45 protein-coding genes are annotated in these 42,976 nt (G+C 29.7%); 40 read left to right on the top strand and 5 right to left on the bottom strand.

Annotated features, from left to right (window positions below; translation table 11 throughout):
- The 16 genes from I4U58_RS00005 to I4U58_RS00075 all read left to right on the top strand — a co-directional run.
- Positions 1-481: restriction endonuclease (locus I4U58_RS00005; protein WP_207743788.1), on the top strand; the 481-nt coding region annotated here is incomplete at its 5' end.
- A 75-nt stretch (positions 482-556) separates the two neighbouring features.
- The gene (locus I4U58_RS00010) at positions 557-1,039 is read left to right on the top strand and encodes a hypothetical protein (protein WP_195928704.1); all 483 of its coding nucleotides are present in this window, start codon (positions 557-559) and stop codon (positions 1,037-1,039) included.
- 261 nt (positions 1,040-1,300) lie between these two features.
- The gene (locus I4U58_RS00015) at positions 1,301-3,241 is read left to right on the top strand and encodes a [FeFe] hydrogenase, group A (protein WP_195928706.1); all 1,941 of its coding nucleotides are present in this window, start codon (positions 1,301-1,303) and stop codon (positions 3,239-3,241) included.
- 162 nt (positions 3,242-3,403) lie between these two features.
- Positions 3,404-3,871 (top strand): globin domain-containing protein, encoded by a 468-nt coding sequence (locus tag I4U58_RS00020; protein ID WP_195928708.1) that lies wholly within the window; start codon positions 3,404-3,406, stop codon positions 3,869-3,871.
- Between the two features lie 186 nt (positions 3,872-4,057).
- Positions 4,058-4,258 (top strand): hypothetical protein, encoded by a 201-nt coding sequence (locus I4U58_RS00025; RefSeq protein ID WP_195928710.1) that lies wholly within the window; start codon positions 4,058-4,060, stop codon positions 4,256-4,258.
- Between the two features lie 142 nt (positions 4,259-4,400).
- Entirely contained in the window at positions 4,401-5,444 is a 1,044-nt protein-coding gene (locus I4U58_RS00030; RefSeq protein WP_195928712.1) for a LacI family DNA-binding transcriptional regulator, read from the top strand.
- Between the two features lie 42 nt (positions 5,445-5,486).
- Positions 5,487-6,413, top strand: a complete 927-nt coding sequence (locus tag I4U58_RS00035) for an ROK family protein (protein WP_195928714.1) — start codon at positions 5,487-5,489, stop codon at positions 6,411-6,413.
- A gap of 21 nt (positions 6,414-6,434) precedes the next feature.
- Positions 6,435-7,166: a MurR/RpiR family transcriptional regulator gene (locus I4U58_RS00040; RefSeq protein WP_195928716.1), complete on the top strand. Its 732-nt coding sequence runs from the start codon at positions 6,435-6,437 to the stop codon at positions 7,164-7,166.
- A gap of 154 nt (positions 7,167-7,320) precedes the next feature.
- Positions 7,321-8,760, top strand: a complete 1,440-nt coding sequence (locus I4U58_RS00045; RefSeq protein ID WP_195928718.1) for a glycoside hydrolase family 1 protein — start codon at positions 7,321-7,323, stop codon at positions 8,758-8,760.
- 72 nt (positions 8,761-8,832) lie between these two features.
- The gene (locus I4U58_RS00050; protein WP_195928720.1) at positions 8,833-9,135 is read left to right on the top strand and encodes a PTS sugar transporter subunit IIB; all 303 of its coding nucleotides are present in this window, start codon (positions 8,833-8,835) and stop codon (positions 9,133-9,135) included.
- Between the two features lie 25 nt (positions 9,136-9,160).
- The gene (locus tag I4U58_RS00055; RefSeq protein WP_195928722.1) at positions 9,161-10,516 is read left to right on the top strand and encodes a PTS sugar transporter subunit IIC; all 1,356 of its coding nucleotides are present in this window, start codon (positions 9,161-9,163) and stop codon (positions 10,514-10,516) included.
- A 25-nt stretch (positions 10,517-10,541) separates the two neighbouring features.
- Positions 10,542-10,853, top strand: coding sequence for a PTS lactose/cellobiose transporter subunit IIA (locus tag I4U58_RS00060; RefSeq protein ID WP_195928724.1), 312 nt, complete (start codon positions 10,542-10,544; stop codon positions 10,851-10,853).
- Between the two features lie 199 nt (positions 10,854-11,052).
- On the top strand, positions 11,053-11,631 hold the full coding sequence (locus tag I4U58_RS00065; RefSeq protein WP_195928726.1) for a TetR/AcrR family transcriptional regulator: 579 nt from the start codon (positions 11,053-11,055) through the stop codon (positions 11,629-11,631).
- 186 nt (positions 11,632-11,817) lie between these two features.
- On the top strand, positions 11,818-11,952 hold the full coding sequence (locus I4U58_RS14195; protein WP_279325539.1) for a hypothetical protein: 135 nt from the start codon (positions 11,818-11,820) through the stop codon (positions 11,950-11,952).
- A 320-nt stretch (positions 11,953-12,272) separates the two neighbouring features.
- Positions 12,273-13,628, top strand: a complete 1,356-nt coding sequence (locus I4U58_RS00070; RefSeq protein WP_195928728.1) for an ABC transporter permease — start codon at positions 12,273-12,275, stop codon at positions 13,626-13,628.
- Positions 13,629-13,639: 11 nt separating this feature from the next.
- The gene (locus I4U58_RS00075) at positions 13,640-14,266 is read left to right on the top strand and encodes an ABC transporter ATP-binding protein (RefSeq protein WP_007285587.1); all 627 of its coding nucleotides are present in this window, start codon (positions 13,640-13,642) and stop codon (positions 14,264-14,266) included.
- A gap of 103 nt (positions 14,267-14,369) precedes the next feature.
- On the opposite strand, the gene I4U58_RS00080 is transcribed toward I4U58_RS00075, so the two are convergent.
- Positions 14,370-15,104 carry a TraX family protein gene (locus I4U58_RS00080; protein WP_195928731.1) on the bottom strand — a complete coding sequence of 245 codons (735 nt, stop codon included), beginning with the start codon at positions 15,102-15,104 and terminating at the stop codon, positions 14,370-14,372.
- 329 nt (positions 15,105-15,433) lie between these two features.
- Here I4U58_RS00080 and I4U58_RS00085 point away from each other — a divergent pair, with 329 nt between their 5' ends.
- Both I4U58_RS00085 and I4U58_RS00090 read left to right on the top strand, forming a co-directional pair.
- Entirely contained in the window at positions 15,434-15,982 is a 549-nt protein-coding gene (locus I4U58_RS00085; protein ID WP_007285589.1) for a nitroreductase family protein, read from the top strand.
- A 65-nt stretch (positions 15,983-16,047) separates the two neighbouring features.
- Positions 16,048-16,872: a nitroreductase family protein gene (locus I4U58_RS00090; protein WP_195928733.1), complete on the top strand. Its 825-nt coding sequence runs from the start codon at positions 16,048-16,050 to the stop codon at positions 16,870-16,872.
- A 336-nt stretch (positions 16,873-17,208) separates the two neighbouring features.
- On the opposite strand, the gene I4U58_RS00095 is transcribed toward I4U58_RS00090, so the two are convergent.
- Positions 17,209-17,994: an EFR1 family ferrodoxin gene (locus I4U58_RS00095; RefSeq protein ID WP_207743789.1), complete on the bottom strand. Its 786-nt coding sequence runs from the start codon at positions 17,992-17,994 to the stop codon at positions 17,209-17,211.
- A 312-nt stretch (positions 17,995-18,306) separates the two neighbouring features.
- Positions 18,307-18,945, bottom strand: a complete 639-nt coding sequence (ytaF, locus tag I4U58_RS00100; RefSeq protein WP_195928735.1) for a sporulation membrane protein YtaF — start codon at positions 18,943-18,945, stop codon at positions 18,307-18,309.
- Positions 18,946-19,131: 186 nt separating this feature from the next.
- Here ytaF and I4U58_RS00105 point away from each other — a divergent pair, with 186 nt between their 5' ends.
- From I4U58_RS00105 to phnE (I4U58_RS00130), 6 genes are all read left to right on the top strand, one after another.
- Positions 19,132-20,007 (top strand): potassium channel family protein, encoded by an 876-nt coding sequence (locus tag I4U58_RS00105; RefSeq protein WP_195928737.1) that lies wholly within the window; start codon positions 19,132-19,134, stop codon positions 20,005-20,007.
- A gap of 174 nt (positions 20,008-20,181) precedes the next feature.
- A complete protein-coding gene (locus I4U58_RS00110; protein ID WP_330643973.1) occupies positions 20,182-20,352 on the top strand; it encodes a hypothetical protein in 171 nt (56 codons plus the stop codon).
- A gap of 383 nt (positions 20,353-20,735) precedes the next feature.
- Entirely contained in the window at positions 20,736-21,752 is a 1,017-nt protein-coding gene (locus I4U58_RS00115; RefSeq protein WP_195928739.1) for a PhnD/SsuA/transferrin family substrate-binding protein, read from the top strand.
- A 131-nt stretch (positions 21,753-21,883) separates the two neighbouring features.
- The gene (phnC, locus tag I4U58_RS00120; RefSeq protein WP_347708150.1) at positions 21,884-22,654 is read left to right on the top strand and encodes a phosphonate ABC transporter ATP-binding protein; all 771 of its coding nucleotides are present in this window, start codon (positions 21,884-21,886) and stop codon (positions 22,652-22,654) included.
- A 1-nt stretch (position 22,655) separates the two neighbouring features.
- Positions 22,656-23,480, top strand: coding sequence for a phosphonate ABC transporter, permease protein PhnE (gene phnE, locus I4U58_RS00125; protein ID WP_195928743.1), 825 nt, complete (start codon positions 22,656-22,658; stop codon positions 23,478-23,480).
- A gap of 1 nt (position 23,481) precedes the next feature.
- Complete coding sequence (phnE, locus tag I4U58_RS00130; protein WP_195928745.1) at positions 23,482-24,291, top strand: phosphonate ABC transporter, permease protein PhnE; 810 nt, start codon at positions 23,482-23,484, stop codon at positions 24,289-24,291.
- Positions 24,292-24,410: 119 nt separating this feature from the next.
- On the opposite strand, the gene I4U58_RS00135 is transcribed toward phnE (I4U58_RS00130), so the two are convergent.
- Positions 24,411-25,925 (bottom strand): bifunctional UDP-sugar hydrolase/5'-nucleotidase, encoded by a 1,515-nt coding sequence (locus I4U58_RS00135; RefSeq protein ID WP_195928747.1) that lies wholly within the window; start codon positions 25,923-25,925, stop codon positions 24,411-24,413.
- Between the two features lie 169 nt (positions 25,926-26,094).
- On the opposite strand from I4U58_RS00135, the gene I4U58_RS00140 reads away from it, so the two are divergent.
- From I4U58_RS00140 to bsh, 7 genes are all read left to right on the top strand, one after another.
- A complete protein-coding gene (locus tag I4U58_RS00140) occupies positions 26,095-26,736 on the top strand; it encodes a TlpA disulfide reductase family protein (protein WP_022071748.1) in 642 nt (213 codons plus the stop codon).
- Positions 26,729-26,878, top strand: a complete 150-nt coding sequence (locus I4U58_RS00145; protein WP_007285598.1) for a CD1871A family CXXC motif-containing protein — start codon at positions 26,729-26,731, stop codon at positions 26,876-26,878. The genes I4U58_RS00140 and I4U58_RS00145 overlap by 8 nt, the downstream gene beginning before the upstream one ends.
- Positions 26,879-26,886: 8 nt before the next feature.
- Positions 26,887-27,804 (top strand): 4Fe-4S binding protein, encoded by a 918-nt coding sequence (locus I4U58_RS00150; protein ID WP_007285599.1) that lies wholly within the window; start codon positions 26,887-26,889, stop codon positions 27,802-27,804.
- 105 nt (positions 27,805-27,909) lie between these two features.
- Entirely contained in the window at positions 27,910-28,575 is a 666-nt protein-coding gene (locus tag I4U58_RS00155; RefSeq protein ID WP_022071747.1) for a response regulator transcription factor, read from the top strand.
- Positions 28,575-30,035, top strand: coding sequence for a HAMP domain-containing sensor histidine kinase (locus I4U58_RS00160; protein ID WP_007285601.1), 1,461 nt, complete (start codon positions 28,575-28,577; stop codon positions 30,033-30,035). The genes I4U58_RS00155 and I4U58_RS00160 overlap by 1 nt, the downstream gene beginning before the upstream one ends.
- 303 nt (positions 30,036-30,338) lie before the next feature.
- On the top strand, positions 30,339-31,685 hold the full coding sequence (locus I4U58_RS00165) for a nucleobase:cation symporter-2 family protein (protein WP_195928749.1): 1,347 nt from the start codon (positions 30,339-30,341) through the stop codon (positions 31,683-31,685).
- A 343-nt stretch (positions 31,686-32,028) separates the two neighbouring features.
- Positions 32,029-33,015 carry a choloylglycine hydrolase gene (bsh, locus tag I4U58_RS00170; RefSeq protein ID WP_195928751.1) on the top strand — a complete coding sequence of 329 codons (987 nt, stop codon included), beginning with the start codon at positions 32,029-32,031 and terminating at the stop codon, positions 33,013-33,015.
- Between the two features lie 248 nt (positions 33,016-33,263).
- Here bsh and I4U58_RS00175 read toward each other — a convergent pair whose 3' ends face one another.
- The gene (locus I4U58_RS00175) at positions 33,264-33,923 is read right to left on the bottom strand and encodes an AraC family transcriptional regulator (RefSeq protein WP_195928753.1); all 660 of its coding nucleotides are present in this window, start codon (positions 33,921-33,923) and stop codon (positions 33,264-33,266) included.
- A 184-nt stretch (positions 33,924-34,107) separates the two neighbouring features.
- Between I4U58_RS00175 and I4U58_RS00180 the strand changes: the two genes are divergently transcribed.
- The 9 genes from I4U58_RS00180 to I4U58_RS00220 all read left to right on the top strand — a co-directional run bounded on the left by I4U58_RS00180 (position 34,108) and on the right by I4U58_RS00220 (position 42,603).
- Positions 34,108-35,058: a DMT family transporter gene (locus tag I4U58_RS00180; protein ID WP_195928755.1), complete on the top strand. Its 951-nt coding sequence runs from the start codon at positions 34,108-34,110 to the stop codon at positions 35,056-35,058.
- Between the two features lie 225 nt (positions 35,059-35,283).
- A complete protein-coding gene (locus I4U58_RS00185; protein ID WP_195928756.1) occupies positions 35,284-35,679 on the top strand; it encodes a pyridoxamine 5'-phosphate oxidase family protein in 396 nt (131 codons plus the stop codon).
- A 103-nt stretch (positions 35,680-35,782) separates the two neighbouring features.
- Positions 35,783-36,187, top strand: a complete 405-nt coding sequence (locus I4U58_RS13995; protein WP_243269510.1) for a pyridoxamine 5'-phosphate oxidase family protein — start codon at positions 35,783-35,785, stop codon at positions 36,185-36,187.
- Positions 36,174-36,608, top strand: a complete 435-nt coding sequence (locus I4U58_RS00195; protein ID WP_195928758.1) for an Rrf2 family transcriptional regulator — start codon at positions 36,174-36,176, stop codon at positions 36,606-36,608. The genes I4U58_RS13995 and I4U58_RS00195 overlap by 14 nt, the downstream gene beginning before the upstream one ends.
- Positions 36,609-36,807: 199 nt before the next feature.
- Positions 36,808-37,581, top strand: a complete 774-nt coding sequence (locus I4U58_RS00200; RefSeq protein WP_195928760.1) for a protein-ADP-ribose hydrolase — start codon at positions 36,808-36,810, stop codon at positions 37,579-37,581.
- The gene (locus tag I4U58_RS00205; RefSeq protein WP_195928762.1) at positions 37,532-38,401 is read left to right on the top strand and encodes a Sir2 silent information regulator family NAD-dependent deacetylase; all 870 of its coding nucleotides are present in this window, start codon (positions 37,532-37,534) and stop codon (positions 38,399-38,401) included. The genes I4U58_RS00200 and I4U58_RS00205 overlap by 50 nt, the downstream gene beginning before the upstream one ends.
- 268 nt (positions 38,402-38,669) lie before the next feature.
- Positions 38,670-39,455, top strand: coding sequence for a hypothetical protein (locus I4U58_RS00210; protein WP_195928764.1), 786 nt, complete (start codon positions 38,670-38,672; stop codon positions 39,453-39,455).
- Positions 39,456-39,664: 209 nt separating this feature from the next.
- Entirely contained in the window at positions 39,665-42,151 is a 2,487-nt protein-coding gene (locus tag I4U58_RS00215; protein ID WP_195928766.1) for a LuxR C-terminal-related transcriptional regulator, read from the top strand.
- 119 nt (positions 42,152-42,270) lie between these two features.
- On the top strand, positions 42,271-42,603 hold the full coding sequence (locus I4U58_RS00220) for a hypothetical protein (protein ID WP_195928768.1): 333 nt from the start codon (positions 42,271-42,273) through the stop codon (positions 42,601-42,603).
- Positions 42,604-42,976 lie beyond the last annotated feature (373 nt).

The following is a 42,976-nucleotide window of genomic DNA, read 5'->3' on the forward strand; positions in this document are numbered from 1 at the left end:
GATAATTTGGAAGCAGGTATTTAATATGATAGATAGAAAAACAATGATAAAGAGAATAAATGAAGAAATAGATAAATACTTACATGATATAAAAGAAGAGAAAAAAATAAATAAACTAGATATAAATGATGTTAACTCAGGAGATGATTTTGAAAAATTCTTAAAGGAAGTCTTTTTACGTTTAGGATACCATGTTGCTTTAACTCAACAAACAAGGGATCAAGGTGCGGACCTAATTATTGAAAAAGAATTAGTAAAAATAGTTGTACAAGCTAAATTTTATGGAAATACAGTAGGTAATAAAGCGGTACAAGAAGTTATAGCAGCTAAGTCTTATTATGATGCAGATAGTTGTATGGTTGTAACTAATAATACTTTTACATCTTCTGCATATGAATTAGCAAAAGCTAATAGAGTAAGATTAGTGGATGGCAAGGAATTAAATAGTATGATAGAAATTGCCAATTTATTTTTAGAGTAAATAACTATATATATATTAAGATAATATAAATATGATTTAAAAAAATATAAATCTTATTAAAAGAGGGCTATTATTATGCATTATGAGGATTTTTATAATGATTACAATAAAAATTACTCTTATTGTTGTGATAAAGATTATTTTAATTATGTAAGAAATAAAGTAGGATATATTATCGATACATTATTTGATGTAAAGAAAAATACTATTATTTTAGAACAACAAATTTATGATAAATTTATGCAAGGTGATCGAAAAAAAGAGGTTCTAAATTATAAAAAATTTTCTTTAATAAGCCCCCAAATATTTAATATAGTTTATGTATATTTGGTTTTTATTAGACACTATGATAAAAAGTTTGTTATAGATAAAATGTTTAATTATGTACAAGATAATAAAAATAAATACCAAAAAGAATGTCAATTAGAATATGAACAGGAAGTGCTAGAAATAAAGAGAACAGCGCTATATTTACAAGAACAAAAGAAAATTGAAGATGAGAGACTAGCAAGGGAAGAACGTATAAGAAAGATGTTAAATGAGAACACTACTTTTTAATATAGAATTCAAATTTACCATGTGGTTTAGACACATAGTCAAAAATTAATCTAAATTTATTTCATTTCAGATAATAGTGGTTCATATCTTGAAGTAAAGCTGGAAGGATTTTTATTAAAAATGGACTTATGTGAGATATTAAAAAAATCAACTTCAAATATATCACATAAAATTTTTCACAAATCAATAATAAAAAACCACAATTAAGCAAAAAATAAACAGAATAAAAAGTTATAAGTTAGACATAAAGGAGCGAAAAATATGACAAATATGAAGCCGACTATGATACATAGTGATAGAGGCTCTGTTTTTTCTGTTTTCAGTGAAGAAGAGCTAAAAAATATGACTAATAATTCTAAGAGAAAAGTTGCTATTTGTGGAAGGATAAATAATAGTGGAATAGTTGAGGTGCCAGAGGGTGCTACTCTTGCGGAAATTATAGAATTGGCAGGAGGAATTTTAGATAAAAGAGATTTTAAAGGGGCACATGTGGGAGTTCCGCCTTATGGTAGATTTTTATCTAAAGAAGATTTGGACAAAGAGCTAGATTTTGATTTGTTTGATAATTATATTAGGGCAATTAATGTTTTATCAGAAGAGGATTGTATAGTTCAGTATGCCAAGTTTTATACAGATTCAGTAATTGGTTTAATGCAAAATGAAGGAAGTTTGAAAGATTATGCTAAAGTGCAAGAGCCTTTAGAAAAAGTTTGGCAAATACTTGATAGAATAAGTAAAGGCAGATCAAATATGAGGGACCTTTATATACTTAGATCTTTAGCAGAAGAAGTGAAAGAAGAATTAAATCAAAAGCATAATATAATGGAAGAAATCATTGAAAATTATTATGACGAAATCAAAGAACATATTGAAGATGACAGATGCTACACTATGCAATGCAACAATCTGATTAAACTTACTATAACAGAAAAATGTATAGGATGTGGAATTTGTCAAAGGGTTTGCCCTGTTGATTGTATAGCAGGGGAGAAAAAGGAACAACGACGCATAGATTACAACAGATGTACTCACTGTGGTAGATGTTTATCTGCTTGTCCAGTAGATGCAATAACAGCAGGAGACAATACTTTGAAATTTATCAGAGATTTATCGACTCCTAACAAATTAGTCATCACTCAAATGGCACCGGCAGTTAGAGTTGCTATAGGGGAGGCTTTTGGTTTTGAAGCTGGGGATAATGTGGAGCATAAATTGGCAGCAGGACTTAGAAAACTGGGCGTGGATTATGTGTTTGATACATCTTGGGCAGCAGATTTAACTATAATGGAGGAAGCTGCGGAATTGCAAAATAGACTGGAAAGATATTTTTCAGGAGATAAAAGTGTAAAACTTCCAATGCTGACATCATGTTGCCCATCATGGGTTAAATTTATAGAACAAAATTATGGTGATATGTTAGATGTGCCATCTAGTGCTAAATCACCTATGCAGATGTTTGCGACTGTGGCTAAAGATATTTGGGCTAAGGAAAAAGGACTAAAAAGAGATGAAGTGACTTCGGTTGCCATAATGCCTTGTATTGCCAAGAAATACGAAGCATCTAGACCGGAATTTTCTCGTGGCCTTAATTATGATGTGGATTATGTTATAACGACTAGAGAATTAATTAAAATATTCCAAGACTCAGGTATTGATTTAAAAACAATAGAAGGGGAAGAAATAGACCAAGTCATGGGAGAATATACAGGTGGAGGAATTATATTTGGTAGAACTGGTGGAGTTATAGAAGCTGCACTTAGAACTGCCCTAGAAAATATGACAGGCGAAAAAATTGAAAATGTAGAATTCCACAGTCTTAGAGGTTTTGAGGGATTTAGAGCTTGTGATGTAGAAGTTGGAGATATAAAACTTAGAATAGGGGTAGCTCATGGTCTAGAAGAAGCTGGCAAGATGCTTGACAAAATAAGAGATGGAGAAGAATTTTTCCATGCAATAGAAATTATGGCTTGCCCTGGTGGCTGTGTCGGCGGTGGTGGCCAACCTAAAGTCAGAAAAAATAAAGATGCAATTTTACAAAAACGTGGAGAAGGTTTAAATAATATAGATAGGGAAAAAAATATGAGAGTTTCAAAAGAAAATCCAGAGGTTCAGGCAATTTATGATAAATATCTGGATCATCCGCTAAGTCATAAGGCACATGAATTGCTTCATACTAGATATTTTGTAAAGAGAAAAAAATAGGGGATTACTGATAAAAAGCTTGTAGATTTCTATGAGCTTTTTTTAGGTGGGAAAAGTAAAATATAAATATATTTCTCAAAAAATGTTTACACAAAAAATACTGGGGTATATTTCTAATATAAACAAAGTGTACACAAAATACACATTAAGGAGATAGCAATTATGTTAAATCAAAAAACAATAGATATAATAAAAAGTACAGTACCAGTATTAAAAGAACATGGATTAGAAATAACAAAAACTTTCTATAAAACAATGTTTGCAAATAATCCAGAGGTAAAAGAAATGTTTAATATGGATAAACAAGAATCTGGTGAGCAACCAAAAGCATTAGCAATGACAGTATTAGCAGCAGCTCAAAATATAGATAATTTAGAAGCAATATTACCAGCAGTAAAGAAAATAGGAAGTGTTCACGTTAACTCATATGTAAAACCAGAACATTATCCAATAGTAGGTAAAAATTTATTATTAGCTATAAAAGAAGTTTTAGGAGATGCAGCAACAGAAGAAGTATTAAATGCATGGGCAGAAGCTTATGAAGTTATAGCTAAAGTATTTATAGATGTAGAAAAAGATATGTACATAGATCAAATTTGTAGAGATAACCAAATACATCAAAGAATGTAATTTATAAAAAGGCTCCTTAAGGCTTTGATAATTTTATCATTGCTAAAAGGGGCCTTTATTGATTCTTGTATTTTAGCCTATAAATAAAATACAAGTATATATTATATTTAATAACTAGATTGATAAAATTCAAAATAAAAGTTAAACTAAAGTATAATTACATAAAAATAAAAAAGAGGTGTAAAAATGACTAAAGAACAAAGAATTGCAAATATAGTAGCTGACTTAGAAGGATGGGAAATTAAATCAGATGATAATGGCTCATATCTTGAAGTAAAATTAGGAGAATTTTTATTAGAAATGGACTTATGTGATATACCTAGTATTGAAACTTTAACAAAGGAAGAGCTAGCAACTATAATATTTGATAAATATTTAGAACAATAAATTTAAAAAACTACTAAGTTTATGGCTTAGTAGTTTCTTTTATTGTAAAAAAATGTAAAAAAACTATTGAAAGTTATAAACATATCAACTACTATATGATTATGAAAATAAACGCGCGTTCACAAAGTTGATTGGAGGTTTTATGAAGAGTAATGATATTGCAAAAATTGCTGGTGTATCTAGGAGTACTGTATCTAGAGTAATCAATAATTACCCGAATGTACCTGAGGAGACTAGGCAAAAGGTATTAAAAGTAATTGAAGAATATGATTATGTACCACATGCGTCTGCAAGAATGTTAGCAGGGGCAAAAAACAAGGTAATAGGTCTTTTTATAATTGATATTAATGAAAGACAAGATGGTATGAAAAATAGAATTACAAGGAGTCCTTATTTTTTAGAGTTTACAAGTTCGGTAATCGAGCGTGCAAGTGAAAATGGATATAAGGTATTGGTGCAGATAATACATAATATTGAGGGGTACACACAAATCAAAGAATGTTTTTATAATAAGATGATTTCAGGTGGTATATTCATAGGAGAAAACAACAACGATGAAACAATTAAAAAAATAATAAATGATGGATATAAGGTTGCTTTAATAGATCAAGAGATAACAAAAAATAATGCATATAGTAAATGCATAGTAGTTAATTCGGACAACTTTAAGGGTGCGTATGATGCTACTAAGTATTTGATTGATAATAATCACAGAAAGATTGCTCATATTACAGGAGATATTGGAAAGTTGTCATCAATAGATAGAATTAAAGGATATAAAAAGGCATTACAGGATTCAAATATTTCAATAAATAATGATTTTATTATTGAATCGAAATTTCGTGAAGAAAGTGGATATGAGTCTGCGAAAAAATTGTTATCACAAAGTGATAAACCGACAGCGATATTTGCATCTAATGATAAGATAGCCATAGGGGTAATGAGGGCTATGAAAGAAATGAACTTAAAAGTTCCGCAAGATATCAGCATAATAGGTTTTGATGATATAGAGGAATGTAAATATATAAATCCACAACTTACGACGATAAAGATGGACTTAGTAAAGATGGCAGATATAACTACTGATTCAATAATTTATTTTATTGAAAAAGGGGAAAACAAATTCAATGAATACACAGTAGATGTTGAGCTTATAAAAAGAAAAAGTTGTATGAAGTTAAAGTAAAACCTAAAAAATATTAGTATAGAAATTAAAGGGGGATGTATTATGTCAAAATATAGTTTGGGAATAGATATAGGTGGTACGTTTATTAAATATGCTTTGGTAGATGAAGACTATAATATAAAAGAAAGATGGAAAGTAAAAACAACTAAATTCGATACGAAAGATGAGTTATATGATTATATTTGTTCAAATATAAAGCATGATGGATTGATTGATGTTGTTGGAATAAGTGCGCCAGGGCTTATTGATGAAGAGTCTAATGTTAAATCATATGCAGCTCCAAATGTAGCAAATATGTATGGAACAAATATAAATTCTGAAATAGAAAAAAGAGTAAATAAAGAAGTGGCATCTATAAATGATGCGAAGTCAGCAGGATTATGTGAGTTTGAAATAGGAAATGCAAAAGGAAGCAAATCTTCAGCATTTTTAATTTTGGGAACAGGTACTGGTGGATGTTTATGTGATGAAAATGGAGTTATATATGGAAAAGACTCATTTGCAGCAGAGTTTCACAACATTCCTTTTATGAATTTCCAAACTAAAAAAATAGACAAAATGGGTGACTACGCATCAATGACTGGTTTAATAGAGATATATAACAGTAAAGTTGATGAAGAAGAAAAGGTTGAATATGGTCATGAAGTTTGTAATAAATTTTTAGCTGGGGATGAATTAGCTAAAGAAGTAATAGATGAATGGATAAACAATATAGCAGTTGAATTAATAGCTATAACAGTTACATATAATCCAGAGATTATATGTATTGGTGGGGGAATATCGGAAGAAGATTGGTTTATTGATAAGTTAAAAAAACACTACAAAGAAGTTTGTATTGAATATTTAGAAGCAGATTTTATAACGACAGAAATTAAAAGATGTAAATATAATAATGATGCGAATATTTTAGGAGCTATAATAAATGCAAATCTAAAACAATCAAAAAAATATGTAGTTAGTAATGGATAGTTATAGTGGAGAGGATAAAATATGTTTAGTTACGAGGTTATACAAAGTTTAAACAATTTAGAGCTATCTTTATACGAATATATAATGAAAAATAAAAAAAAGGTAATATATATGAGGATAAGGGAATTAGCTGATGAAGCTCATGTATCGACAACAACTATATTGAGATTTTGCAAGAAGTTAAATTGTGAGGGGTTTTCTGAATTTAAAGTTAAATTCAAAATGTATATAGAAGAAAATAATATGAAGAAGGTCAGTGATGATACTTCTGAAATAATAAATTTTTTAAAAAATATAGAAAAAAGTGATTTGGATAAACGTCTGGATAATTTATGCGACATGGTAAAAATGGCGAATACAATTATATTTTTAGGAATAGGTTCATCGGGAATATTATGCAAATATGCGGCTAGATATTTTTCTGCAATTGGAAAGTTCACATTCCACATAGATGATCCGTTTTTCCCAAAGAACTTTAGATGTCATGGGCCATGCTTGGTAATAGCTTTGTCAGTATCTGGAGAAACAGAATCTACAATAGAAAATATAGATAGATTTAAACAAGAAGGCTGTTCTGTCGCTAGCATAACAAATAGTGAAAATTGCACAATTGCTAAAATGTCAAATTTAAATATACCTTATTATGTTCAGCAGGTAAAGGTTAATTATAGTGATATAACTACTCAATTACCAGTTTTATATATGATTGAAAGGATAGGAAAGAAGCTATACAACCAATATATAGTCGAATAACTACATAAGATTATTCTATTTAAATAAAAAACAAGTTGTTTTATTTTTGGATTAAATTATTAAAGTTGTGACATGTTTTTTTAGAAGTAAAAACTATTACTTACAACAAATTATAAGTTATACTTAGACTATAAGATACAAAGGGGGACATTAGATGATATATAAAGAATTAGACAAATTTAAAGATGATTTCTTATGGGGTTCGGCATCTGCAGCTTACCAAGTAGAGGGAGCTTGGGACCAAGATGGAAAGGGAAAAAGTATATGGGATATATATACTAAACAACCTGGAACAACTTATAAAAATACGAATGGAGATATAGCAGTAGACCATTACAATAGATATAAAGAAGATGTAGCTTTAATGGCAGAGATGGGACTTAAAGCTTATAGATTTTCAATAGCTTGGAGTCGTATATATCCAAAAGGTAGAGGTCAAGTAAATGAAGCAGGTTTAAAATTCTATGAGGACTTAATAGATGAACTTATAAAAAATAATATAAAACCAATAATCACTTTATACCACTGGGATTTACCACAACATCTTCAAGATTTATATGGCGGTTGGGAATCAAGAGAAATAATAGATGATTTTAACGAGTACTGTATAACACTTTTCAAAAGATTTGGTGACAAGGTAAAATATTGGGTTTCACTAAATGAACAAAATGTATTTTTAACATTAGGTTATTTAACAGCCCTACATCCACCAGGTGTTAAAGATCAAAAAAGAATGTTACAAGCAAATCACATTGCAAACTTAGCTAATGCAAAAGTTATTGAATCTTTTAGATCATATGTACCAAACGGAATGATTGGACCAAGCTTTGCATTTGGACCTAATTATTCATATAGCTGTAATCCAGAAGATGTATTAGCAATGGAAAATGCAGAAGAGTTAAACTGTAGTTGGTGGTTAGATGTTTATTGTAAAGGAACATATCCATCATTTGCACTAAAATATTATGAAAGATTAGGAATAGCTCCAATAATAGAAGATGGTGATCTTGAACTATTAGGAAGAGGAAAACCTGATTTTATAGGTATAAACTATTATCAAACAGCAACTGTTAAAGCTAACCCATTAGATGGTGTAGGTTTATCAGAAGGAATGAATAACACAGGTAAAAAAGGTACAACTAAGGAAAATGGTATACCTGGTGTTTATAAAAATACAAAAAATCCATATGTAGAGACTACTAACTGGGACTGGGCGATAGACCCTACTGGATTAAGAATAGGCCTAAGAAGATTAACAAGCAGATATGGGTTACCAATATTAATCACAGAAAATGGTCTTGGAGAATTTGATAAGCTTGAGGAAAACGATATCGTTAATGATGATTATAGAATAAAATACTTAAGCGACCATGTTAATGCATGTAAAGAAGCAATAACAGATGGGGTAGAACTTCTAGGCTACTGCACATGGTCATTTACTGATTTACTAAGTTGGTTAAATGGATACCAAAAACGTTACGGATTTGTATATGTAGATAGAGATGAAAATGATGAAAAAGATTTAAGAAGAATTAAGAAAAAAAGTTTCTATTGGTACAAAGATGTTATAAGCAGCAATGGAGAAAATTTATAAGAATACAAAATATAATATTCAACATACAAAATAAAAATTAAAATAAAAGGTTTAAAAATCAGGAGGGTTATTATGAAAAAAATATTATTAGTTTGTTCAGCAGGAATGTCAACTAGTTTACTAGTTAATAAAATGAGAGATGCAGCTAAAGAATGCGGGGAAGAAGTAGAAATAAATGCATTAGCAATAGCAGAATGCTCAAGTGTAATAAATGATGTAGATATAGTACTTTTAGGGCCTCAAGTACGTTTTCAAAAACCACAAGTAGAAAAACTTACAAATGGAAGCATACCAGTAGAAGTAATCGATATGAGACAATATGGAATTATGGATGGTAAAGGAATACTTGAAAGTACATTAGCTAAAATAAAATAATATAAAAAATCTAGGGGGTATACATATGACTACTATGGAAAAATTCCAAGCGGGCATAGAAAGATTCTTAGTTCCAATTGCCGCTAAATTAAATTCACAAAGGCACATATGTGCAGTAAGAGATTCATTTATACTTTCATTTCCATTAACAATGGCAGGTTCGTTAATGGTATTATTAAACTTTGTTTTCTTATCACCAGATGGTTTTGTTGCAAAATTACTTAAATTAGAGTCAATAATTCCTAATTTTGCAGAGTATCAAAATATATTCTCACCTGTTTTAAGAGGGTCTGCAGATATATTAGCAATATTCATAGTATTTTTAGTTGCTAGAAATCTCGCCAAAACACTCAAAGCTGATGATTTGTTAACAGGTTTAACAGCAGTTTCAGTTTACTTTATAATATATCCAGATTATGTAGGGGTAGATAATGTAAATCATTTAACAACTAAATTTTTAGGCTCACAAGGTCTATTCGTAGCGATAATAGTTGGTTTAGTAGTTGGGGAACTTATGGCAATTTTATCAAAATCTGAAAAGCTAGAAATAAAAATGCCAGAACAAGTACCTCCAGCAGTAGCTAGATCATTTAAGGTATTAATACCTATAATTTTAATAACTTTATCATTCTCAATAATAAACTTCTTAATTAAAAAAGTTGCACCTGGCGGATTACATGAATGGGTTTATGCAGTAATCCAATCACCACTAACAAAATTAGGACAAAATGTAGGTTCTGTAATAGTATTAGCATTTATATGCCAAATACTTTGGGCAATGGGTATACATGGTCCTAATACAATAGCAGCAGTTCGTGACACAATGTTTGCAGAAGCTGTAAATAGTAATGTATTATATGCAGCTCAACATGGTACTGCTTGGGGAGCACCTTTCCCAGTAACTTTCAATGGATTATTTGATGCATTTGGAGCTTATGGTGGTTCAGGGGCTACACTAGGGTTAGTAATAGCACTAATATTATTCAGTAAAGCTAAAGATCAAAAAAGTATTGCAAAACTTTCTTTAGCACCAGGGATATTCAATATAAATGAAATGGTTATATTCGGATTACCAATAATACTAAATCCAATATATATAATTCCATTTGTTTTAGCACCAATAGTAAACATAATAATAGGATATTCAGCAACTTGCATATTTAAAATAATTCCTCCAGTAGCATATGGTGTTCCATGGACAACACCAGGTCCATTAATACCATTCCTTGGAACAGGAGGAAATGTATTAGCACTATTAATAGGTGTACTATGTTTAGCAGTGAGTGTATTAATTTATGCACCATTCGTAATAGCAGCAGGCAAAGCATCACAAGTAGATGATGATAATTCAGAAAAAGATACAACTGAGGGATTAGCATAATATTTAACAATTAGAGGTGACATAAATGGAAGGTATGGAATTAATAGCATTTGAAATTATTAGTAATGTGGGGATGGCAAAATCATTAGTAGTAGAAGCACTAAGAGTTGCTAGAGAAGGTAATTATGAAGAGGCCGAAGCTAAATTAAATGAATCAGCAGAATATATGCTAAAAGGACATCATGCACATTCATCATTAATACAACAAGAAGCATCTGGAGATAAAGTCGAATTTTCGTTGATAATAATGCATGCAGAAGACCAGATGATGTCAGCTGAAACTATTAAAGTTTTAGCCGAAGAAATGATACAAATGTATAAAGAATTTAGAAAATAAAAAAGCAAAGAACTACTGAGTTTATTCTTAGTAGTTCTTTTAATTATAAGAAAATTATATATTATATCGTTTGGTATAATGAGTAAGTTTATAGATAATAACAAAAATATAATATTTTAAATACCTCTTAATTTTGATAAAATTTCTATGTAAGCACAAAATAATAGAATATCAAAAAATGTGTAAAAGAGGTATTACAATGGAAAATCCTTATAAATCAATTAATGAATTAAAAACAGGAAAAATTACTACTGCACAGAAGGTATTGTTTGATGGGTTGATAAAGTTGTGGAAAACAAAACCCATTTACAAAATCAGCGTTAAGGAATTGACTGAAATATCTAATGTGGCTAGGAGTACGTTTTATGTATATTATAAAAATATAGATGAACTTATAGAAGATATAGAAAATTATCATATTTCTCAGATGATGCATTTAAATGAGGAGTTAATGAATACGGATATAAAGTCGGACGTTTATTTATCATATTATCAAGAGACAATTAATTATGTAAAGAAAAATAAAGATGTGTTTTATGCATTTTTAATCGCCAACATAAATAATAGATTTATTCAAAAATGGAAAGATGGAATGAAGTATCATTTATTAGAGAGTGAATATCGTCTGTATAATGCTGATAATTGCAATTTGATTTTGGAGATGGTGGCATCTCAAGTAATTGCTGGATATACTTTTTGGCTAACTAATCCTAATGACGTTAATATTAACGGTCTGGCTAAGATAGTATCACAAACACTAAGATTAATAGAAATTTAAAAAAGAGCAAAGTTTAAACACTTTGCTCTTTTTTGTAGCAGAAAATAAAAATCATATAGTATAAAATAATATCAGAATGAAGTAAAAATAATAAAAGAGTAAAAAAACAATAAAAGTGAACTATGGATATAAAAAAATATGTGATAAAGAATAATTTATAGAAGCTAATTTCAGGAGGATAAGAATATGGACGAGATAAAAATTCACGTTTTACACACAGGGAAAGTCTGTATATCACCAGATTTACCATTTGGAGGAGAAAACAGTAATTTGATAAAGCTGCCCAAATTAAATCTCTTGGCTCAAGATTACTTTATTTAGTAAATCAAGGAGTGGTAGAAAAGGGTGAAGCAGTAGATGAACAATTAAACAAATTAGGATTAGAACAATATGCAGAGATGGAAGTTGAGATATAATTTTTATTAAAAGTACTTTTAAAATTTAAGATAAAGATAAGTGACTACTAAGTTTTAGGGCTTAGTAGTTTTTTTATACAAAAAATATTAAAATTTTATATTCATTTCATAAATATTTCATATTGGAAACTTAAAATCTATCTTAGATAAATGAAGTGACTGACACAAAGTCTAAAATATTTATTATGAAAATTTCTAAAAATTATAAAACAAGGAGGTAAAAAAATGGGTTCTTTTAAAAGAGCGGTATTATATATAACCCGAAAGAAAAAGAAAAGTATTCTTATGTTCTTTATTCTATTTTGTATAGCTACAGCTGTACTGAGTGGAATTTCAATTAAAAAAGCTACATCAATTGCAAGACAAAATTCAAGTAAGGAGACAGCAAATACATTTGAGATACAAAACAATTTGGCAACAAATTTCACAGGAACAATGCCAGAGAGTTTGGTAAATAAAGTATCAAAAGTAAATGGCATAAAAAATTATGATGCATCAGTTCAGGGGATTGGGCTAGTTTTTAAGCAACTTCAAAATGTGGAGCCAAAAAACAACACAGTTCAATACACTGATAAAAAGTATAAAAATCTTTTCCCTGTAGAAGCTCATAAGTTTACAGAATACGACACAAAATTTATGAGTAAATCATTTAGATTAGTTGAAGGTAGACACCTTGTAGAAGGTGATAAAAATAAAGTATTAGTTCACAAAGCGTTAGCCGAAAAAAATAATTTAAAAGTAGGAGATAGGATAATAGGAACTAAAGACAGCTTAGATTATAATGCATCTAAAGATGCACCGTCTGAATATGATCTTGAAATTGTAGGTATTTTTGAAAGCCAAAATACAGACAGAATGGGAAGTAAGTTAGAAATACCAGAAAACCTTATATTATCAGATATGAACACATTAAATGCTTTATATGGTTATTCAAAAGGAAACAGCCAATATACAAGTGCTGTGTTTAATACTAATAAAAATGTAGATGATGTAATATCAGATGTCAATAAAATACAAGAAAATTGGAGTCTTTATAATATATCAAAAAGTGATGATACGTTTTTAGCATTATCTAAGTCATTTGATAGCTTAGAAAAAATCGTAAATATGCTTTTAATCGGTTCAATTATAGTTGGAATAATAGTGCTTTCATTAGTTTTAGCATTTTGGATTCAAGGAAGAATTCATGAAACAGGTATCTTACTTTCTATCGGAGTTGGAAAGTTTAAAATAATTTCACAATATATAATTGAATTGTTACTTATAAGTGTGCTAGCTTTTGGAACATCATATTTTTCAAGTAAGATGATATCACAAAATATAGGAGATGCAATGGTTAGCCAGGCAAGCAAACAAGCTGTTCAGGAGGTGCAACAAGGGTTTGGAGGAATGTCATTAGGATATGATGCAAACAGTTCTTTAGCAACTCAAACAGTAGATGGGATTGATGTTGATGTTAGTTTAAAAGAAGTTCTTTATGTTTATGCAATAGGGGCAACTATTATCATAAGTTCTGTAATGATATCTTCATCATCAATAATAAGATTAAAACCAAAAGAAATACTATCGAAAATGAGCTAGGAGGAAGACAAATGTCAATTTTAGCATTAAATAAAGTTAATTATTCATATACAAATGGTAAAAAAATATTAAATAATATAAGTATGGAGTTTGAAAAAGGCAAGTTTTACACGATTTTAGGTGTATCTGGTTCTGGAAAAACAACTTTGCTATCATTGTTGGCAGGTCTTGATGAACCACAAAGTGGTAAAATACTATATAACAATCAGGATATTAGGGAAAAAGGATATGAGAATCATAGAAAAAATAATGTTTCACTAATTTTCCAAAATTATAATTTGATTGATTATATGACTCCATTAGAAAATTTAAAAATAGTAAACCCAAAAGCAGATAAAACTATTTTAAATGAGCTTGGATTAAAAGATGATGAAATAAAAAGAAATGTATTGAAATTGTCCGGAGGTCAGCAACAACGTGTTGCCATAGCAAGAACACTTGTTGCAAATTCACCAGTAATTTTGGCAGATGAACCGACTGGAAATTTAGACAGTGATACAGAAGAAGAAATTATAGAAATATTAAAAACAAGTGCACATAAACATGGAAAATGTGTGATTGTTGTTACTCATAGTAAGGATCTTGCGAGCAAGTCAGATGTTATACTTGAGTTAAAAGATAAAAAGTTAGTTCTCTAGCAAGTAATATAGATATATAAATATTCCCTCATGATATTTTAAATAGAAAAATGGGCAAACGTAAATTTATACGTTGCCCATTTTTTATTTGAAAAATATTAAATTATATATTGAATACCATCCTTAATATACCTAATATTAATATATGAACAGGATAGAACCAGTAATTTATCATTTTATTTTGTCTGCCACGTTTTCCATTGTACATAAGTATAAATCCAAAACCAAGAAGTGCCCAAACCTCCTTGAAAATTGATAAATAACCAAATACACATGATAATATAGGTTTATTATAAAATACATAAAGGAAATATACTATTAATATAGCATGGTAATCATAATCTACTGAAAGGAATAGAGATATAATACACATAATAGCTAAAATTAATACTGTAGTCAAATACCATAGGAAACGAGGTATTTTTTCTAATTTTATTTTTAATGTATCTATAATCCAAATTGTTACAAGTGATAATGCTAGTGCAAATAGTACATTGTTATATCTAGGATTGAAGAATGTACGTGTTGTAAACATATCAAATGGTACTTCTGATATTACGCCAAATATCAATAAGTTTAGAAGATATTTTTTACGACTTCTCGTTTTGAAAAAACCCTCTACTATAAAAAATGCAAATAATGGGAATGCTATCCTTCCAAGTACATCAAATAAATCACTTATTTTTAAAAGTAATCCCCCATTTAAATTTGGATATATTAAGGCTTTATTCACGTGGTCGATTAACATAGATAGAAATGCTATATATTTTAATTGTGCACCAGAAAATACTCTTATTCTGTCTAATCCCTTCTTTTGAAGTTCAACTGTCTGTGTCATAAATATTATCCTTTCTATAAGTTCGTTTAGATTTTTAATTAATAAATACGATAAATTGGTATGATTATCGCATTTTATATAGTATAATATGTAGAGATTAGAGTTGGCAACTGACTTTTAAAGGAAGAAAATTGCCATATAAATAACTTAATTTCTACAAATTACCGGTAGTGTTTAATATACCACGTTAATAGGTGGATTAAAACAAAAACGCAAATTTGTAAAACTTTCGTAAAAATTTCGTAAGATTTATTGAATTAATGCGAAAGGTATAAAAGTTAAAAATATGCAAATTATAAAATTATAAATGGTCAATTAGAGGTGAAAATATGGATGCAATAACTATGATAAAAGAAAGACGTAGCGTAAGAAAATATAAAGACGAAAAAGTAGACAGAGAGACTATGAGAGAAATTGTCGATATAGCGAGATGGGCTCCTTCTTGGGTAAACTACCAAATAGCTAGATACACATTAGTAGACGACGAAGAAATAATAAAAGAAATAGCAGAGCATGGAGTTAATGGATTCGTATACAATATAGACACTTTAAGAACTGCAAAAGGAGTAGCTGTACTTAGCTTTGTAAAAGGAAAAAGTGGAACATATGACAAAGAATACATAACTTCAAAAGGTAACTCATGGGAAGTTTTTGATGCTGGTATAGCATGCCAAACATTCTGTTTAGCAGCACATGCAAAAGGTGTCGGAACTTGTATAATGGGAGTTATAGACGATAAATCTATAGCAAAAATAGTAAACTTACCGGAAGACGAAACTGTTGCAGCACTTATAGTTTACGGGTATGAAGATGGAGAACATGCAGCACCAAATAAAAGAAAAGACGTAGACGAAATAATGCGTTTTGTAGATAGATAAAACTTTAAAACAGCAATTAAAATTAAACAAAAGAAGAATCGTATAATCATATAAAGGAGAACAAAATGATAGTAGATAGAGATAAGTGTATAGGATGTACTTTATGTAAGCAAGACTGTATCGTAAGCGACATAGAAATGATCGATAAAAAAGCGCACATAAGAAACTTAACATGCATAAAATGTGGTCACTGTATAGCAATCTGTCCAGTAAAAGCAGTATCTTGTGATGATGAAGAAGAATACTCGATGGAAGAAGTCATCCCATATGAAAAAGAAGACTTCACAATAGATGCAGATAAACTAATGAATTTTATGAAATTTAGAAGAAGTGTTAGATTATTTAAAAAAGATGAAATAGAAGAAGAGAAAATAGAAAAAATAATAGATGCAGGAAGATTTACACAAACATCAACTAATATACAAGATGTTTCTTATACTATTGTAAAAGACAGCATACCAGAGTTAAGAAGAATGACTTTAGGAACATTAAATGCAATGGCCGACAAGATGTTGGGAAGTGAAGAAACTCCAAAACACCTTCTAAAATACGCCCATATGTGGAAGCGTATGTATGAGAGTTTTGTAGAAAATCCAGATGGACCTGATCAATTATTCTTCAAAGCACCATTATTAATAATTGTAAAAGCGCAAAATGAAATAGATGGTGGTTTAGCATCAGCAAAAATGGAGCTTATGATAGATGCGCTAGGGCTAGGAACTTATTTCAGCGGTTTCTTTGAAAGAGCGGCATCGATGAATCCTAAAATAGGAGAAATGATTGGATTAAAAGAAGGCGAAAAAATCATATCTTGTATGGTAGTTGGCTATCCAAGAGTAGAATATAAAAGAACAGTTCCAAGAAAACCTGCAAGAGTAACAAGAATGTAGGAATTGTAATAAGGATATACACATGGACGAAAGCAGAAAAGCAACTTTATTAAAACAATATAAAAATAAAAAAATCAAATATCCAATAGAATAGCGCTATGTTTGATTGGGGGATGGAGCATAGCGACAAATTCGACTGGATAGAAAACTTGGAAATTGATAAAGATTTAGAATTTCCATATGGAGATTAAAGTTTTATACAGTATTAAAAAACATAAATGATATCAACCTAAAAAGGGCATACTCTAGTATTAATATATTTAAAATACTAATGTATGCCTATTTTTATGACTTATTTACACAAATAAAGTTTATATAGTTTTAGTTAAATAAATCTTATCCAACAAATATCTCCGGCATACGAACAACATCAGCAAAATTAGTTTCAAGCATGTTTTTCATATTATTAAATCCAGGGTGAGTGAATTTTTTAGAATTAAACGGACATCTTTTTACACAACTACAACATCTTATACATTTAGTTGGATCTATTTTTTTACAATCTTCAAGATTTATAGCAGATGTAGGGCAGTGTTTTGCACATATTTTGCAGTTTACACAAGTGTCGTCTGTTTCTGGAGCCATTGGAACTTGTGGGAGATTTTTTTCGACATAAGGGAAGTTGCCCGGAACTTCTAGTTTTAATTCGTTTACGTCATTTAAATTTTCTAGTCTGTCTTTTATTTTCACACCGAAGTCATAAGCTATTTTTAAATCGTCTGAATTTGGTCTATTAGTCGCCAGCTTTGATGTAGATGAGTGTTCGGCTACGAATACTGCACCAGCAAGTCCAACAAATCCTTTTGATTCAAATAAATCCTTTGTCTCTAAAAGTGAATCTTCATAATCTCTGTTTCCATATGTAACAGCAAATACAGCCATAGCCTTGTTACATGAAATTTTATCAAGATAGCTTCTTAGTAATTTTGGAAATCTACCAGCATAAGTAGGCACACCGATTATAACTAAATCATTTTCATCAAAAAATAATTCCTGAGTCCTATTTTGAGCTAAAGTAATATCAAATTCTTTATACTCACTTCCGATACCATTTGCGATTTCTTTTACAACTTTTTTAGTCCCATCAGTAGGGCTGAAGTAAAGTAAATTTAGGTTTTTCATAATACAATCTCCTTTTAAAATTTATATAAAAATTATATAAAACAGGTTAATGGTATGCAATAACGCACTTTGTAGTTATTTACTTACTTGGAGGTAAGCAATAAAGAGAAATTTGAAAATGTAGTAGAGAGCTTTAACAAATAAAAGTGTAAACATATAAAGGTGTAATGTAGAGTTTTAACAAATATCAGATAAGAATTTGAAGAGAACTTTAATCAAAAGGGAATTTTTTTGGGAGCGATAGAAATTCACATTCTACCAACTCCCGTTTATATTAATGAGAAAACAAATTTATATATCAATCTCAAATATTTATTTCAATTTTAAAAAAGCTAATAAAATTAATGTCACACCACTCAACCAAGACAGATTAAGCTCTGTTTTTTCTGCTATTTTGTTTCCTATAAAGCAACCACCGAGGATTGCAACTATATTTACAATAAGTGAGAATAAAATTATTTGAAAAAAGTTAGCCGAAACTAAACCTGCTCCAAAACCAGCCGCCAATCCATCTAAAGATAGTGCTAATGCTAGAGAAAATGATTCCTTTGGTGATAATATAAGCGAATGGTCGACATCTGCTGCTGTATTATCTATATATACTTTTAAGAAAAACCTAAAGTCGGAAACCTTAAATTCATAATTGCGAGTTAGTGAGCCGCGAGTGCCCAACAATGCTTTTAACGTACTGTCAAATAATTTAGCCAAGCCTAACATTAATAGCATAGTAAAGCAAATACTTGTTGTAAAAATAGATGGAATGAATCTGCTTACAATACTTCCGAAAAACAAGGCTATCCCCAAAATAGTAGTAGATACAACATTAATAATCAAAGCTGATTTAAAGGGTATTTTTATTTTGCTGGTGGCATAGGCGAAACTGGCAACAAAAGCATCTATTGATAAAGCGCCTACAAGCAAAACTGCATTTACTGAAGATAAAAGATTCATGGCGTCTGTATACCCCCCTTGTGATAAGCATTGAAACCTATTAATTTTCACATAGTTTAACTATATATTAACAATATATGAGAAGTGCAATTTTTGGTGACCTTTTAAAAAGGTGAGATTTTATTATTTATAAAGATAATGAGCATACTAATATTGAAAAATCATAAAACTAGATTTGGAGGAAGTATGTTTAGATTATTTTTTATATTAATAACTTTATTTGCACTTGAAGTAGTAACTTATAAAAGAGTAAATATGGGTAAGTTTAAAAACGTCAAGAAACTAATTTATGAGATAAATAATCAATATAGATATTTGCTTAAAGGTAGATCGAGATATTTAAATTTCTATCAATGGTTTATACTTTTTATATCACAAATATTCGTAGTTTATGCTCTTATGAGATATATAGTTAAGAAGATTTTTAAATATGTAGAAGAAAATTATATTTTGTTTGGAAAGACATTGACGATAATATTTTTAATTATATTTTTGTATTTTGCAATAGGATGCGTATTATTATGTGTTTCAAGAATATACAAATTCTTATATAAAATTGAAGATAAAATCACAAAAGCTGATTTATTGATAAGTTATTTCATAATAAGCATGTATATGACGATTTTAATAATATTTCCCGGGGAATTTGCGAAAAATTACAAAATCGGACTTGTTGGAGTGACGCTCAGCTATTATCTAAATTTAAAAGTACTTTTGAGACTTATAAGAAGTCCCGAAATTGCTGATTTTAAGGCGCAAACTAAAAAAGCATTTGAAATAGACAGTATAGGCGTTATGGCTGTAATAGTTTTGTGCATGGTAGTAATAAGTTTGGCACTAGCAGTATGTTTTATTAGCTGTAGCAATGAAGGGGTGTATACTAATAATCCTACATTTTTTGATTTGTTTTACTATACGATTATCACCTTTGCCACAGTTGGATATGGAGATATAAGTCCAGTTTCGCCTGTCGCAAAATTTATGAGTATCATAATTTCTATGACGAGTATACTATGTCTTACAGTTTTTATATCTTCCGTATTATCTTATAAAAATGAATAATAATTTAAAATGATTTAAATCATGAAATAATATTTTAATATTAAATTATGAAATAGTATTTTAAAAACATATAAGAATGTTTTAAATGATTAAAAAATGCTTTGACTTAGAGTTAACTTTAAGTACTACAATTATAATTAAGTTGAGAGAAAGAATTTACAGGAGGATTTTCAAATGAATAGACCGTATATATTTTGTCATATGCTTACGTCTTTAGAAAAACATTGGCATGGAGCAGCAAAAGATAGCTGGTTCCAACACTTAGCAATAGAAGTACCAGGAGTTGACACAAAAACAGAGTGGTGCGAAGAAGTAAGTGATGAAGAATATAATAAATTAAAGTAATAAGCTAAAGCGAAGAAGAATTGAAATATATAAAATTAAAAAATAGAGTTGTAAAAAGTAGCTAGAATATTAAATCTAGCTACTTTTTTTTATATAAGCAACAAACAAAGTCGTTGGCGCCATGAACGAAGTGAATTTTTTTGATTTAAACTAATAATCTAATAATTATATATCATACTATATTTACCAAAATGGTAAAGGGAAATGTTTTTTATAATTGAAAATATTATAAAAGTAAAAAATAACTTAAATAGTGTAGCATATTTAATGCGAAATAAGTTGAAAATAATAAAAATAAATCGAAAAAAGGAAAAAATTGCACAAAAATATAAAAAATATGATATAATTAATAAGACTTAATAATTAATAAAGGAGACGCAATGATGAAAAAGAAAATTTTCGCATTACTTTCTGTAGTTGTATTAACTATGGCTCTTATGGTTGGATGTGGATCTAATAAATCAGATGATGATGAATTAGTAGTATACTTTGTTCCTTCAAGAGACCCTAAAGAAATACAATCTGCAACAGAACCTTTAGCTGATATGTTAAAAGAAGAATTAGCTAAAGAAGGATTTGAATTTAAAAATATAAGAATTGAAGTAGGTACAAGTTTCGAAGCTGTTGGTGAAGCTTTAGAATCAGGTACTGCACACGTTGGATTTATACCAGGTGGAACATATGTATTATATGAAAATGGAGCAGATGTTGCTTTAACTGCTACTCGTTTTGGATTAAACCATGATTCAGATAATCCAGCAGATTGGAATACAGCTCCAACAGAAAATACAGACAAAAAAGTTACTTATTATCGTTCTTTAGTAATAGCTGGACCATCTGAAAAAGGTCAAGCTCTTGCAGATAAAATAAATAGCGGTAAAAAATTAACAGCTGAAGATGTTAAAGGCGTTACTTGGGGTGTATCAAGTAATACAACTTCTCCAGCAGGATATATATACCCAAGTTTATGGTTACAAGAAAACTTCGGTTTATCATTAACTGATTTACCAAATAAAGTGGCTTTAGATAACTATGCTACTGCATTAACTCAATTAGCAAGTGGTCAAATAGATGTTATGGTAACGTATGCTGATGCACGTCTTGACTATGCTGATAAATGGACAAGCGAATTCGGAAGAAGCAAGTCTGTTTGGGAAGAAACTAACGTTATAGGTGTTACAGCTCCTATATACAATGATACTATATCAGTAACTAAAAACTCTTCTGTAATGACTCCAGAATTAGTTAAAGCATTACAAAATGCATTTATGAATATAGCTGAAACTCCAGAAGGACAAGATGTAATATCTATCTATACTCATAAAGGATATGAAATAGGAGATAGCAAAAATTACGAAGAAGAAAAGAAAGCTCAAGAGCTAATAAAATCTATACAATAGTAAAATAAATAAGTTCATGATTAGTATCATGGACTTATTTTATACGAATTAAAAAAATAATATCACGAAAGATACTATCAATTAAATGTATTGAAAACAAGAAAAACAGAGCATAAATAGAACGTGGAGGGATACAATTGATAAAATTTGATAACGTAAATAAAGTATATCCAAATGGATTACATGCATTAAAAAATATAAATTTAGAAATACAACAAGGTGAATTTGTTGCGATAATAGGTTTATCTGGTGCAGGTAAATCAACTTTACTAAGAACAGTAAACAGAATGCATGATATAACTGATGGTGTGTTAACTGTAAACGGACAAGAAGTTAACAACTTAAAAGGAAAAGAGTTACGTAAATTCAGACGTGGAATAGGTATGGTATTCCAATCTTTCAACTTAGTAACTAGAACTTCAGTTATAAAAAACGTATTAACTTCAAGAGTTCCAGATATGCCATTATGGAAATCTATAATAGGATTATATTCAAAAGAAGATAAAGTTGTAGCATTAGAAGCTTTAGACAAAGTTGGTATATTAGATAAAGCTTATGTAAGAGCTGACCAACTTTCAGGTGGACAACAACAAAGGGTTGCTCTAGCTAGAACATTAGCTCAAAATCCAGAAATAATACTTGCTGATGAGCCTGTTGCAGCATTAGACCCAATAACAGCAGTACAAGTTATGGATGACTTCAAAAAAATAAATCAAGAATTAAACATGTCAGTTCTTATAAACATACATCACGTAGACTTAGCATTAAAATACGCTGATAGAGTTATAGGAATAAAAGCTGGTGAAATAGTATATGACGGACCATCAAGCGAAGTAACAAATGATGTATTAACTCAAATATACGGGCGTGAATTAGCTCAGGATGAAATGATGGGGGCTTAAGATGTTAAAAGCTATAAAAAATATATTTAAACCGGAAAAAATAGTATTAAGTGATGGCCAAGAAATTCAACCACCTAAATCTATCGTTCCTTATGTAATAATAGGTTTAGTTATATCAGTATTACTTGCAAGTAATGTGACTGGTTTCAGTCTTTCAACAATAATGAAAAGAGGAAGCGAATTCTTTATTATATTAAAAGGTATGATACCACCAGATTTTAGTTATGCAAAATCTGTATTACCTCCTTTATTAGACACAATAAAAATGTCGGTACTTGGATCTATGATAGGATGTTTTATAGCTATACCATTTGCTATAATATCATCAGTTAATATAAACAAGTCAAAAATAGTTTTAAATTTAGTTAGATTTCTTTTAAGTATAACTAGAACATTACCAACTTTAATAATAGCATTAGTTGCAACTTATATATTTGGATTAGGAACATTTGCTGGTACAGTAGCAATAACTATATTCTCATTCGGATTAGTTGTAAAAATGTTATACGAAAAAATAGAAACTGTAGATATGGGACCATTTGAAGCTATGGAAGCATTAGGTTCTACAAAACTTAAAGCATTCATAGGAACTATAATGCCTCAAATATTACCATCATATCTTTCAATATGTTTATATACATTCGAAATCAACGTAAGATACGCAGCAATACTTGGATACGTAGGTGCTGGAGGTATCGGTCTTATATTAAATGAGAAAATAGGTTGGAGAGAGTATGACAAGTTAGGTATGATACTTGTTATGCTATTTATAACAGTAGTAATAATAGAAAATGTAAGTAAATATATAAGAGAAAGGTTAGGGTAATATGCAGTTAACAGTTAATAAACAATTAAAACAAGAACCAAATTTATGGATAAATAAAGCCCTAACAGTACTATTTATAATAGGTATAATGGTATGGGCAGGACATTCAATTGAGTTTAATGGTGTAAAAGAAAATGGTGTAGAAATAGCTAAAAATGTAGTTGATGGTATATTCCATCCAAAAACTAGTATGTTATTCACACTAGATAAAGGTGGAGTTCCAGCTTTATTATTAGAAACTATATGTATAGCATTATTAGGTACATTAATAGGTTCAATAATAGCTGTTCCTCTATCATTCTTAGCATCAAGTAACATAGTTCCAAAGTGGGTTAGTGTTATTACATCATTCTTTATAGCAGCTATAAGAACATTCCCAGCTTTCGTTTATGGGTTAATGTTTATAAGAGTTACAGGTCCTGGAGCTTTTGCAGGGGTTTTAACTTTATCAGTAACATCAATAGGTATGGTATCTAAATTATTCATAGAAACTATAGAAGATTTAGATAAAAAAATATTAGAATCTTTAGATGCTGCTGGATGTAATGCATTCCAAAAAATAAGATATGGTATATTACCACAATTATTTACAAACTTTGTATCAACAGTAATATATAGATTTGAAATAAATATAAAGGACGCATCTACTCTAGGATTAGTTGGAGCAGGTGGTATAGGAGCTCCTTTAATATTTGCTATGAACTCATTAAGTTGGGACGAAGTTGGTGCTATACTATGTGGATTAATTGTATTAGTTCTAATAGTAGAGTATATATCAACTAAAGTAAGAAATAAATTAGCAAGAGGCTAAGTTTTAGAATTTAAATGCTGATTCCAAGTGGAATCAGCTTTATTTAATTGCAAGGAAAATATCTATTAAAAAAGCCCCTAGAGAGGAACAATATGCGTTCTCTATAAGGGGCTTTAAAATTATGCTAAAACAGTTAAATATTTTGATTTATCAACAGTTACGTTTGTATTATTTTTAAAGTAATCTATTATTATATCAGGCATTTCCATTAAGATTTCTTTTACAACTTTACATTCTGTGTAGAATTCGTATCCACCAGCACCGCTAGCTCTGTAGTTATTCATAACTAATTTAAGAGTAGTGTCGTGATCTAATTCTTTCCCATTATAAACTATAGAAGTTACTCTGTTTCCTACTTCTTTTGTTATGTCAAATATGTAGTTTAAGTTAGCGAAATAATCGTAGTTATAATGCTCAACTTTAGGTTTTAAGAATCTATCAGATATAGTTACTTCACCGTCTTTGAAGTCGAAGTAGCTAGCACATCTTTCTAAAGCAAGCTCTAAGTATTTTCTGTTAACTTCGTATACTACTAATGTATTTGGGTACGGGTAAGTCGACATTATATCTCTTACAGTTACGTTTTTCTCGAACCCTTTTATAACATTTGCAAAAGAAGTACAAGCAATGTCAGCACCACTTTCACTTAATTGGATTTGGTTTATAAAGTTAGCAAGAGATGAACCGTTTAAAGCCATGTCTAAGTGAGCTGAAGGTTGTAACTCTGTATCTAAGAACCCGACTGGAGTATCAAGCCACTGTTGAACTTTTTCTTCTAGAGGTAAGAATTTATCGTACATTTCCTTGTTAGGGCTAAGCTCAACATCTATTAATTTTGAAGTTACGTTTTGGATTTGATCGTTGTCAAATTCTAAGTTTAACTCTATGAATTTACTTCCGTTGTGTGGAGTTTGAACTATATGAGTACCATGTAAGTCTATATCAGATATCTCCATGTGTTGGTGACCAGTTAATAATAAATCAAACCCAAGTTCATTACATATTTTATATGCTATATTTTCTTTAGTTTCGCTTAGTTTTTTGTGAGATTCTAAGTCGTACTCAAACCCACCATGATAAACACCTATTAAAACATCAACATTTCCTTTTAATTCATCATAATAAGGTTTTATAGATGATATAGTATCGTTTATAGTGAAGTTAGCTAAGTTTTCAGCTCTCTCCCAAATATTTATAAAATCAGTAGTAAATCCTATGATACCAACTTTTAATCCGTTCTCTAAAGTTTTTATATCGTAAGGGAATATACCAAGTTCGTTTGTTTTATCATCTACATTTGCACATAAACACTTAGCGTCTAAGTTGCAAAGGTATTTTTTAAGATAATCAAATCCGTAGTTAAAGTCGTGGTTACCAAGAGTTATATAGTCGTATCCAGCTTTATTGAATATAGTAGCTATTGGATGAACATCAAACTCAGCAGTACTAAGGTAGTTTGTGAAAGGAGAACCTTGGATAGTATCTCCAGCATCTATTATTAATGTATTACCGTCTTTTTCAAATTGATTTATTATGTTTAATAGACCTATGTTTTTTTGAGATCTATCAACATAATCAGTAGGGTATACATAACCATGTAAATCCGATGTAAAATATATTTTTAAATTTTTCATTGTGACACCTCTTTAATTGTTAATCCGTATATTTATATTACCTCAAAATCTTCATTTTATAAAGATAGTTATTTAATTTCATATACGTTACATATTGAAATTTTAATATTAAACCATAGAAAAGCAAAACAAATAATAATTAAAATATTGAAGTATTAGGAGAATGAATATGAACAGAAAAAGAATAACAAAAAAAGCAACATTAGCATTAGTAGCGATGATGACAGTAACATCAGTAGTAGGATGTTCACAGTCAAATAACTCAAACAAAAATCAACAAGGCTCAAATCAAAAGACTGAACAAAAAACAGAACAAAAAACAGATAAAAATACAAACTCAAGTTTATCATCTAGCACAATATTTAAAGATATGAAAACTACAGATATAGATGGAAACAAGGTGGATAAATCTATATTCTCAAAATATAAACTGACTATGGTCAATGTTTGGAACACAGGCTGCAGCCCATGTATATCAGAAATACCAACATTAGATAGATTAAACAAAGAATATAGAGAAAAAGGAGTTTCGATAAAAGGTATGTTGCTAGAATCGGGAATTGGATTAACTGATGAAGAAAAAGCTACAGCAAAAGAAATATTATCAAAAGCAAATGCAACTTATCAACAATTAACAGTTACAAAAGATATGGTAGAAAAAGATGATACATTGCTTTTACAAGCATTCCCAACAACATTCTTTATAGATAAAGATGGAAATATCGTTGATAGTATAGAAGGTTCTAATGATTATGATGGCTGGAAAGCAAAAATAGATGAAGTATTAAAGAAGGTAGAAGCAAATGAATAATATTATTAAAAAAAATAAAGTAGGTTTAGCAATATTTATTGCAGGGATGCTTTTTGTATCTCTTGGAATTCACAGACAAGAACATAAAGTTGTGTCAAAGAAATCAAATATTATATGTCTTGAATGTATAGGAATTGGATAGGTGATAGTATGGATTTAATAAGAAAGATAAAGTCAAACCTGAGGCTAACCGTTCAAATAGTGTTTACTGCATTGACTAATGGATACTTTTTGGGCTTTGCAAAAGGGAAGATATATCAAGGTGATAGTAAACAACTATGTGTACCTGGGCTGAATTGTTATTCATGCCCAGGGGCGATAGGGTCTTGTCCAATAGGTTCTTTACAGGCCGTATTGGGAAGTAGAAATTTTAAATTTTCATTTTATATAATAGGATTTTTAATGATGGTTGGAGCGTTTGTAGGAAGATTTGTGTGTGGATGGCTATGTCCATTTGGATTAGTACAAGACTTGCTTTACAAAATTCCATTTATTAAAAAAATTAAAAAGGTGCCTTTGGATAAGCCATTAAGATATCTTAAATATGTTATATTAGTAGTATTTGTAATTATAATGCCACTTACACTGACAAACTTTGCAGGAGAGGGTAATCCTTGGTTTTGCAAATTAATTTGTCCATCAGGAACATTGCTTGGAGGGGTACCTCTAGTATCAATGAACAGTTCACTTAGAAAAATAATTGGACCATTGTTTACTTGGAAGATGTTTATATTAGTGAGTGTTGTTATATTATCAATAAAAATTTATAGACCGTTTTGTAAATACTTATGTCCATTAGGTGCTATATATGGGCTATTCAACAAATATTCTCTTTATAAATATGAAATTGATGAAGACAAATGTACAAAATGTGGATTATGTGAGCGAAAATGTGACATGAATGTCGCAGTATACAAAACCCCAAACAGTGCGGAATGTATAAGATGTGGAAAATGTATAAAAGTTTGCCCAAGAGGAGCTATAAAAACTACATTTACAAAAACAAAAGAAGCAGCTTGTAATTCAAAATGTTCTGGATGTAAGTCAAATTGTGCAAGCAAAAATTAATAAAAGCCTTTAAGTTTAAATTAAAACATAAAAAAGATATTTAATATAATATTTAAATTATAGTATACTATAAAATATAATTAAAAGATGATGAGGTTGAAAAAAGTGAGCACAAAAATATTAATAGTAGAAGACGAGATAGATATAAGAGAAGGGATAAGTGAATATTTATCCGAAGTTGGATATGATGTTATGGTTGCTGAAGATGGGCAAGAAGGTATCGACTTATTCAAATCAAATGAATTTGATTTAGTTTTATTGGATATAATGCTACCAAAAATAAATGGGTTTGGTGTATTGAGCCAAATAAGAGAAATAAGTGATGTTCCTGTTATGATGCTTACTGCAATGACTGATGATTACAGTCAAATCATGAGTTTTAATGAAAAAGCCGATGATTATATAACAAAACCATTTTCGGTTGTAGTACTTCACAAAAGAATTGAAGCTTTGCAAAGACGTATCCAAGGAAGACAACAAAATAACAAATGGATTTATAAAGATGTTGAGGTGGATTTTTTAGGATTTTGTGCAAAGAAAGATAATAATCCAGTAGATTTAAAACCAAAGGAAATAAAGTTATTGGAATTATTAATTAAGCACAAAAACCAGGTGCTAACAAGAAATCAAATGTTAGATAGTCTTTGGGAAATAGACGAGGCTCCAGCTGATCGTGTTATTGATGTATATATTAAAAATCTTAGAAAAAAACTAGATTTAGATTGTATTACAACTGTAAAAGGTATTGGGTATAAGTTTGAGGATAAGTAATGAAAAAGATGAAACTATTCCAAAAAACATACCTATTTACAGTTGGGCTGATGGCAATTATCATCATAATTTCTCACACTTTATTGTATATGCTTTTGCCGAGTTTTTATACTAATAAAAAGCAGCAAGATTTAGACAACATAAGCTATCAATTAACAGAGCAATTACAAAATAATAATTCAAATAAGAGCGATGAAATAGCTAAGAAATTTGCTGATATGCATAATATAAATATACTGTTGAGTGTAAATGGAAAAAATAAAGTATATGAAGGAATTAAAAGTTGTGATATATATATAAACCCAGATGCTTTAGATGAACAGTCGCTAGTTATCGACAATAAAACGGATTTTATAGAAGATAATAAGAAATCAAATTCAACAGAAGTTAAAAATGATTTTCTAAAAATTAGTGATTCATCATTACTTTACACTAAAAAGTTAAAGACAAAAGATAACGTAGATGCATCAATAAAAGTTGCTATGGATTTACAATATCTCCAAGAAGCGAGAAGTGTAGTATTTATGATATTACCATATTCTATCGGTATAAGTCTTATTATTTCATTATTTGCATCATATATATATACAAAAAAAATAACAAAACCAATAAAACAAATTTGTGACGTTACAAAAGAGATGCAAGTATTAAAAGAAGATGCGTATTGTGATATTAACACTGGAGATGAGATAGAGCTTTTAGCGACAAATATAAATAGTTTATATAAAAATTTATTAGATACGATTGACTCTTTGAAAGAGGAAATTGAAAATGTGAGTAAATCGGAAAAAAGCAAGGTAGACTTCTTAAGAAGTGCCTCTCACGAATTAAAAACACCTCTTATGAGCATACATATAATGCTTGAAAATATGATTTTGAATATCGGGAAGTATAAAAATCATGATGTTTATCTCCCAAAATGTCAAGAAGCTGTTGTTAATTTAAGTAGTATGGTTCAAGAGATACTAGACACATCTAGACTTAACTCTTTGAACGGCGAAAAAGAATTGAAAGAAGTAGATTTAAAAATATTGATAGAAAGTATTATTGAGCCATATAAAATTATCGCAAAATCAAAAAAAATCAATATGAACATAGATTATTCAAACTCATTAAATATAAATACTGATAAATCAATGTTAAAAAAGGCATTATCGAATATTATATCTAATGCAGTGAATTATACCGATAATGGAAAAAATATAAATATATATTTTGAAAAAAATTCATTAATAATAGAAAATGAGTGTAAACCAATAGAACAAAATCATCTAGATCATATATTCGAGGCGTTTTATAGGGCGGAATTTGACAGAAATAAAAACACTGGTGGAAATGGGTTGGGACTTTATATTGTTCAACAAATTCTAAAAACTTTAAATATCTCACACTCATTTGAAAGTGTGCAAAATGGTATGAAATTTACGATTAATTTTGAAGAAAATAACTTAATATGTTAACAAAAAAGTAGGGGCTAAGCTCCTACTTTTTGTGTTTGTATATAGATAAAATATAAAAATATTGATAAAAATAAAAATCTAAAATAGTAAAGGAAATAATGAAAAATGTATTTAAATATATGGAAAAATACGAACTTTTTAATATATATGTTTTAATATATAAGTGGAAGTAGCATATTTTTTTCTTAAAAAATGATTTTTTTATTAATTAAACAACAAATTTTAATTTTTACAATTGTAAATTTAAAAGTTTTATAGTATACTAATTTCATATTAAGTTTACACACATGAAAGGGACACATGATGGAAAAAAGAGAAAAAGTAGTTTCGAGTATTGCAAATATTTATAAATTAGATGGACGAGTGCCATTATCTAAGGCAATTCCTTTTGGATTACAACATATTCTTGCTATGTTCGTAGCCAATTTAACACCAATTATGATGATTGGTAGTGCGTCAGGAGTAGGATCAGAACAAATGACTATATTATTACAAAATGCGATGTTTATGGCGGGTATCGCAACTTTAATTCAGTTATATCCTATTGGAAGAATAGGGTCTAAATTACCAATTGTTATGGGAGTTAGTTTTACATTCGTTACAATCTTATCTTATGTTGGAGCTCAATATGGCTATGGTGCTGTTGTAGGAGCAGTTATCGTAGGTGGTATCTTTGAAGGACTATTAGGATTATTGGCCAAATATTGGAGAAAAATAATAACACCAGTTGTTTCAGGTGTTGTCGTTACAACGATTGGCTATTCATTATTAACTGTAGGTGTGCGCTCATTCGGAGGGGGTTACACTGAACATTTTGGTTCTTCACAAAATATCATGGTAGGAACAATCACATTAGTTGCTTGTCTTTTATTTAATATTTTTGCCAAATCATTTTGGAAGCAATTATCAGTTTTATTCGGATTATTTGTAGGATATGTAGTATCACTTTGTTTAGGAATGGTAGATTTATCAGGAATTTTATCTAATGGAATTATAGCATTCCCTACAATTTTACCAGTTGCACCAGAATTCAATATAAATGCAATTATATCAGTATGTATTATATTTATGGTTTCGGCTGCTGAAACAATCGGAGATACATCAGCAGTAGTTGCAAAAGGTTTAGACAGAGAAATAACAGAAAGAGAAATCTCAGGTTCACTTGCTTGTGATGGTTTTTCAAGTTCTATAACTGGTATATTTGGATGTCCACCAGTAACATCATTCAGCCAAAATGTTGGATTAGTTGCTATGACAAAAGTAGTAAATAGATTTACAATAATGACTGGAGCTATGTTTATGATACTTGCAGGATTTGTTCCACCAATCGGTGCATTTTTCAGCTCCATTCCAGAATCCGTGTTAGGTGGGTGTACACTTATGATGTTCGGGACAATAGTAGTTAGTGGTATAGAGATGCTTGCAAGAGCAGGTTTTACACAAAGAAATATCATAATTATAGCACTATCTTTAGCTATAGGGATAGGATTTACTTCTGTTACAGAAGCAGAAATTTGGGCAATATTCCCTAAAATGATACAAGATATATTCAGCGGAAACTGTGTTGCAGTTGTGTTCGTTGTTTCAATTATTTTAAACTTACTACTTCCTAAAAATATGGAAATTGAGAAGTTGGCTGAAGCAGCTTAGGAAATAATTGAAGTAAAATAATAATAAATTAAAAGCAAAAGTGCTACAAAGTAGGTTATCTATTTTGTAGCATTTTTTTATAATGCATAGGAAATTGATAGCAGCTTTTAATGTTTCGATATCATCAGAAGCTCCCATTTCAGCACAAAGAGTTGCTATTTCATTTTCAAGTTTGGCTCCATTTCAACGTTTCCGTCGAATACGTATTTTTCAGGATCCATTTTTTAGGGCTAATTTTAATTATTTAAAATTGGGATTTTAGATAATTCTTTATGCATAAATAATAAGCGATTTACAAAACATAAATAAGAATATTATTTTACATAAAAAGGAGGATTTTAACATGTGTACAGCTTTGAGTTTATTAACATTTAAAAAAGAACATTTATTTGGAAGAAATATGGATTTGGAATATACATTTGGACAAAGACCAGTAGTAGTTCCTAGAAATTATGAATACGTAGACAAAGTTTCTGGTGAAAATAAAAAGATAAAATATGCGATTACTGGTATGGCATCAGTTATGGACAATCATCCACTATTTGCTGAGGCTATAAACGAAGAGGGGCTAGGTTGTGCTGGGCTTAACTTCCCTGATGCATATTGGGAAGAGGATACTAAAGAAGGTATGGAAAATATGCCACCATATGACTTAATTCTTTGGATTACTGGTAATTTTGCAACTTTAGAAGAATTAAGACCATATTTAGATAAAATCAATTTAGTTGCAAGACCTTTTGCTGAAAATGTTGGACTTCCAACACTTCACTGGATGGTTACTGATAAGACAGGAAAAGCAATCGTAATCGAAAAAACTAAAGAAGGATTTAAAGTATATGAAAATAAAGTTGGTGTAATGACTAATGCACCATCATTTGATTGGCATATAACTAACTTACGTCAATATATGAATGCAACTCCAGTTCAACCGACATCTGCAAATTGGAGTGATTTAGAATTAACTCCGCTGGGATCTGCAACTGGTGGGATAGGACTTCCTGGCGATTTTTCATCACCATCTAGATTTGTAAGAGTAGCATTTTTAAGAGCACAAATTCTTATGGAAGATATAGAAAACGACGGAATAATTGAATTTTTCCATATATTAAATAACGTAGCAATGGTAAAAGGTTCAGTAATAACTAAAGACGGAAAAGATGAAATAACTCAATACAGTTCTTGTATGAACCTTGAAAAAGGACTTTACTACTACAAGAGTTATAACAACAACCAAATAAACATGCTTGATATGCATAAAGAAGACTTAGATGGTAGCGAAATGAAGATATTCCCTTATAACGATATACAAGTTGTAAATACTTTAAACTAATAAAATAAATGTAAGTTTGAGATTAATAAAAAATATAACTTAATGAGATAAAATTTAATCCTAGTAAAAGATATAAACTAGAAAAATAAATTTGCGATTGATAAATTAAAATATAATTGAATAAAATTTAGAATAATAGAAAAAATATATCATATATAGTTGATGTGAATTAGAAGATTATTGACATTTAACGAAAGTAGTGATTGATTTCCTTAAATAGTGATTATTTAAAAGTGGCTGTAGAATATCTACAGCCACTTTTTTTTCATATTAGACCTGTATTGGGACGGGGTACAGTGCATAAACTTCTTAAATGTCTTACCGAAGTAGCTTATCCCATTAAATCCAACATTGATGCAGATATTAGATATTGGTTCATCAGTATTATAAAGGTATTCGGTTGCCTTCAAAACTCTATATTCCATCAAATATTCAAACGGAGTCATTTTTAGGATTCGTCTAAAACTTCTGCAACATTCGCTTTTGCTGATATTGCATGATTTTGCGATATCATCTAGAGATATATCGCGTGCATAGTTTGTTTTTATGTAGTTTATCGCTGTTTTGACCCTTTCATCATCAGCAGAAACTTTTTTGGAAGGACTTTGGTTAAACATAATTGAAATCATCTTGCAGTTTTGATAATATGGTTTAATTTGGTGAAGTACATTGGAATTAAAAAGTATTCCTTCCCCAGGATTCAACACAATAGTCTCACCATTTACTTGAAAGCAAATTTTATCTTCAACTACGTATGAAATTTGAAGGTCTTTGTGCCAATGCCACCTAATGTATCCTTCATCAAAATTACAAAAGTCATCTGTAAATATGAGGAATGGGAAATCACCATTTTCATATTTGATAATTTCTCTTTGTTGTTTATCAACTTCTATTTTTGATAATTGCATATTAAAACTTCCTTTCAATTTCGCTAATATAGTTGCAATGTTAATCAATATATTAATTGTTATACATTGCAAATAGTAATAGAATAAGGATGTAGCCGAATTAATAAGTCAATATATTTAAAATCATATTAATAATATTATTATATATGAAAAACAAAATTTTATGAAAGGAAAGGAAAAAAAGATGAATAAATCACGTTTTAAAGGAATCGCTTTAGTTATTTTTGGAGCTACTTTATGGGGTATTTCTGGAACAGTTGCAGAATTTTTGTTCCAAAAAAACAGCTTTACTACGGAGTGGCTAGTAGTCGTTAGGTTATTATTATCAGGTATTTTACTTTTAAGCTATGGTTCAATTAAGAAAGATCCAGGAATTAAAGAAATTTGGAAAAATAAAAAAGATGCGATAACACTTGTATCTTTTAGTGTTTTGGGAATGTTGGGTTCTCAATATACTTACTTCGCTGCGATTAAATATGGAAATGCAGCAACAGCAACAATCTTACAATATTTATCACCAGTGATTATAACTTGTTATGTTGCTATTGTAAGCAAAAAGTTGCCAAACAAAAACCAAATAGTTGCAATTTTATTAGCTATAGTAGGTACTTTCTTTATAATTACAAAGGGAGATATACACAGCTTATCTATATCTAAACAGGCACTATTTTGGGGACTATGTTCAGCATTTGCCGCTGCAATTTATACATTACAACCAGTTAAATTGCTGACAAAATATTCTTCAATCACAGTTGTTGGGTGGGGGATGTTACTTGGTGGTATAGCGTTTAGTTTTATAAATCCACCTTGGAAATTTAGTGGAACTTGGTCAGTAGCGACTGTTTCTGCTGTGGCATTCGTAGTGATATTTGGAACATTGTTTGCTTATTATTGCTATTTAGAAAGTTTAAATTATATTCAACCAACTGAAACAAGTATATTAGGTTCTTTTGAACCATTATCAGCAGCATTCCTATCAGTTATATGGCTGAAAAATCCTTTTGGAATGGGCGATATTGTTGGAACAGTTTGTATTATTCTTACAACTATAATTTTAGCTTATGCTAAAAAAGATGAGCCTAAGGAAGAGACTTGTGAAAGTATAGATAAAAATAAATTTGAAGAGTACATCTAAGAAAATTTGGGACTTTGGAAGGAATTATCCAGAGTTCCAAATTTTTTTTTGAAAAAAGTTTAGTTGTAACTCTTTACATTACAACCAAAAAGAAATACAATGATGTTGTAATTAATAAGGTTACAACAAAGGAAGTAAAAAATTATTATACTATCTAAAAATATAAGATATATAAAATAATTAAAACTTATATCAAAACTTAAAATAATATGGAGGTATCGAATTATGAAAAAAGTAGTAGAATTTTTACACGAAAATCCAGTTCAATATTTAGCGACTGTTGGTCGTGATGGAAAGGCAAAATGCCGTCCATTTATGTTTATCGGTGAACAAGAGGGGAAATTATGGTTCTGCACAAATAACCAAAAAGATGTTTATAAAGATATGATGGGAAACCCTGAAATAGAAATTTCTGTTTCTTCACCAGAATATGCTTGGATTCGTTTAGCAGGGAAAGCAGTATTTGAAAACAATATGGCAGCAAAAGAATTATGCATGCAAAATCCTATAGTAAAAGGTCAATATCAAACTGCTGACAACCCAATATTTGAAGTATTTTATTTAGAAAATCCACATGGTGCAATAGCTGATTTTTCTGGTAATCCACCTTACCAATTTTAATTAAATCAGCAAAACAAAGTAAATTTAGATAACAATGACAAAATCTTGCCCAGCATAAAATCTATGTTGGGCATTATAAAATTATAAAGAGAGGTGAGCTAATATGATGAAATATTTAAAAATGCTTGTTGAAGATATTCACTCAACTACAGTTGCGACAATAGGAGCAGATGGACATCCACAGACTAGAGTGATAGACATGATGTTGTATGATGAAAAAGAAGTATATTTTCTGACTGCTAGGGGGAAAGTTTTTTATGAGCAATTGATGGAGCAAAAATATGTGGCGATTTCTGCGACAAAAGATAAAATGGCTATTTCACTTAGGGGTAAGATAAAAAATATTGGTTATGAAAACTACACTGCGGGAATTATGCAGAAATATGTCCAAAGCAGTGTATTGAAAAAAGAAACTAAGATTTATCAGCAATGTGTACTCGTTGACAGTGCAATAGCTATTTTATATAATAAAAGGCGAAAGAGAGGTGTTTTGTATGCAAATTTCTAGCAGATTTACACTTGCGGTTCATATATTTACCTGCATCGATACATTTAAAGATGAATATAAGATAACGAGTGATTTTTTGGCGGGAAGTACAAATGTAAACCCTGTTATAGTTCGTAAAATATTAGGACAATTAAAAGCTGCAGGTCTTGTTGGAGTTGTGAGAGGGAGTGGTGGTGCATATATTACAAAACCACTAAGCGAAATCACATTTTTAGACATATATAGAGCTGTGGAATGTGTTGATAACGGGGAATTGTTCCATTTTCACGAAAATCCAAATACAAAATGTCCAGTAGGTCGAAATATTCATTTTATATTGGATGATAAACTTAAACAAGTACAAGATGCTATGGAAAGAGAATTGGCATCGATAACTTTAGAAGATGTGAAAAAAGATACAGAGAAATATATTGAAAAATAGCAGTTTGAGACTTGAGGAGATAAACTTGGGTCTCAAATTTTTTAATAAATTTCGTTGTAATGATTGTTATTACAATAAGAATGTATAGTACTATAATAAATAAGAAAGATAATATTTTAATAATAACTGTTATAACGATAATATAACAAATGATATAACTACAGTTGGATGTAATAGATTCAAAAAGGGGTTGATTATTATGAATCAAGACGAAAGAAGAATATTTTTAATAAAAGAATTATTAAAAGAAGACAAAAGATATAAAAATATCGAAATACCTAAAAATCCTACAGAGCAGGGTGATTTGCTTAGAGCACTTATGAATGTGCGTATGCCGAAAGAAATAAGCGAGGAATTTTTAAAGGTGCAAGATGAATATTTAAAAGAAGAAATAAACAAAAAAGGAATTGTAGATATAAATAATTTAAATCCTATACAAAAGGGGATTTATCTTTGGCAGGGTGACATAACAACTCTTCATTGTGATGCTATTGTAAATGCGGCAAACAGTGCAATGACTGGGTGTTATGTTCCAAACCACAGATGTATCGACAATGCTATTCACTCATTTGCAGGGGTAGAGCTTAGACTTGAGTGTGATGAAATTATGAATAGACAAGGGCATGGCGAGCCGACGGGACAGGCAAAAATCACAAATGCATACAACTTGCCTTGCAAATATATAATCCACACAGTCGGCCCGATAATAAGTTATAAATTGACAAGTGAGGATTGTGAATTGCTTGCAAATTGTTATAGATCTTGTTTAAACTTAGCAGCCAAAAACAACTTGGAGAGTATTGCGTTTTGTTGTATTTCGACAGGCGAGTTTCACTTCCCAAATGATAAAGCAGCCCAAATAGCTATAAAAACTGTTGAGGAATTTATGAAAAAAGATACTAGTGTAAAGAAGGTGATTTTCAATGTTTTCAAAGATATGGACAAAGAAATATACAGAGAATTACTCAAATAATATAGAAAAATTGAAAGAAGTATTAGCAGATGCCGACGCTATTGTGATTGGGGCAGGTTCTGGTCTATCAACATCAGCAGGACTGACTTATAGTGGTGAGAGATTTGAAAAATATTTCTCTGATTTTATCGAAAAATACAATATCCCAGATATGTATAGTGGGGGATTTTATCCATATGAAACACTTGAGGAATATTGGGCGTGGTGGAGCAGACACATCTACTACAACCGTTATGTCGACATACCAAAACCTGTTTATAAAAATTTGTTGGATTTAGTAAAAGACAAGGACTACTTTGTGATTACGACTAATGTGGATCATTGTTTCCAAAGAAGTGGGTTTGATAAAAATAGATTGTTTTATATGCAGGGGGATTATGGCTTATGGCAATGTAGCGAGCCATGTCATCAAAAGACTTATGACAACGAAATACAAGTAAAAGAGATGGTAAAAAGACAAAAAGACTTAAAAATCCCAAGTGATTTAATCCCTTATTGTCCAGTTTGTAAAAAGCCAATGACTATGAATTTAAGATGTGACAATACATTTGTCCAAGATGAGGGATGGTACGAGGCGAAAAATAGATACGACGATTTTATAAACAAACATAAATATTCAAAAGTTGTGTATTTGGAGCTTGGGGTAGGAGCAAACACTCCAGTTTGGATTAAGTATCCGTTTTGGAAGATGACAATGATTAATAAAGACGCTACTTATGTTTGTATTAATTATGGCGAGGCGATGGCACCGGACGAGATAAAAAGCCAGTCAATCTGTATTGATGGTGATATAGGGGATGTTATATTATCGATAATATAATATTAAAAATGAAAGTTGTTTATAATAAAATATTATAATAAAAGCCATTGATAAAGTAGAATTTGTCAGTGGTTTTTATTTTGAAAAATCACCCGGGTGAAAACCTCCAAACATCAAGTTATAACCCATAATTTAAACTATACTATAATTAAATAGGAAGTTTATATCTAGTAAAAATATTTTATTTAGGCTAATCAAGAAGGATACTTTATTTAGACTAAATAAAAAAGATATCTTATTTAGACCTATCAAACAGGGGGGATTTTAGGTGAAGAGATTAACTGTTATTATATTATCATTAGTATTATCATTTGGTGTGGTTGGGTGTTCATCAAGTAGCAATGATGATAGTACTCAAAACCAAAAAGACGAGCAAACTCAACAAAAAGATACATCTACAACTTCGGAAATATCGACATTATTAAAAGATATGTATATAGTACTTAAGGATTCAGACGGGGGAACGAAAGATTGTAAAGATAAGCTAGTTAATTACGGAAAAGATATAAATAATGATATGTTGGCGAATAAGGACTATGGTCAAGATATGCAAAAATTAAAAGATGCTACAGAAAATTATGATTTAGAAAAAATAGCTAAGTATGTGTGTGACATTTTAAATAATATAGAAGGGAGTGACAAGTACAGCATAGAGATAAAATCAACAGATAATACAGATAAATCGAATAGCAATCAAAATACAAGCAACAAGTCAAATAACACAGATAAATCAAATAGTGATAAAAACACAAGTAATAAGTCAAGTAATACAAATCAAAATACAAGCAATAATACAAATAAAAATACTACAAATAAAAATAATAACACTAATAAAAATAACGACGACGAATATCAAAGTGGGGACTACGGTGATTATACAAAATGTCCACAATGCAAGAAAATGACATTCCATCCTGATGGATATTGCGAAAACTGTGGTTATAGAAAAGCAGGTAATGAAGATGGAGCTAACCATAGTTCTAAATGTGCAAACTGCGGAAGTGCAACTATAAATGCAGATGGAACTTGTCCATATTGCGGATATAAAAATTAGAGGGTATTTGATGAAGATGTACTACATTAAATAGTGTGAAAAGCAAGCAGGGTATATAAATAAGGAGCATATATGCTCCTATTTTTTGTGGAAAATTTTAATAAAGAAGGCTAATACAAAGAGTGAATAATATATAATTAAAATATAAGACTTAAAATAAACAAAACTGAGATTATATATTTTTTAGAAAGGGGTTTCAAAAAGGGGATATGGAATATATAAAGCAATATAATACGAATGAAGTCTATGTGAATGAGAAACTTACAGAAAAAATAGGGAAAATAAATTCATATCCGCTTACTGTGGTCGAGGCACCGATGGGATATGGAAAGACAACGGCGATAAAAATATATCTAAACAAATTTCACACGAATTACTATTGGCAAAATATCTACACAAATTCGGATATAGCGTTTTGGCAAGGTTTTTGCAGGATAATAAGCAAGATAGATTCAAATGCTGGTAGCCGCCTAAAAAACATAGGTTTACCAAAGAATAGCATAAAGCTGGAGGAGTGTATTGAGCTTATAAATTCTATTTATATAAAAGATGAAATAGCGATAATTTTAGATGATTATCATTTAATAAATAATAAGAATTTAGATGAGCTGATATACAATTTGGTGAAAAGTATGGACAACAAAATTCATCTCATAATAATTACGAGAAATAAGCCAAATATTGAGATTGAAGAACTCCAACTAAAAAAATTAGTCAATTATATTACGAAAAACTGCTTGGAATTTGAAAAGGATGATATAAAAAAATATTATAAACTTTGTGGTATAAATTTAAATACTTTAAATATAGATGATGTTTATAAAAAGAGTGAGGGTTGGATAAGTGCGATATATTTGCTTATGCTAAATTATATCGAATACAATACGATTGAGATAAGTGAAGATATATATGAACTTGTTGAAAAATTGGTATATGAACCGTTTGAAGATAAGTTTAAGGACTTTTTGCTTAGATTATGCATATTTGATCAGTTTACATTGGAGCAAGTCAAATTTATAACTGGGGACGAAAATGTCGATTTATTGATAAAGGAATTGACTCAGGTTAATGCATTTGTGAAGTACGACAAGAAAAACAAAGTATACTTATTCCATGCGATTTTTAGAACTTGTTTGTTGGAAAAATTAAAAGAAAAAGACGATAATTATAAAAAAGAAGTATATAAACAGGGTGGATTTTGGTTTTATAAAAACAAAAAATACGTTGTCAGTATGGGTTATTTTTATAAAGCTGGAGATTATGAAAACTTTTTAGATGCATTGGTAGAGGACAAGGGAAACAGCATCACAGGAGAAATCAAGGACAAATTTATAAGATGTATGGAAAATTGTCCAAATGAATTTAAACAGAAAAATCATTTGGCGTTATTGGTATACGCAAGAAGATTGTTTACTTACAATGAGATGGACTTGTTTGGGAGAGTTTGTGGGCAATTTTATGAAAATATAGCAAGAGATAAAAATATAGATGTTAAAGAGAAAAATCAACTGCTTGGGGAGATGAAACTTATATTTAGTTTCACAAAATACAACAATATAGAAGAGATGTCAAATCTTCATAAACAATCGTATGAGTTGATGTATAAGCCTTCCACAATTATGACAAATAAATCTACATGGACTTTCGGTTCGCCGTCGATTTTATACATGTATTATAGAGAGAAGGGCAAGCTACAGGAACAGCTTAGCATTATGAAAAATGCCATGCTTTATTATTATAAAATCACCCAAAATCATGGGATAGGTGCTGAGTATATTATGGAGGCCGAGGTCTGTTTTAATCAAGGAGATATATTAAATGCAGAAATAGCACTAGATAAGGCTATGCTTTTGTGTGATAAGTATTCGGGGGTTCTTTGCTGTGCTTTATTTTTAAAGTTGAGGATACTTATACATAGGGGTAGGTACGAAGAGTTTAGAACTTTGATGGATGAGATTGAAGAGAGGATTTATATAAATGATCTTCATATGTTTTCTGATACATTGGACATTATAAGGGCATATATATATTCTAATTTAAAAGAAGAAAGCAAGATTCCTAAGTGGATTGTAAATGGTAATTTTGAAAATACTAGATTATTATTTCCGACGATTCCTCTTGTGAATTTTATTTATTCAAAAGTGCTTATAACGAAAAAGGAATATGTTAAGGTCGTTGTACTTTATGAAAAATCTATAGCTATGGCAAAAATATTTCCAAATTTAATTTGTGAAGTTTTTGAAAATATACATATAGCAATAGCATACGATAATTTGTCTAAAAGAAAAGATGCAGTTGAAAAACTTGAAAAAGCTTTGGAAATAGCTCTAAGCGACAGACTATATATGATTTTTGCGGAAAATTATACTGATATAGAAGATTTATTAGATGAAATATATGAAAAAGGGAATTTTAAAGCAGAGATAGACGAGATTAGAAGATTGCAAAAGCCTTATGATAAATTTTTAAAATTTGTTAAAAAAGAAAAATCGAGATTGGCTGAATTGTCGGAAAGAGAGCTAGAAGTTGCTAATTTAGCGGCACAAGGATTTACAAATAATGAAATAGCAAAAATATTATTTGTATCAGTAAACACAGTCAAAACGATATTAAAAGCCGTCTTTAAAAAATTATGTATAAAATCAAGACAAGAAATAAAAGATATTATAAAAAGCCAAAATAACAACGAAATCTAAGTTATAGCTACATTTTAAAAAACTTTTTTTGACAAAAAATACATCAAATTTAGATTATATCAAACTGCGATTTGGGATAATCTATTACTAAGTATTTTTTTATAGAGAGGAGAAGTAAAATGACTATTAGAGATAAATTTGAAGAAATGAAAGAACATCACGAAGGTAGAAAAGAATATAGACATGAACTTAGAGAAGAAAGAAAACTAGAACATGAATTAAAACACGACGTTAAAAAAGAAATAAAAGACATAACAAAACAAGATAAAGAATTAGGCCACGAAATAAAAAGAGAGGCAAAAGCCGATTATAAAGAATTTAAGAAAGACGAAAAAGAAGCTGAAAAATACGCAAAAGCAATAAATAAAGGGATGAAAGAATTACAAGAAGAAGAGAGAAAACAACAACATGAATTCGCTGAGATGTTGAAAAAACAAATGGAGAATGAATAAGATTATAATCAGTAGGATTTAATCCTGTTAAAACTTGGAGAATAAGTTAAACATGGATTGAAATTAAATTATGATTTTTCAAGCCCATATTTTGAGGTTAAGTGCAGAATAAAAAATACAAACGAGTGAGAAAATAAATAGGAATAGGAATTGTATAATTTAGTATAATTCCTATTTTTATGTATTTATTGATATAAATATAACAAACAATCCTTGCATAACGAGTATTTATGATATACAATACTTGTAATACGAGGTTTTGTTTTAAATTAAAACCTCGCATTACGATGATTAGATTTTGGAGGTGAATTTGTGGAATTAAATAAGGAAATTTTAAAGGGGCATATAGATACTTTGATATTGGCGATACTTG

Origin of the sequence: Clostridium sp. 1001270J_160509_D11, from assembly GCF_015667935.1 — a bacterium.
Lineage (GTDB): Bacteria > Bacillota > Clostridia > Peptostreptococcales > Peptostreptococcaceae > Intestinibacter.

Coding starts and splice junctions, on each gene's coding strand:
- I4U58_RS00010 (WP_195928704.1), top strand. CDS start 557: ATGCATTATGAGGATTTTTATAATGATTACAATAAAAATTACTCTTAT.
- I4U58_RS00015 (WP_195928706.1), top strand. CDS start 1,301: ATGACAAATATGAAGCCGACTATGATACATAGTGATAGAGGCTCTGTT.
- I4U58_RS00020 (WP_195928708.1), top strand. CDS start 3,404: ATGTTAAATCAAAAAACAATAGATATAATAAAAAGTACAGTACCAGTA.
- I4U58_RS00025 (WP_195928710.1), top strand. CDS start 4,058: ATGACTAAAGAACAAAGAATTGCAAATATAGTAGCTGACTTAGAAGGA.
- I4U58_RS00030 (WP_195928712.1), top strand. CDS start 4,401: ATGAAGAGTAATGATATTGCAAAAATTGCTGGTGTATCTAGGAGTACT.
- I4U58_RS00035 (WP_195928714.1), top strand. CDS start 5,487: ATGTCAAAATATAGTTTGGGAATAGATATAGGTGGTACGTTTATTAAA.
- I4U58_RS00040 (WP_195928716.1), top strand. CDS start 6,435: ATGTTTAGTTACGAGGTTATACAAAGTTTAAACAATTTAGAGCTATCT.
- I4U58_RS00045 (WP_195928718.1), top strand. CDS start 7,321: ATGATATATAAAGAATTAGACAAATTTAAAGATGATTTCTTATGGGGT.
- I4U58_RS00050 (WP_195928720.1), top strand. CDS start 8,833: ATGAAAAAAATATTATTAGTTTGTTCAGCAGGAATGTCAACTAGTTTA.
- I4U58_RS00055 (WP_195928722.1), top strand. CDS start 9,161: ATGACTACTATGGAAAAATTCCAAGCGGGCATAGAAAGATTCTTAGTT.
- I4U58_RS00060 (WP_195928724.1), top strand. CDS start 10,542: ATGGAAGGTATGGAATTAATAGCATTTGAAATTATTAGTAATGTGGGG.
- I4U58_RS00065 (WP_195928726.1), top strand. CDS start 11,053: ATGGAAAATCCTTATAAATCAATTAATGAATTAAAAACAGGAAAAATT.
- I4U58_RS14195 (WP_279325539.1), top strand. CDS start 11,818: ATGGACGAGATAAAAATTCACGTTTTACACACAGGGAAAGTCTGTATA.
- I4U58_RS00070 (WP_195928728.1), top strand. CDS start 12,273: ATGGGTTCTTTTAAAAGAGCGGTATTATATATAACCCGAAAGAAAAAG.
- I4U58_RS00075 (WP_007285587.1), top strand. CDS start 13,640: ATGTCAATTTTAGCATTAAATAAAGTTAATTATTCATATACAAATGGT.
- I4U58_RS00080 (WP_195928731.1), bottom strand. CDS start 15,104: ATGACACAGACAGTTGAACTTCAAAAGAAGGGATTAGACAGAATAAGA.
- I4U58_RS00085 (WP_007285589.1), top strand. CDS start 15,434: ATGGATGCAATAACTATGATAAAAGAAAGACGTAGCGTAAGAAAATAT.
- I4U58_RS00090 (WP_195928733.1), top strand. CDS start 16,048: ATGATAGTAGATAGAGATAAGTGTATAGGATGTACTTTATGTAAGCAA.
- I4U58_RS00095 (WP_207743789.1), bottom strand. CDS start 17,994: ATGAAAAACCTAAATTTACTTTACTTCAGCCCTACTGATGGGACTAAA.
- ytaF (WP_195928735.1), bottom strand. CDS start 18,945: ATGAATCTTTTATCTTCAGTAAATGCAGTTTTGCTTGTAGGCGCTTTA.
- I4U58_RS00105 (WP_195928737.1), top strand. CDS start 19,132: ATGTTTAGATTATTTTTTATATTAATAACTTTATTTGCACTTGAAGTA.
- I4U58_RS00110 (WP_330643973.1), top strand. CDS start 20,182: ATGAATAGACCGTATATATTTTGTCATATGCTTACGTCTTTAGAAAAA.
- I4U58_RS00115 (WP_195928739.1), top strand. CDS start 20,736: ATGAAAAAGAAAATTTTCGCATTACTTTCTGTAGTTGTATTAACTATG.
- phnE (WP_195928743.1), top strand. CDS start 22,656: ATGTTAAAAGCTATAAAAAATATATTTAAACCGGAAAAAATAGTATTA.
- phnE (WP_195928745.1), top strand. CDS start 23,482: ATGCAGTTAACAGTTAATAAACAATTAAAACAAGAACCAAATTTATGG.
- I4U58_RS00135 (WP_195928747.1), bottom strand. CDS start 25,925: ATGAAAAATTTAAAAATATATTTTACATCGGATTTACATGGTTATGTA.
- I4U58_RS00140 (WP_022071748.1), top strand. CDS start 26,095: ATGAACAGAAAAAGAATAACAAAAAAAGCAACATTAGCATTAGTAGCG.
- I4U58_RS00145 (WP_007285598.1), top strand. CDS start 26,729: ATGAATAATATTATTAAAAAAAATAAAGTAGGTTTAGCAATATTTATT.
- I4U58_RS00150 (WP_007285599.1), top strand. CDS start 26,887: ATGGATTTAATAAGAAAGATAAAGTCAAACCTGAGGCTAACCGTTCAA.
- I4U58_RS00160 (WP_007285601.1), top strand. CDS start 28,575: ATGAAAAAGATGAAACTATTCCAAAAAACATACCTATTTACAGTTGGG.
- I4U58_RS00165 (WP_195928749.1), top strand. CDS start 30,339: ATGGAAAAAAGAGAAAAAGTAGTTTCGAGTATTGCAAATATTTATAAA.
- bsh (WP_195928751.1), top strand. CDS start 32,029: ATGTGTACAGCTTTGAGTTTATTAACATTTAAAAAAGAACATTTATTT.
- I4U58_RS00175 (WP_195928753.1), bottom strand. CDS start 33,923: ATGCAATTATCAAAAATAGAAGTTGATAAACAACAAAGAGAAATTATC.
- I4U58_RS00180 (WP_195928755.1), top strand. CDS start 34,108: ATGAATAAATCACGTTTTAAAGGAATCGCTTTAGTTATTTTTGGAGCT.
- I4U58_RS00185 (WP_195928756.1), top strand. CDS start 35,284: ATGAAAAAAGTAGTAGAATTTTTACACGAAAATCCAGTTCAATATTTA.
- I4U58_RS13995 (WP_243269510.1), top strand. CDS start 35,783: ATGATGAAATATTTAAAAATGCTTGTTGAAGATATTCACTCAACTACA.
- I4U58_RS00195 (WP_195928758.1), top strand. CDS start 36,174: ATGCAAATTTCTAGCAGATTTACACTTGCGGTTCATATATTTACCTGC.
- I4U58_RS00200 (WP_195928760.1), top strand. CDS start 36,808: ATGAATCAAGACGAAAGAAGAATATTTTTAATAAAAGAATTATTAAAA.
- I4U58_RS00205 (WP_195928762.1), top strand. CDS start 37,532: ATGTTTTCAAAGATATGGACAAAGAAATATACAGAGAATTACTCAAAT.
- I4U58_RS00215 (WP_195928766.1), top strand. CDS start 39,665: ATGGAATATATAAAGCAATATAATACGAATGAAGTCTATGTGAATGAG.
- I4U58_RS00220 (WP_195928768.1), top strand. CDS start 42,271: ATGACTATTAGAGATAAATTTGAAGAAATGAAAGAACATCACGAAGGT.